Origin of the sequence: Streptomyces sp. 2131.1, assembly GCF_900105515.1 — a bacterium.
GTDB lineage: Bacteria > Actinomycetota > Actinomycetes > Streptomycetales > Streptomycetaceae > Streptomyces > Streptomyces drozdowiczii.
Window position 1 is genome coordinate 503,871 of record NZ_FNSY01000001.1, and the last position, 56,422, is coordinate 560,292.

The window sequence follows — 56,422 nt, forward strand, 5'->3', positions numbered from 1 at the left end:
CGTCGGTGCCCCAGGTGCGCCAGTCCGCTTCGGTGACGAGTCCGGAGAGCTTGCAGACGGTGTTGGGCAGGGCTGCGAGGGCCCGCAGGTCGCCGGCCCAGGGGTGGATGCGCCCGGTCGCGACCGGTGGTTTGCCCGCGTGGTCGAGCACGAACACGAGGCCGGGGAGCGCGGCGGCGGCCCGGGCGGCGGCGGGCAGCTGGTGCGGGAGGACCACCAGGTCGTAGACGAGCCCGGCGTCGGCCGCGGCGGCCAGGCCGCGCAGCACGTCGGGCCGCAGCAGCCACTCCGGGTCCGGTTCGCCCTGGACCTGGTGGCGCAGGCCGACGAGCCGGTCGCCGCCGGGGAGTTCGCGCAGGGCGGCCAGGGTGTCGGCGATGTCCGGGGCGGTGAGGTCGCTCCAGCCGACGACGCCGGCGACCAGGTCGCTGCTCTCGGCGAGCGCCAGGAACTCGGGGGTCTCCTCGGCCACGGTGACGGTCTGGACCAGCACGGTGGCGCTCACCCCGGCCGGGCGGGCCTCGGGCTCCAGGTCGGCGAGGGTGAAGTCGCGGCGCAGGGGGGCCAGCGCCTCGCCGGTGATCCAGTCCTGGTCCCGTACCGAGAGGTCCCACACATGGTGGTGGGCGTCCACGATGCGGGGCCCGGGGGTCATCTCACAGCTCCCAGACGACGGGGAGCCCGGCTTCGGCGCCCTCGGCGGAGTAGTCGTGCGCGACGTCGAGGAGGCCGTCCATCCGGGTCTGCCAGGCGACGTTGACGGGCAGCTGCTCCAGCTCCGCCAGGAGGCGCGCGTAGTCGTCGCACTCGATGAGGTGGAACAGGTCGGTGCCGCTGCGCCAGATCGTCCAGGAGCCGGCGCCGGCCGCCCGGATCGCGTCGGTCAGCTCCGGCGGGACCTCGCGGTGCGCGGCCTCGTACTCCGCGACGCGGTCGGTACGGACCTTCGTATGAAGGGCGATACGCATGTCAGTGTCCGTTCCCGGGCAGCAGGCCCTGGTCGCGCAGGTCGTCCCAGAGGGCGTCGGGGATCTCCCGGTCCAGCTGTGCGGCGGCGTCCCGCACCTCGTCCGGGGAACGCGTGCCGACGAGCACCCCGGCGACGGCCGGGTGGGTGAGCGGGTAGTGCAGGGCGGCGGCGCGCAGCGGTACGCCGTGGGCCTCGGTGACGCCCTTCAGGTGCAGGGCCCGGTCCAGGAGGTTCAGCGGGGCCGTGGCGTAGTCGTAGGTGGCGCCGGGGCGGGGATCCGCGAGGAGGCCCGAGTTGAAGACCCCGCCGACGACGACGCTCCGGCCGTGCGCGGCGGCGGCGGGCAGCAGGTCGGTGAGGGCGGCCTGGTCGAGGAGGGTGAAGCGGCCGGCGCACAGGACGACGTCGACGTCCGTGTCGCGTACGAAGCGGGTGAGCATCGCGGTCTGGTTCATGCCGGCGCCGATCGCCCCGACGATTCCTTCGGAGCGCAGCTTCTCCAGTTCCGGGTACGCCTCGCGGAAGGCGGCCTCGGCGTGGTCGTCGGGGTCGTGGAGGTAGGCGACGTCGACACGGTCGAGGCCGAGGCGGTCGAGGCTGTCCTCGATGCTGCGGCGGACGCCGGCGGCGCTGAAGTCCCAGCGGCGGCGGTGCGTGGCGCGTACGACGAAGCCCTCGGACGGCCCGTGGGAGGCGGCGGTCTCCGAGGGGGGCAGCGGGTCGAGGACGCGGCCGACCTTGGTGGAGAGCGTGTAGGCGTCGCGGGGGCGTCGGCGCAGGGCCTCACCGAGGCGGCGTTCGGAGAGGCCGAGTCCGTAGTGGGGCGCGGTGTCGAAGTAGCGGATGCCCGCGTCCCAGGCGGCGTCGACGGCCGCGGCGGCCCGCTCCGGTTCCACCTCGCTGAAGAGGTTGCCGATGGCGGCCGCGCCGAAGGAGAGTGCGGTGATCTCCACCGTGCTGCCGCCGAGCCTGCTGCGCCGCATGCTGTCGCCGCCCTCCCCGATGATCGCTGCCACACAGCGAATATTCATCGGGTCACTTGAGCGCGTCAACACCCTTGTTGCCGCCAATTACAGCGATCAGGGGGATACCTGTCCGATCTATGCCTTGATCACCTCTGCGAGAAGCGCTTCCAGCTCCTCGTCGGCGCACCGTGCCAGCCCCTCCAGATCCGGCAGCGCCTTGCCGTCGCCGACCAGGCCGATGTGCACGCGCGAGCCGTACGTGGTCAGCGCGACGGCCATGGACTGTCCCCGGGCCAGCGGCGCCATCGGGTAGAGGGCGCTCAGCGGGCAGCCGGCCAGCGAGAGCCGCGAGCGCGGCAGGGGCACGCTGGTGACCAGGACGTCGAAGAGCATCCGGGCCGCGTTCCCGGCCAGCGGAGCGCCGAAACGGTGGGCCAGCGAGGGCAGCTGGTCGGCCAGCACGGCGACCGCCCCCGCTCCCCGCAGCGGACCGGCCGCCTTGTTCCGGTCCATCGCCTCGCGCACCAGACGCAGCCGCTCACGGGGGTCCGGCTCCGAGACGGGGAGGCCCAGGAGGTACGCGGACAGCCGGTTCCCGGTGGCGGCCGCCGCACCGCCCGGCCGCCGCCGGGAGACCGGGACGAGGGCGCGCGGGTCGTGGCCCGGCGGGGTCTCGCCGCGCTCCAGCATCCAGCGGCGCAGCGCGCCCGCCACGACGGCGAGCAGCACGTCGTTGCCGGTGCCGCCGGTCGCGCGGCGGACGCGGCGCACGGCGTCGAGGTCGAGGTCGGCCGTGGCCAGCCGCCGGGTCCCGCTGGAGCCGGCCCTGAGCACCGGTGCGCCACGGAGGTCGAGGCGGCCGGCCCGTACGAGCGAGGCGCCGACACCGAAGGCGCGGCCCAGGTCCTCGATCCGTCCGAGGGCGAGTCCGGCGACCTGGCGGGGGCCGGGCATCCAGGACCGGGCCGGCACCGGAAGCGGGCGCACGGCGGGGCGGGGGCGGGCGGTCGCGGGGGCGATCTGGTCGAAGATCCCGGCCCCGATGGCGACCGCCCGCATCCCGTCGGCCAGCGCGTGGTGGAGCTTGACGAGCACGGCGAAAGGGCCGTCGGCGGGTCCGTCGATGAGGTACATCTCCCAGGGCGGCAGGCCCCGCCGCAGCGGCCGCTCCATCAGCTCGCCGGCCAGCCGGGTCGCGGCCCCCATGAAGCCGGGCCCGCCGGGCGCGGTCTCCTCGGCGGGCAGCCGCACGCGGCGGACGTGGTGGTGGACGTCGAAGTCCGGGTCGGTGGACCAGGCCGCGCCGCCGACGGGCAGCAGGACGTCGCGAACCCGCATGCGCAGCCGGGGAATCGCGGCGGCGCGGGCGCCGAGGAGTTCGAGGAGCGCGTCGGGACCGGGGTCCGCGGCGGGCGGCGGCGCGAAGACGGCGAGCGCGCCGAGGTGCATGGGGTGGGCAGCGGACTCGAGGTGCCAGAAGGCGAGATCGAGGGGTGCCAGTAGCTCAGTGCCCAACGGGTCCTCATGTCGTCGAAGACGGGAGACCGACCACGCCGAAGTCAATCTCCGGCGGTCCATCACGGTCAAGTGCAAACACGTTACGTTCAGTTACATTCCAGTTGCTCAACCCCTCCTCCGTCCGGACGAAGGGCGGCCGCCGGGTCAGCCGCGTGGCGGAACGACGAACTCGCTCCAGACGCACTTGCCGGTCCCCCGGGACTCGACGCCCCAGGCGTCGGCCAACTGGTCGACGAGCATCAGGCCACGCCCGGAGACGCCCGCCTCACCGGCGTCCCGGCGGCGCGGCAGCGCGCTCGACCGGTCCTCGACGTCGACCCTGAGCCGACGGTCCGGTCCGGTGAGCACCCGGATGGTGACGATGGCGCCGCCGTCGGTGTGCATCAGGGCGTTGGTGACCAGTTCGTCGGCGGCCAGCTCGACCTCGTCGGCCCGGTCCTTGGCGCCCCAGGCCCGGACCGCGGCGCGGATCATGTGGCGGGCCGAGCTGAGCGCCTCGGGGTCGTTCTGCGCGACGTGCTGCTGGAGCCTGCCGCCGGACTGCGGGGCCTGGGCGGCCTTGCGGCGCAGCAGCAGCATCGCCACGTCGTCCTCGCCGCCGCGCTCGTCCACCGAGGCGCAGAGCCGGTCGGCGAGCTGTTCGAGGTCCTGCGGTCCGTTGGTGACCAGGGCGGTGAGCCGCTGGGTGCCCTCGTCGAGATCGGCGCCGGGGAGTTCCACCAGGCCGTCGGTGAACAGCACCATGGTCTGGCCGGGGTCCAGCTCGACGGTGGAGACCGGGTATTCGAGCCGGCCGAACTCGGCGGAGAGCCCGAGCGGCAGCCCGCCCTCGGAGGGCACCCGGTGGCAGCCGCCGTCGGAGTCGCGTACCAGCGGGTCGACATGGCCGGCGCGGACCAGCTGGACGACGCCGGTGGTCAGGTCGGCCTCGGCGTAGGTGCAGGTGGCGAAGCGGTCGGTGTCGAGTTCGTGCAGGAAGACGGATGCCCTGGCCATCACCGTGGCGGGGCTGTGCCCCTCGGCGGCGTACGCCCTCAGCACGATCCGCAGCTGCCCCATGACGGCCGCCGCGTGGGTGTCGTGGCCCTGGACGTCCCCGATGACGGCGCCCACCCGGCCGCCGGGCAGCGGGATGACGTCGTACCAGTCGCCGCCGATGTCCCGGCCCAGCCGGGCCGAGCGGTAGCGCACGGCGATCTGGGCGCCGGGCACGTCGGGGATCCGGCGCGGCAGCATGGCCTGCTGGAGCCCTTCGGCGAGGTCGTGCTCCTGTTCGTAGAGCATGGCGCGCTGGAGGCTCTGGGCGATGGAGCTGCCGAGGGCGAGCAGGAGGTTCCGCTCGTCGGCGGTGAAGCCGTCCTTGCCGCTGTAGAGGAGCCCGAGCGCGCCGATCGGGCGGGCCTGGGCGATCAGCGGGAGATAGGCGGCCGAGGTGATGCCGAGATGGCTGATGTGCGGCCACAGGACGGGGTAGGACGTGGCGAAGTCCTCGGCCGACTCGATGAACCGGGGGCCGAGCGTGCGGACGACCTCGCTCATCGGGTACTGCTCGTCCGTGCGGGTGTACCGCGTCCCCGGCACGAACGAGCCCTCCGGCCCGTCGGCCACCAGGTGGATGCGGCCGGCCTCGATCAGCCCCATGACCAGGCTGGTCGCGCCGAGCAGGGCGAGGCCCTCGGAGTTCTTCAGGACCTCGATGACGTCCTTGACCGTACGGGCGTGGGCCAGCGCGGCGGTGGTCGCATCCACGAGGCTGGTCCGGCGCCTCAGCTCCTCGTCCAGCTCGCGACGGGCGGCGGACTCGGCGAGCTCCGGGCCGGCATCCCGGACGATGCCGATGATCCGGCGCGGCCGGCCGCTGTCGTCGCGGCGGACGAAGCCCTGGGTGTGCGCCCAGCGCAGGGTGCCGTCGCGCGACTGGAGGCGGAAGTACGCCCCGTAGTTGCTGCGGCCGCTCTTCAGCACCTCGGAGACCATGGCGTCCAGCCGGACGCCTTCCTCCGTCGGCACGCGCAGCCCGAGCGTCTGCGGCCGGTTGTCGTACTCGTCGGCCCTCAGGTCGAACACGTCGAGGGCGGGCCTGTCCATGTGCATGAGCCCGCTGTCGAGATCCCAGTCGAAGCTGCCCATTCGGTTCAGGGCGAGGCTGAGATCCGGGTGGGCGGGCCAGTCGTCCGGGAGTGACAGGGCACCCGCTACCCGATCATCCATGTGCGTCACTCTGCCACCATTTGTCCGAATCTTCGACTGAACCGTCCATCTGGTGAACGTGCGATGGGACACATTTACGGAAAGGCCCGAGGCGCCTGATTCCAAGGGATTCCGGTGCGCGGGGGCGGGACGGGTACCGAATACCGGCCGGTAACGGCGCCCCGCCCCGAAAACGGGTCCGAGCAGGGGCTAACGTGTGCGGCGGGGGTCGACTAAGCCTTGCCTTACCAAGCGGCCCTGCTTCTGATCGTCCGTTCGAAGGAACAGCTCGCCATGACACGCCCCGTCCGCGTCGCCATCGTCGGAGCCGGTCCCGCCGGCATCTACGCGGCGGACGCGCTGCTCAAATCCGACGCGGCCGCCGACCCGGGCGTCTCCATCGACCTGTTCGAGCGGATGCCCGCCCCCTTCGGCCTCATCCGCTACGGCGTGGCTCCCGACCACCCGCGCATCAAGGGCATCGTGCAGGCGCTGCACCAGGTGCTGGACAAGCCGCAGCTGCGCCTCTTCGGCAACGTCGACTACCCGAACGACCTGGGTCTCGACGAGCTGCGCACGTTCTACGACGCGGTCATCTTCTCGACCGGCGCCGACGCGGACCGCGCCCTGGACATCCCGGGCAACGACCTCGACGGCTCGTTCGGGGCCGCCGACTTCGTCTCCTGGTACGACGGCCACCCGGACGTCCCGCGCACCTGGCCGCTGGAGGCCGAGAAGGTCGCCGTGCTGGGCGTCGGCAACGTCGCGCTCGACGTGGCCCGCATCCTCGCGAAGACAGCCGACGAGCTGCTGCCGACGGAGATCCCCGCCAACGTCTACGACGGCCTGAAGGCCAACAAGGCGCTGGAGGTGCACGTCTTCGGCCGGCGCGGCCCGGCCCAGGCCAAGTTCAGCCCGATGGAGCTGCGGGAGCTGGACCACTCGCCGAACATCGAGGTCATCGTCAACCCCGAGGACATCGACTACGACGCGGGTTCGATCGAGACCCGGCGCGGGAACAAGCAGGCCAACATGGTCGCCTCCACGCTCGAGAACTGGGCGATCCGCGACATCGGCGACCGGCCGCACAAGCTCTTCCTGCACTTCTTCGAGTCGCCCGTCGAGATCCTCGGCGAGGACGGCAAGGTCACCGGGCTGCGCACCGAGCGCACCGAGCTGGACGGCACGGGCAACGTGCGGGGCACCGGCGCCTTCCACGACTGGGACGTGCAGAGCGTCTACCGGGCGGTGGGCTACTACTCGCAGGAGTTGCCGAAGCTGCCCTTCGACGTCGCGTCCGGCACGGTGCCGCACGCCGCGGGCCGGGTGCTCGCGGGCGACGAGCCGATGGAGTCGGTGTACGTCACCGGCTGGATCAAGCGGGGGCCGATCGGCCTGATCGGGCACACCAAGGGCGACGCCAACGAGACGGTCGCCTGCCTGCTGGAGGACCACGCCGCCGGCCGGCTGCCCGCCCCGGAGCGGCCCGAGCCCGAGGCCGTCACCGCCTTCCTGGAGGAGCGCGGCATCCGCTACACCACCCGTGAGGGCTGGTACCGCCTCGACGCCCACGAGCGCGCCCTCGGCGCCGCGCAGGACCGTGAGCGGATCAAGGTCGTGGAGCGCGAGGGAATGCTGGACGCCTCGGAGGCCGGCAACTGACACCACGGCGACGGCCCCGCACACCCCTGTCGGGTGTGCGGGGCCGTCGCCGTGGGAGGGTTCGGCGTCCCTGAGCGCCTTCACGCCGCTTCACGGGGAGGCGTGCTCGCCACGGGCCCGCTCGCGCACCCGGTCCGGATAGCGCTCGGTGAAGCGTACGGCGAACACCAGCAGGACCACCGGGATGATCCAGTTGAACCAGTCGCGGCCCGACGAGGTGTGCAGCGCGATCAGACCCAGCAGGGCGGTGGCGGCGAAGACGGCACCCCACAGCAGCGTCAGCACCTGGTTGACGTGGCGGAACACCGGCGTGCCCCACACCTCACGGGGCGTCGACTCACGCGCGTACTGCTCGGTGAACGGGACGAACGCCAGCGAACCGAGTGCCACGACCGCGATCACGGCGCTGGACAGCACCTGGGCGTACCTCTCCACCCAGTCCAGGTCCTGCCGGTCCAGGAACAGTGCCAGGACGCTCAGCAGCGCGAAGAAGACGATGCCGGTGACCTCCAGGGCCTTGAAGGAACCCCGGCGCATGTCCGGTAGGTTGAGCACCACGGCGGCCACCAGTCCGGCCAGCGCGGCGTACTCCCAGGTACTGGGGGACGCGACGACGACGAAAATGATCCACGGGGCGAACGCGAAGAACAGGTTCCCGGTCCGCCGCTTCGAACGGGCTTCAGCCACCGGACACCTCCAGGGTGTGGCCCGGCACGGCGATGTGCCGCGTCTTCCATTGTCGGCCCGTGGAGCGCACGCCGCATTCCGCGCGGGGCGCGTTGCGGCGGGCCGGGGCCGGGGATTCAATGAAGAGTCAGCTCGGCCCGCATCCGGGTGCGCCCTCACGTCCCGGCAAGGGAGGCCGCCATGGCCGCACATGCCGCACACGCCCTCGACCCGAGCCGCGTGGTCCATCTCTCGGGCCGCTTCGCCCCCGTCACCGAAGAGGTCGACGAGGCCGGACTGAGCGTGACGGGCTCGCTCCCCGCCGAGTTGGACGGGGTGTTCCTGCGCAACGGCCCCAATCCCCGCTTCACGCCGATCGGTTCGTACCTCTACCCGATCGACGGCGACGGCATGCTGCACGGGGTGTGGATCTCCGGCGGCCGGGCCCGCTACCGCAACCGGTTCGTCCGGACACCCGCCCTGGTCGCCGAGGAGCGGGCCGGGCGGGCGCTGTGGGGCGGGATCGAGTCGATGATCCTGCCGCAGGTGCCGGACGTCGAGCCGGAGCTGGCCGGCACGTTCCGCGACATGCCCGACATCAACGTGGTGCGCCACGCGGGGCGGCTCTTGGCGCTCGCCGAGTCCGACTGCCCGTTCCTCATGGCTCCCGACCTGCGGACCGTCGGCAAGGAGACGTTCGACGGGGCGCTGCCGGCCGGTATCACCGCGCACCCCAAGACCGATCCGGTCACCGGGGAGATGCTCGTCTTCTGCTACGGCCTGGAGCCGCCGTACCTGACCTGGTCCGCCATCGGCCCCCAAGGCGACGTGGTCCGTGGTCCCACGGCCGTGGACGGGGTCGACGAGCCGATGATGATCCACGACATGGCGATCACCCCGCGCTTCCTGGTGCTCGTGCTGGCGCCGGTGTTCTTCGACATCGAGGCCGCCATGAGCGGCGGCTCCATGATCGACTGGCGGCCCGAACGCGGCACCCGCGTGGCCCTGATCCCGCGCGACGGGAGCCCGGTTCGCTGGGCCGCCGACGACGCGTTCTGGCTGTGGCACACGGTCAACGCGTACGACACCGAGCCCAGCGGCGGGGACGTCGTACTGGACTACGTGCAGTGGACGCGCCTGTCCCTGGGCGAGCCGGCCGAGGGCGCCGGGCCCAACCACGCGGGCCTGGTGCGCGCGGTCATCGACCCGGTGGCCGGCACGATGCGCCGCACGGTGCTGGACGACGTCCGGATGGAGCTCCCGCGCACCGACGACCGGCTGATCGGCCGGCGCCACCGGCAACTCGCCGTGGCCTCGGACTCGGGCAACCCGGACCTGCTGCCGGGCGAGTTCGACGAACTGCGCTGGTACGACGGCAACGACCCCACCGGTACGCATGTCGCGTGGCGGGCGGGGAACCTCTCGGTCGGCGAACCGGTCTTCGCCCCCGTGCCCGGCACCGGTCCGGGCGAGGGCGGCTACTGGATGACGTACGCCACCGACCGCACCGACGCGAGCAGCTGGCTGCTCGTCATCCCGTCCGAGGACCCGACGTCGGGCCCCGTCGCCCGCGTGCGCATCCCGGTACGGGTCCCGCTGGGCCTGCACGGGAACTGGCTGCCGACCGAGGAGTGAGCCCGCCGGGCCGCCGGACAGGCCCTAGCCGCCCCGGGGCAGCTGGACCGATGTCGGCGGCGCGTCGGTCATCGGCGGCTCGTCCGGCTCCGGCGGATCCCCCGAGGGTTCGTCCGTGGGGTCCCCGGTCGGCACGGGGCAGTGCGTCTCATCCGGCTCCCGGTCGGGAAGGCCGCCGGCCACCGCCGGTTCGCCCGGCGGCTTCGGCGCGATCCGGGTCGGACAGTCCTCCGGCGGCCCGGTGGGGTCCGGCGGCTCCGACGGGCCGTCCGGGCTCGGGGACCCGCTCGGAGTCCCGGGCTTCGTGCTCGGCGCCGGTACGTCGGGGAGCGGACCGGTGATGTCGGTGCCGGGGTCGTAGGGAGGCGGCACCGCGGGGGTGCGGTCACCGGCGCCCTCGTCACCGACGGGCCGGGCGAGCCAGTTGTGATGGACAACGTCGACGATCACCAGCTCCGCCACGGGCCGCGTGGCGGGCGCGACGACGACGGTCCGCGCCGGGTCGAACCCCGCCCACCGCTCCCCCGCCGCCGCGGCCACGTCCGCCTCCCCCGACGGCGGGTCCAGCGGGTTCCCGCAGGCGCAGCGGACCCGGGGCAGGCCCCGGCCGTCGACCATGACCGCCGTGCCGGCCTGGAGGACGGACTGGTACGTGGTGACCTCCCCGGCTCGGAAGCCGTGCCCCGTGACCAGCGTGTCGGCGCGCAGCTGGACCGGCGTCAGCCCGCGCAGGAAGCCGGCGACCCGGTCGCGCGGGACCGACGCGGTGCGGGCGAAGGCCTGTTCCTTCGCCGGGTCGACGTCGAGCATCCGGATCAGCGCCTCGACGTCGCAGGACGGGACAGCACGCGTTCCGGCGTAGAGACCGGGTGTCGCCCCGGTGCGGGTGAGCCCTTTCGCCTTGCCGGGCGCGGACGGCGAGCGGGGCGCCCCGGAGCGCGTGGTGTCCGGTCCTACGGCGGGGAGGCCCGCGGTGGAGGCCGTGAAGGGGGCGGTGCCGGGATCGGCGGCGGGCTGGAGGAGCACGTCCCCCGCGAGGGCCGTCCCGCTGGCGGGGCCGCCGCCCCCGGAGGTGCCCCGGGCGCAGCCCGCGGCGAGAAGGAAGCCGGCGGAGAGCAGGGCGAGCGCGGTGCGCCGCAGTCGTATGCGTGAGTGCACGAGGGGGTCTCCTGCCTGGTCACCGGTCTCCCGGTCGCTCCTCCCATGTCTGCCGCACTTCCCCCACCGCCGCAAGCCAACCGCCTCCCGGGAGGCGAACGAACCCTGACGCCTTGAACGCGTTCAACCAACGCCGTACAGTTTGCGACGACAGCGATTTGAACACGTTCAACTCGGGGGTGGGTGAGTCATGTCGGTCCTTGTCGGGCTGATCGTGATGCTGGGAATGCTGGTGATCGTGCCGGCCGGGCTGCGGCTCGCCGACGCACCGGAACTGGACCGCATCAAACGGTTCTGGCCGGTCTTCGCCGCCCCCGGCGCGGTCTCGCTCTGGCTGCCGCGCGGTACGGCCGCCACGGTCCTGGCCCTCTGCTACGGAATCGGGGCCGCGCTTCTCGCGCTGCACGCCGTGCCCCGCGCCGCCCGCCGCGACGGCCCCCTGCGTTCCCCGGCCACGGCGCCGGCCGAGATCGCCCTGCTCACCGCTCTGGTGACGCCGGCCGTCGCCGCCACCGCGCTGGTCGCCGAACGCGCCGGGCACCCGCTGTTCGGCTTCGGCCTCGGCATCCTGGCGCTGACCGTGCCGCACTTCCACTTCGCCGGGTTCGCCGCCGCCCTGATCGCGGGGCTGGTGAGCCGGGTCGCCGACGGTCCGGCGGGCCGGTTCGCGGCGCTCGGCGTGCCCCTGGGCACCCTGCTCGTGCTGGCCGGCTACTTCATCGGCGACTGGGCCGAACTCGCCGGGGCGGTCGTCCTGACGGCCGGGATGTGGACCGTGGCGCTGCTGACCTGGCGCACGGTCCGCCCCGCCCACCGCGACCGCGCCACCCGGCTGCTGCTCGCCGTCTCGGCCGCCGTGCTCGCGGTGACCATGGTCCTCGCCCTGACCTGGGCGCTGGGCGAGGCGACGGGCATGCCGCACCCCGGCCTCCTCTGGATGGCCGCCACCCACGGCGTGGGCAACGCGCTGGGGTTCGCACTCTGCTCGGTCCTCGCCTGGCAGCGCCCGCACCTCCACGACGAAGGAAGCATCCGATGAGCAGCCTCAACTACCCGGAGGCGGGCGCCACCCGCCTCGGCCCGCTCCCCGACCGCTACAACCACCTGCACCACCGCACCCGGGTCGGGCGCGGCCGCGCCGACTTCGAGGCGGCCGGAGCGGCGATCACCGAGTTCCGGATGCACCGCGGGTCGGGGGCGCACGTGGAGGCGTCCACGCCACGCGCCGACGCGGGGACGGCCGTTCGGGTGGCGGTGCAGGCCGGGCCGCTGCGGCTCGCGGTCCCCTGCCGGGTGATCTGGGCCGAGTACGGTCCGGCGCGGATCGGGTTCGGCTACGGGACGGAGACCGGCCACGCCGAGTGCGGCGAGGAGTGCTTCGTGGCCGAACTCGCCGAGGACGGCACGGTCTGGTTCAGGGTGATGGCGTTCAGCCGGCCCGCCCGCTGGTACTCGCGGCTCGGCGGTCCGCTGGTACCGCCGCTCCAGCGGTGGTACGCGCGCCGGCTCGGCCGCACGCTGCGCCGGCTCGTCACGGAGGAGCGCGAGCGGCGCGGGATGCCCGGCCGATGAGCCCGGGGGCGGGGCCGGGCCATACTGGTAGCGATGGAGTGGTTCACCGCTGACGGGTACTGGCTCGGCCGGCTGGTCTTCCAGAAGGCCCTCGCCGTCATCTACCTGACCGCCTTCCTCGCCGCAGCCCTGCAGTTCCGGGCGCTGATCGGTGAGCGCGGCATGCTGCCCGCGACCGACGCCCTGCGGCACACGTCCTGGCGCGCCGCCCCGGGGCTCTTCCGTCTCCACTGCTCCGACCGCTTCTTCGCCGTCGTCGCCTGGACCGGCTGCGCGGTGTCCGTCGCGCTGATCGCGGGCGCTGACAACCATGTGCCGCTGGGCGCCGCGATGGCGCTCTGGGCGGTGCCGTGGCTGCTGTACCTGTCGATCGTGCAGGTGGGCGGCGTCTGGTACGGCTTCGGCTGGGAGTCGCTGCTCCTGGAGACGGGTTTCCTCGCCGTCTTCCTGGGGAACGCGGGCACCGCGCCGCCGGTGCTCGTGCTGTGGCTGCTGCGGTGGCTGCTGTTCCGGCTGGAGTTCGGCGCCGGGCTCATCAAGTGGCGCGGCGACGCCTGCTGGCGGAACCTGACGTGCCTGGAGTTCCACCACGAGACGCAGCCGATGCCAGGGCCGCTCAGCTGGTTCTTCCACCGCCTCCCCCGGCCCGTGCACCGCGTCGAGGTGGCGGCCAACCATGTGACCCAGCTGCTGGTTCCGGTGCTGCTGTTCACCCCGCAGCCGGTGGCCGGCTTCGCGGCGGGCCTGATGATCGTGACCCAGTTGTGGCTGGTGCTCTCGGGCAACTTCGCCTGGCTCAACTGGCTGACCATCACGCTCGCCCTGCCGGTCATCGACTGGTCGCCGCTGACCGAGCCGCCGGCCCAGCGCGGCGCGCCCGTCTGGTACGCCGTGCTGGTCATCGCCGTCACCGCGCTGGTCCTGGCCCTCAGCTACCGCCCGGCCCGCAATCTGGTCTCCCGCCGCCAGGTGATGAACCGGTCGTTCGACCCGCTGCACCTGGTCAACACGTACGGCGCGTTCGGCAGCATCAGCCGGGTCCGCCTGGAGGTGGTCGTGGAGGGCACCGAGGACGCGATCGTGCACCCGGGCACGGTATGGAAGGAGTACGGCTTCCGGGGCAAGCCGGGTGATCCGCGCCGGCTGCCGCGCCAGTTCGCCCCGTACCATCTGCGACTGGACTGGATGATGTGGTTCGCCGCGCTCTCCCCCGCGTACGCCAGGTCCTGGTTCGGCCCGTTCGTGGAACGGCTGCTGGAGAACGACCGGGACACGCTGCGGCTGCTGCGGCACAACCCGTTCCCGGACGCCCCGCCGGCCCAGGTGCGGGCCCGGGTCTTCCGCTACCGCTTCACCACGTGGCGCGAACTGCGTGCGACCGGCTGCTGGTGGCACCGCACCTTCGTACGCGACTTCCTGCGCCCGACCCGGGCGTAGCGGGCTACTTCTCGCTCTCCCGGTCCCGCAGCAGGCGGCTGATCTGCTTGACCAGTTCGTCGTCGCTCGCCACCCGCCGCCCGGAGACCAGCGCGCCGAGCCGCTCGGCGGTCTGGAAGTCGTACGCGCGCTCGGCCTCCTCGCCGGGCACGATGGCGTACTCCTCCTTCGCCCGGAAGCCGACGGTCAGGTCGACCACCTTCGCGATGATCCAGGTGAGGACGAACGAGAACGCGATCACGGACACGATCGCGACACACTGCTTGCCGAGCAGGCCCCAGCCGCCCCCGTAGAACAGGCCCTCCTTGCCGCTGATGCGGGCCGTGGCGAAGAGGCCGACCATGACCAGGCCGATCAGACCGCCGACGCCGTGCACCCCGACCACGTCGAGCGTGTCGTCCACGCCGAAGCGGAACTTGAGCGTGATCGCGTACGCGCTCACCGCGCCGACGACGAGCCCCGTGACGACCGCGCCCAGGGTGTTGATCTCGCCGCACGCCGGGGTGATGGCGACCATGCCCGCGACGGCGGACGACACCACTCCCATGGTGGTCACCGAGCCGGTGCGCCACTTCTCGACCAGGGGCCAGGTCACCATGGCGCCGGCCGCCCCGAGCTGGGTGTTGAGGAAGGCCGCCGACGCCGTGCCCTGGGTGGTGAGCGCGGAACCGGAGTTGAAGCCGAACCAGCCGAACCACAGCAGGCCCACGCCGATGACGACGAGCGGGATGTTGCTGGGGCGCTCCTCGCGGCGGGCGAAGTCACGCGGCGCGCGCAGCACCAGTGCGACGGCGAGCCCGGCCACCCCGGAGTTGAGCTCCACCGGCAGCCCGCCGGCGAAGTCCAGGGCGCCGAGGTGCTTCACGATCCAGCCCTGCTTGTCGAACACCCAGTGCGCGAGGGGGATGTAGACGATCAGCAGCCACAGCACGACGAAGACGAGCCAGCCGCGCATCGTGGCGCGGTCGGCGATCGAGCCGCTGATCAGCGCCACGGTGATGATGGCGAAGCCCATCTGGAAGGTGCTGTAGATGTACGTGGGGATGGCCCCGGTCAGCGTGTTCAGCTGGATGCCCTTCATGAACACGTGGTCCAGGTTCCCGATGAGCCCGGCCCCTCCCACGTCGGGCCCGAACGCCAGGGTGTAGCCGATGACCCACCAGACGAGGGTGCCGAAGGCCAGCGCGGCGAAGCTCATCTTGATCATCATGAGCACGTGCCGGGTGCGCACCATGCCGCCGTAGAAGAACGCGAGGCCGGGCGTCATCAGCAGGACCATGGCGGTGGCGGCGAGCAGCCAGGCGGTGTCCCCGGAGTCGTACGCGGCCGGCATGGGCGCGGGAGCGGTCATCATCGGCGATACCTCGTGTGGGGAGGGGCTGGGGCGGGACGGGCTACGGCTTGCGCAGGTCGGGGGGCGGGTGGCCGGTGAGCAGCCGGCGTACGGCGTGCCAGGCGGCCCGGTGCGCCTCGGCCACCCTGACCGGGCTGTCGTCGAGGAGCCGCACCCACGCGCCGCAGTCCCGGGGCAGCACGCTCACCCCGTACAGCACGCCGAGCCCGGCCAGCGCCTCGTGCAGGGTGTCGGCCAGCTCGGTGGCGGGAACGCGGTCGGTCACCGCGAAGAGCGAGGCGACGTGGTCGTGGCCGGCGAACACCCCGGGCCCGAGGACTCCGGTGCCCGGCCGGCCGGGTGTCAGGCGCAGGGTGTCGATGGCGAGGAGGGTGCCGTCGGGCCTGCGGATGCGCAGGTCGGTGGCGAGCGCCCGGTAGGAGTGGCGCTCGCCCCGGGCGAGCCGTCCCGCGGTGAGGGTGTCGCCGACCAGAACCGTGGCGTCGGGGGCGACGGTGACCTCGGTGCTCTGGTAGAACCGCGCGCCCTCGAACGGGATCAGCGGGTCGGGGAGGTACTCGACGTAGCTGCCGGCCCCGGCCGTGAGGTGCAGGCGCTGGCTGGCGTAGTCGTGCTCCATCCGGAAGATCTTCGTGGCGGCCTGGGTCGTCAGGTGGACCTGGGTGTCCGGGCCGCAGTGGAAGTCCATCCGGTAGCGGTCGGCCTGGGCGACGCCGCCGCCGGTCGCCATCAGGTACACGTAACTCATGCCGGGCTGTTCGGGGTCGATCCACAGCGGCCGCATGATCTGAAGCGGTGTCTTCTGGTAGCGCCCGACGAGTTCGGTGCGGCCGCCCCGTACGGCGAAGGCGAGGTCGAGGATGCCGACCTTGGCCGGGGAGCCGGGCGCCAGCGTGTCCGGGACGGAGGCCAGGGCCGCCACGTCCGGGGGGACGCGCACGGCGGTGTAGTACTCCTCGGCGAGCCGGTCGGCCTTCGGCCGCTGCGGGGCGAGCGGCATGTCAGATCAGCACCTTGCGGCGGGATTCGAGGTAGCCCGCGATCTCCTCGACGCCCACGCCGGTCAGGCAGTCGGTGAGGACGACGGGGCGGTCGCCCCGCACCCGGTGGGCGTCGGACTCCATGACATTGATATCCGTGCGCACGTACTGCGCGATGTCGATCTTGTTGATGACGAGGAGGTCGGAGTCGGTGATGCCGGGGCCGCGCTTGCGGGGCATCTTCTCGCCCTCCGCCGTGTCGAGCACGAAGAGGAAGAGGTCGACGAGTGCGGGGCTGAACGTCAGCGTGAGGTTGTCGCCGCCGGACTCGTACAGCAGCGTGTCGGTGTCCGGGAAGCGCTCCAGCATCTCGGCGCCGGCCGCGAGGTTCATCGTCGGGTCGTCGCGTACGGCGGTGTGCGGGCAGGCACCCGTCTCGACGCCGACCACGCGCTCGGGTTCCAGGACGCCGGCCAGCGTGCGGCGCACGTGCTGGGCGTCCTCCTGGGTGTAGATGTCGTTGGTGATGACGGCGGGGCGGTGGCCGCGTGCGATCAGGACCGGGACCAGCGCCTCGATGAGCGCGGTCTTGCCGGAGCCGACGGGTCCGCCGATGCCGACCCGCAGTACGTTGTCGTCCATGGTGCTCCTAGGGGTGTCGTGGTGGGTGCTCAGCTGGCGAAGAGGCGGGCTTCGGCGCGTTCATGACGGCCCGACATGACGTCCGAGGCGAAGACGGTGGCGCCGACGTCGTCCAGTTCCCTGCGCAGCGCGGCGTCGACGGTGGTCTCGATGACGGGCGCCGCGCCTCTGAGCAGGGCCTGCGCAGTACGGTGGTCGGTGAGCCTCAGCCGCAGGGCGGCGCCCGCGAAGCTCACGCAGAACGCGAACAGGTCGGCGGCGACCGCCTGCCGGACGGGGACGCCGGTCGACGCGTAGACGACGCCGGCGGCCACGGCCTGGGTGCCGGGGGCCTCGCGGCGCACGACCCGGTCGTAGTAGTCGCCGATCTCCGGGCGGCCGAAGACCTCGTGGCCGAGGTCCAGCAGCTGCCGGCCCGTCCGGCCGGCGGCCTGGCGCATCTCCCGGCCGAGTTTCGTGGCGAACAGGTGCTCGTCGATCCGGACCACGGCCTCCGGGTCGCCCGCCGCGGTGGCCCGGTGGGCCAGGGCGAGCGCGGTGGCGTCCGCGGGCCCGACGCCGTGCAGAAGCAGGTCCGCCAGCAGCGACGGCAGGCTCTCCGCGTCAACGGCGCCCGCCTGCGCGAAGCCCTCCAGGCTGTGCGAAAGGGTGTAGAAGCCGCTGGGGAAGGCCGAGTCGGTCAGCTGGAGGCTGACCAGCAGCGGCCCGAGACCCGCGGCGGCCGTGGTCCCCGCCGGGCCGGGGTCGCCCGCGGTGTCGCCCTCCTTGCGGTACATCGGCCCTAGACCAGGAAGTAGAGGTGGTTCAGGGGCAGCTTCTCGGCCGGGTCGATGGTGGCGACCTTGCCGTTGAGCGTGACCTTGAACGTCTCCGGGTCGACCTGGACGTCCGGCAGCACGTCGTTGCGGACCATGTTGTGCTTGCCGATGGTGCGGGTACGGCGCACGGGCAGGACCTTGCGGTTCAGGCCGAGCCGCTCCGGCACGCCGGCGGCGATGCCCGCCTGCGACATGAACGTGGCGTGGGTGGCCTGGAGCGCCTTGCCGTACTGCCCGAACATCGGCCGGTAGGTGACCGGCTGCGGGGTCGGGAGCGAGGCGTTGGGGTCGCCCATCTGTGCCCAGGAGACGAGGCCGCCCTTGATGACCATCTTCGGCTTGGCGCCGAAGGAGTGGATGGGCCAGAGCACGATGTCGGCGAGCTTGCCCTTCTCGATCGAGCCCACGTAGTCGGAGATGCCCGTGGCGATGGCGGGGTTGATGGTGAGCTTGGCGAGGTAGCGCAGCACCCGCTGGTTGTCGTTGCGCTCCGAGTCGCCCTCCAGCACCCCGAGCTTGTCCTTGCAGTGGTGCGCGGTCTGGAAGGCCCGGGTGACGGACTCGCCGATCCGGCCCATGGCCTGGGAGTCCGAGGAGAACATGCTGATCACGCCGAGGTCGTGCAGCACCGACTCGGCGGCGATCGTCTCGGCCCGGACCCGGCTGTCGGCGAAGGAGACGTCCTCGGGGATGTCACGGCTCAGGTGGTGGCAGACCATCACCATGTCGAGCAGCTCGTCCACCGAGTTCTTGGTGTACGGCAGCGTCGGGTTGGTCGACGACGGCAGGACGTTGGGCTCGCCGGTGACGCGCAGGATGTCGGGGGCGTGTCCGCCGCCCGCGCCCTCGCTGTGGAAGGTGTGGATGGCGCGGCCGTCGATGGCGGAGCGGGTGTCCTCGAAGAATCCGCCCTCGTTGAGGCTGTCGGTGTGGATGGCCACCTGGACGTCGTGCTCGTCCGCGACGTTCAGCGCGTTGTCGATCACGGCCGGGGTGGAGCCCCAGTCCTCGTGCACCTTGAGCGCGCAGGCACCCGCGACGACCTGCTCCTCCAGGGCGCCCGGCAGGCTGCCGTTGCCCTTGCCCATGATGCCGAGGTTGACCGGCAGCGTCTCCGCCGCCTGGAGCAGCAGACCGATGTTGTACGGGCCGGGGGTGCAGGTGGTGCCGTTGGAGCCGTCCGTGGGACCGGTGCCGCCGCCGATGAGGGTGGTGATGCCGTTGGTCAGCGCCTGCTCGGCCTGCTGCGGTGCGATCAGGTGGACGTGGCTGTCGATGGCGCCCGCGGTCGCGATCAGGTGCTCGCCGGCGATGGCCTCGGTGCCGGGTCCGATGACCAGGTCCGGGTCGACGTTGTTCTGGGTCTGCGGGTTGCCGGACTTGCCGATGCCGACGATGAAGCCGTCCTTGATGCCGATGTCGCACTTGACGACGCCCACGATCGGATCGATGACGACCACGTTGGTGATGACGGTGTCGAGCGCGCCCTGGGCGGCGGTGGCCTGCGGGTCGGAGGCCATGCCGTCGCGCATGGTCTTGCCGCCGCCGTAGACGACCTCGTCGCCGTACAGGCCCTCGCTGTAGTCCTTCTCGACCTCGACGACGAGGTTGGTGTCGGCGAGGTGGAAGCGGTCACCGACCGTGGGACCGAACATGTCGGTGTACTGCTTGCGGGGCAGGATGGGCATCAGCGCGAACCCTTCTTCTTGTCCTTGGCGGCCTTGGAGCTCTTGGAACCGTCCTTGCCGGAGCTCTTGGACTGCGTCTTGGAGCCGGCCGCGGCAGGCGTGTTCTGCGCACCCTCGAAGCCGCGCTCGATGGCCTTGCGGACGGCTTCGACGCGTGCGGGGTGGGAGGCGAGGCTGCCGTTGAGGAGTCCGCTGAAGCCGGTGAGCCGGCCGGTTCCGGCGTAGGCGCAGAGCTCGACCTCGCGCGTCCCGCCGGGCTCGAACCGTACGGAGGTGCCGGCGGCGATGTTGAGGTGCGTGCCGAGGGTCGCCTCGCGGTCGAAGGAGAGCGCCGAGTTCACCTCGAAGAAGTGGTAGTGCGACCCGACCTGCACGGCCCGGTCGCCGGTGTTGCTCACGGTGACCTTGACCGTGCGGCGGCCCGCGTTGAGTTCGATGGGGTCGTCCCCGTACAGGTACTGCTGACGGAACGTCATGCGATGCTCCTGGTGCCAAGGTCCGCCCCAGCGGCGGACGGGTGATGGTGATGCCGGTGCCCGGTCCCGGGGCCATTCCCGTGGGGGTGTCCGTGTCCGTGGTCGTGGTCGTGGCTGTGACCGTGGCCCTCGCCCGGCGGGTGAGTGTGTGCGTGACCGTGGTGGTCGGCCGCCGCGAGGCCGGTCGGGACGCCGTCGTCGCCGTGCTCGCTCCAACGCCGGCGCGCGTCGGCCGCGCGTTCGTCCAGCACGCGGCGCAGGGCGGATTCCGGCAGGAGAGGGCCCGCGTCCGCCACCGGCACCGCCGTCCCGCCGACCGGGCGCACGTCCGTGAACGAGGCGGGCAGCAGCGCAACCTTCTCCGCACCGAGCAGCCGGCAGCGCCGGACTCCTTCGGCCGGGTCCGGGTCGCCGCCGTCGAACGCGACCTCGACCAGGGCGTGGCGCCCGTAGCGGCGTACGAGGGCGGCGACGCGGTGGAGTTCGGCGTCCTCGAAGGGGTCGCCGGCGGGGGCGGCGACGAGGAGCGCGGAGTCGGCGGGCACCCGGCCGGCGGCGGCGCGCAGCCAGGCGACGAGGTGCTGGGCGGTGCCGAACGGTTCGGCGAGCAGCACGGCTCCCCGGCCGGCGTCGGGAACGGCGCGCAGGGTGCGGGCGGTGTCCGCGACGAGCCCGGGCTCGCGGCCGAGGGTCATCGGGACGACGACGACGCGCTCGCCCCGGCGCAGGTGTGCGGCGACGGTCCGGAAGAGGGCGCGCCCGTTGGGGACGATGCCCGTGTCCGGGCCGAGACGCCCCTCCAGCGCCCGGCCGTACGCGGCTTCGTGGCCGCAGACGGCGATGACGGCCGCGTTCCCGGCCATGGTCAGCCGCCGATGGGGTCGTGGACGGAGACCAGCTTGGTGCCGTCCACGAAGGACGCCTCGACCTGGAGGAGGCCGAGCATCTCCCGTACGCCGTCCATGGTGGCGTCCTCGCCCACGATGTGGCGGCCCAGCTCCATGCAGTCCGCGACGCTCTTCCCGTCGCGGGCCGCTTCGAGGATCGCCTCGGTGATCAGCGCGACCGACTCGCTGTAGTTGAGCTTGAGGCCGCGGTCCTGGCGTTTGCGGGCCAGGTCGGCCACGACGTACACGAGCAGTTTGTCGATCTCGCGGGGGGCGAGGTTCATCGTGGATACCTTCCTCGGGATGTGCGGTGGGAGGGCCGGCGGTCGAGGGCCGGGTCAGCTGCGGCGCAGGCGCGGCAGCAGGGGGACGGCCGCCAGCAGCGTCCAGGTGGTGAGGATGAACGGCCAGGTGAAGGTGTGGCCGCCGAACGGCTTGAAGAAGGAGGTCAGGGTGGCGGTGAGGCCGGTGCTGACCATCGCGCCGAAGATCGCGTAGGCCGCGGTCCAGGCGGTGTTGGCCATGAAGACGGCCCCGATGCCGATGGCGACGAGCACCGCGTTGTAGCCGTAGATGCCGTTGGCGATCAGGTCGGTCGGCGCGCCGAGCAGCCAGCCGGCGACGATCCCGGCGATGCTGCCGACAGCCGCGTAGAGCACGACGCGCAGGCCGGCGAAAGCCAGTCCGACGAGCATGATCAGTCCGACGTACCAGCTCTCGACCAGGAAGATTTGCGAGACGTTGTTGAAGAAGGCGTGCCACAGGTCGTTCCAGGTGATCCCGGTGTCCCCGCTGGTCGTGCTGGAGACGGCCGCCGGGGCTCCGTGCCAGACGCGGTCGAAGGACGGGGCGCCGACCACCATCACGCCGGAGACCAGGCAGAAGGGCGCGGTCATGGGTGTGAGGTTGTACGGCGCGAGAAATGTGGCCAGCGTCGCCATGAGGATGACGCACAGGACGGCGCCCACGACGGTCAGTACGTAGGTGGCCGGGTGGTTGCCCAGCGAGGAGACGAGGGCGATGCCGGTCAGGCAGCCCGCGAACCCCTGCATCCCGAGTGCGATGCTCCCCCGGTCGACGGCCAGCGCGTAGGCCGTGGCGGTGGCGACCAGCGTCCCGATCGTCGCGAACAGGCCCGTCTGCCAGCCCGCCGCCCAGAGCCCGGCGAGGATCGCGGCGCCCGTGTACAGACTGGCCTGGAAGTCGACCTGTCCGACACCTCGCAGTGACGCCAGGAGGTACGCGGACGGCTGGCGGCTCTCCAGCCGCCGGACGAGATCCGGCTCGGCGAGGGACAAGGCGTGCTCCAGCGTCTCGTCGGCAAGTGGGGTCCGGGCGCGACGGATTCACGGAGGCACCCGTCATATGCCATGAAGTCACACAAAGTCGGACTTATCGCGCTGGGAGCGATCGGGGTAGCCCACTCGGGTACACCCCGGAGGCACGCCGTGAACCCGGCCCTCGATGCCCGGCCGCCGTCCGTACGTTCGGCGCATGGCCCAGAAGATGCGGTTGCACCGGCACAGCCACCCCGATCACCACCCGGGTGTGCAGCTCCCGGTCGTGGTGGCCGTCGCGGTCGGCGGGGCCGCGGGGGCCTGCGCCCGGTACGCCGCCGAACGCCTCTGGCCGACCGGCACCTTCGCCTTTCCCTGGACGATCCTGCTGATCAACGCGGTGGGGTGTTTTCTGATGGGGATCCTGATGGTCACCCTGAAGCTGCGCTTCCCCGGGGCTCCCCGGCTCATCAGCCCGCTGCTCGGCACCGGTGTGCTCGGCGGGTTCACCTCGTTCTCGCACTACACGGACAACGTGCGGCAGCTGTTCGACAATCATCAGCCCGGCTACGCGGTGAGCTACCTGGTGCTGACCGTGGCCGCGGCGCTGGCGGCCGTGACGGCGGGGGCGTTCGCGGCGCACTTCGCCTTCGGCCGCTCCTACGCCGCACAGGGCGAGGCGTCATGACCGACTGGCTGCTCGTGCTGGCCGGCGGCCTGGTGGGGGCGCCGCTGCGCTACCTGCTCGGTGTGGACGCGAAGTTCCGCCTGCACAGCGTCTTCCCCTGGGGCACCTTCGCGGCCAACGCGGGCGCGGCGCTGGTCCTCGGCTTCGTCGCGGAGGGGGCGACCGACGGTGATCTCGGCAACCGGCTGAATCTGCTGCTGGCCACCGGCTTCTGCGGGGCCCTGTCGACGTGGTCGACGTTCTCGTACGAACTGCTCACCCTGAATTCCGCCCGTCGGCTGGGACTCGCGGCGTCCTATCTCCTGGCCACCGTCACCGCCGGAGTGGGGCTGTCCTTCGCCGGGGCCGCTGTGGCGCGCGCGGTGTTCTGAGCGCGCGCCACGCAGGCGAACGCGCTGTGGCCCGCCCCGGGTGGGGGCGGGCCACAGCGCGTTGCGAGGCTCAGTCGATGCCGGGCAGGATGTGCGGTTCGGCGAGGTCGTCCTCGTAGCCGGCCAGGCGGATCGGCGCGGACCTCGCCCAGACCTCGATGTTCTGGAGCTTGTCGCTGCCGGATCCCGGCTTTCCGTGCCGTTCGGCCGGTCGCTCGTCTTGCTTCGTCAATTCCGGTGTCGTCACCGCGCACTCCTTCGTGTCGCGTAGCCCCGGGCGCTGCCGACGCTCCGGTTCTCATTTCCGGGAATCAGCTGCCCATGCGGGGCAGGGGCAGGAACAGTTCGGTCGCGGTGGCGCCGGGTACGGGGCGGGACGGCGACTTGGTTGACAAGCCTGTCCCAGGACGGTCGAGGAAGGTTCGTGGACTCCTCGATGACGTCCGTTCACATCAGAGTAACCAAATGAGCGCGTCCGCGCTCGATGGAACGTGTGCCGTGAGTCACTTTCAGCCACCACTTACGGAAAAGACCCGGCCAGGTAAACACTCCGGCCGGGTCTTCGCACGGTAGGGCGGCGCACACCCCCGCTCCTCTACCAGTTGGCGGGGGCGTAGTCCTTCAGGAAGCAGCCGTAGAGCACGTCGCCCGCCTCGCCGCGCACGATCGGGTCGTAGACCCGGGCGGCGCCGTCGACCAGGTCGAGCGGGGCGTGGAAGCCCTCCTCCGCCAGCCGCATCTTGTCCGGGTGCGGGCGCTCGTCGGTGATCCAGCCGGTGTCGACGGCCGTCATCAGGATGCCGTCCTTCTCGAACATCTCCTGCGCGCTGGTGCGGGTCAGCATGTTCAGCGCGGCCTTGGCCATATTGGTGTGCGGGTGCCCCGCGCCCTTGTAACCCCGGCCGAACACGCCCTCCATCGCGGAGACGTTGACCACGTAGGAGTGCTTGGCCGCGGTGGCCGCCATGGCCGGGCGCAGCCGGCTGATCAGGATGAACGGCGCGGTCGAGTTGCAGAGCTGGACCTCCAGCAGCTCGATCGGTTCGACCTCGTCGACTGTCTGGATCCAGCTGTTGGTGTCGTGCAGGTCGGGCACGAGGCCGCCCGCGTCGATCGCGGTGCCGGCGGCGATCCGGGCCGGCGACGCGGAGCCGCTGACCAGGGCCAGGTCCGTGACGTCCTGGGCGCTGAGCGCTTCCTTGCGTGCGGCGGGCAGGGCCGCGACGCGGTCGACGCTGCCGCTGCCGAAGGTGCCGATCACCTCGGCGGCGGGCAGCTCACCGGCGGGCAGCGGGGCGGACTCGGCCGAGAGCAGCTCGCTGTACGCCTGCGGCGAGCGGCGGACCGTCTGCGCCGCGTTGTTGATCAGGATGTCGAGCGGACCCTCGGCCGCCACAGAGTCGGCGAGGGCGACGACCTGGGCGGGGTCGCGCAGGTCGATGCCGACGATCTTCAGGCGGTGGATCCACTCGTCGCTGTCCTCCATCGCCTTGAAGCGGCGGATCGCGTCGTTGGGGAAGCGCGTGGTGATCGTGGTGTGCGCTCCGTCACGCAACAGCCGAAGCGCGATGTACATGCCGATCTTGGCGCGGCCACCGGTGAGCAGCGCCCGGCGGCCCGTCAGGTCGGTACGCGCGTCCCGGCGGGCACGGTTCTCCCGGGCGCAGTCCTGGCAGAGCTGGTGGTAGAACGCGTCGACCTCGACGTACCGCGTCTTGCACACGTAGCAGGACCGGGGGCGCTGAAGGATGCCGGCGATCTCGGTGGTGGTCGACGAGGAGGGCAGGACGCCCTGGGTCTCGTCGTCGATGCGCTCGGCCGAACCGGTGGCCGTGGCCTCGGTCACCGCCTTGTCGTGCGCGGTCTTGGCGGCCCGGCGTTCCTGGCGGCGGCGCTGCTTCACGGTCCGGTAGATCCCCGCGGTGGCCCGGCGGACCGCGACGGCGTCCGGGTGGTCGACCTCGATGGTGTCGAGCTCGTCGAGCACACTCAGGCAGACGGCCAGCCGCTCCGGGTCGATGCCGGGACCGAACTCCTCGGTTCCGGCCACGATCTCGGGGCCGTCCTCTGTCACCGTCATCGCCGTTCCTCTGTACTCGTACCGGCCTCACCGCGGGCGTGGGGCTCGGTCAAGTTTGCCATGATCCACGGGCTGCTCCATTCGGGTGGAGCGGGGCGCGGAACAACGCCGCGAAAAAAACTTCGCATCAGTTGTGCATGCCCTCGCCGATCCGGGGCAGGCGGTGCGCGAAGCACTCGGCGACAAGGAGGGGCCAGACATCATGGCGACCACGACGGAGAAGACCGACGGAGTCCTCGGCGACGCGTGCACGCTCTCCGAGCAGGACGGCGCGCCGCTCGGTGCGGAGACCGCGGAGCTGCCGTGGATCGAGGACACGGGCAAGGTCGCTCCCAAGGACGCCCGTGCCCTGTCGAAGATGTTCCTGGACCGGCTGCAGTCGCTGGAGGAGGGCACGCACGAGTACCAGTACGCGCGCAACACCCTCATCGAGATGAATCTCTCGCTCGTGCGGTACGCCGCCTCGCGCTTCCGCAACCGCGGCGGCGACGACACCGAGGACATCATCCAGGTCGGCACCATCGGTCTGATCAAGGCCATCGACCGCTTCGACCTGTCGCGCGAGGTGGAGTTCGCCACATTCGCCGTCCCCTACATCGTCGGTGAGATCAAGCGCTTCTTCCGGGACACCACCTGGGCCGTGCACGTCCCGCGCCGGCTCCAGGAGCTGCGGGTCGACCTCGCGAAGGCGAAGGAGGAGCTGTCGTCCCGGCTGGACCGCGATCCGACGGTCGCCGAGCTGGCCGCCCACCTCGACCTGCCCGAGGAAGAGATCATCGAGGGCCTCGTCGCGGCCAACGGGTACTCGGCCGGTTCGCTGGACACCCCCACCGCGGAGACCGACTCCGGCAACGAGCAGCGCTCGCTCGCCGATGTGCTCGGCGAGGCCGACCCCGGCATGGAGACCGTCGAGAACCTCCACGCGCTGGCGCCCCTGCTGGAGCAGCTGGACGAGCGCGAGCGCCGGATCGTGCAGATGCGCTTCGGCCAGGAGATGACGCAGGCCCAGATCGGTGCGGAGCTGGGCGTCTCCCAGATGCACGTGTCCCGGCTGCTGGCCCGTATCGTCAAGCGCCTGCGGGCCGGAATGTCCGTGGAGGCCTGACCGGTCCCAGGCCTCGGGCGCGCGAGCGTAACCGGTCCCGAGGCCGGACCACCCCCTCGAATCGGTCACACACCGACGGAGTGTGGCCGAAGACGCTGTGAACGACGCCCGGCGGCGAATTGCCGGGCGTCGTTCACATATGCTGCGCAACACCGGCGGGTGGCCCGCACGGTGCAAGGAGAGAGTGAAAAGTGGCTGAGATGCGCATGGGCGCCCCGGCCCGACCTCCGGCCGTGGGGGCCTTCCCGGTCCAGGCGGCTTCCGAGGCCGGCGAACGGGGCTCCGTGTGGGACGTCAGCGGCACCATCCTGCTCGTCGAGGACGACGCGGGTGACGCGCTCCTCGTCGAGGAGATGCTCGCGGACGGCGAGCTGGACCCGACCCTGACCTGGTGCAAGACCCTGTCCGAGGCGCTGGCCTTCCTGCGGTCGCACCGGGCGCCCGTCTGCGTCCTGCTCGACCTGCATCTGCCCGACGTGCACGGTCTGAGCGCCGTGACACAGATCGTCGACACGTCCCCGGACGCGGCGATCGTCGTCCTCACCGGCCTCGCGGAGGCCGACGCGGGGCTCGCCGCCGTGGCGACCGGCGCGCAGGACTACCTCATGAAGGGCCTGCTAGACCCCCAGGCCCTCGCGCGCGCGATCCGGTACGCCCTCCAGCGCAAGCAGGTCGAGCAGGCCGCGGCCGCGCTGCGCGCCAACCAGCTGATGGCGCAGGAGAACGCACGCCTCGAACGCGGGCTGCTGCCCGTCCCCCTGCTGAACGACGACAGCTTCCAGGCGGTCGCCCGCTACGAGCCGGGGCGGGCCCACGGGCTGCTCAGCGGTGACTTCTACGACGTGGTCCAGACGGCCGACGGCACTGTGTGGGCGGTCATCGGTGATGTGTCGGGGCACGGTGCGGCGGAGGCGGCGCTCGGGGTCTGCCTGCGGGTGGCCTGGCGCGCGGCCGTGCTGTGCGGGACGGATCCGCTCCAGCAGCTGGGGCTGCTGGAGTCGATCCTGGTCGCCGAGCGCTCCGACCCCCATCTCTTCGCCACCGTCACCACGCTCGCCTTCCCGCCCGGCGGCGACCGCGTCCAGGTCGTGCGCGCCGGTCACCCGGGGCTCCTCCTGCGCCGGGGCGAGGAGGTCGAGTGGGTGGAGCCCGAGGGCGGCATGGCGCTCGGGCTGCTGCCCGGGCACGGCCAGTGGTCGGTCAGCGAATTCGAACTCACGCCTGACGCGGCGCTCGTCCTGTTCACCGACGGCCTCTTCGAGGGGCGCACCGGGCCGCACAGCCGGCTCGGCGAGGACGGGCTGCTCGACATGGCCCGGAACCTCGCCCCCCTCACCGCCCGCCCGTTCGTCGACGCACTGGTCGCGGGCGCCTCGGAGGCCGCTGCCCCGCACGGGGGCCTCGCCGACGATGTCGCCGTCCTGCACCTCGGCTGGAGAAACACCGCACATGAACAATGAGATAACGGACACCTCCGCGCAGCCCAGGGGAACGTGGGCCCGGCTGTCGGTCCAGAACTGGGTCCACCTGATCCTGGCCGCCTTCGTGCTCGTGGTCTGCGGCTGCGTGGTGGCGGGCGGTCTCGTGCTGGCCCGGATCTCGGACCGGACCACCGAGCTGGTCGACCGCATCCAGCCGGCCCGCTCCGCCTCCTTCCAGCTGCAGAACGCGCTGCTCAACCAGGAGACCGGCGTGCGCGGCTACGCGCTGACCGGTGACGCCTCGTTCCTGGAGCCCTTCTCCGCGGGCAAGAAGGAGGAGAAGGACCGGCTGGCCCGCGTCCGCTCAGCGATGGGCGACAACGCCCCGTTCAACCGCGACCTGGACCGGATCGCCGCCGCCGCCTCGGAGTGGCGCCGGGTGCACGCCGAACCGCTGATCGCCGACGTCCGGCGCGACGGCCCCGGGACCCGCTCGTCCGACAGGACCGCCGAGAGCAAGACCGCCTTCGACAAGCTGCGGCAGCTGTACGGCACCCAGCAGGCGCATCTCGACGCCGCCCGGGACCGGGCGCGTGCCCAGATGGACGACGCCCGCCACACCCGTGACCGGGTCTTCGCCGCCCTGCTGATCGTCTTCGCGCTCTGCGTGGTCGCCCTCAGCGTGTTGTTCCAGCGCGCTGTGGGACGGCCGCTGAACGCCCTGGCCGAGGCCTCCCGACGGGTCCGCTCGGACAGCTTCCGCGATCAGCGGATCGAGGTGCACGGTCCCTCCGACGTACGGGCGGTGGCCGGAGCGGTCGAGGACATGCGGGGCCGGCTGGTGGCGGAGCTGGACGTCACGCAGGAACGGGAGAACACGCTCGCCCAGCAGACCGTGGAGCTGCGCAGGTCCAACTCGGAGCTGGAGCAGTTCGCGTACGTCGCCTCGCACGACCTCCAGGAGCCGCTGCGCAAGGTCGCCTCGTTCTGCCAGCTGCTGGAGAAGCGGTACGGGAACGAGCTGGACGGCCGCGGCAAGCAGTACATCGACTTCGCGGTGGACGGCGCCAAGCGCATGCAGGTCCTCATCAACGACCTGCTGACGTTCTCCCGGGTCGGACGCGTCCACGACAGCTGGACCCCCGTCGAGCTCGACAAGTCCTTGGACCGGGCGCTGGGGAATCTGGCGATGGTGATCGAGGAGTCGGCGACCACGGTCGTCCGCGAGAGCCCTCTCCCCTCGGTCACCGGGGACCCCACGACGCTCGCGATGATCTGGCAGAACCTCATCGGGAACGCCGTGAAGTTCCGCCGCCCCGACGAACCGTGCGTGATCACGGTCGGGTGCGAGCGGGACGGCGACGACTGGCACTTCACGGTGGCGGACAACGGGATCGGCATCGCGCCCGAGTTCGCCGAGAAGGTCTTCGTCATCTTCCAGCGCCTGCACGGCCGTGACGAGTACGACGGGACCGGCATCGGCCTGGCCCTGTGCCGCAAGATCATCGAGTTCCACGGGGGCAGGATCTGGCTGGATCCCGACTCCCGTCAGGGGGCGCGGGTCCACTTCTCGCTGCCCGCCGACGCCGCTCCCAAGGACGACGGCACCCACGACACGGCAGCCCCTGCCGAAACCTCTGGAGACGCCACGTGAACACCCCTGTAGAGCCCATCGAGGTCCTGCTCGTCGAGGACGACCCGGGCGACGAGCTGATGACACGTGAGGCGTTCGAGGACAACAAGATCCGCAACACGCTCCACGTGGTCCGCGACGGCGAAGAGGCACTCGACTTCCTCTACCGCCGCGGCGCCCACACCGGGGCGCCCCGGCCCGATCTGATCCTGCTCGACCTGAACCTGCCGAAGTACGACGGCCGCCAGGTCCTGGAGCAGATCAAGCAGGACCCGGAGCTCGCGCTGATCCCCGTCGTCGTGCTCACGACGTCCTCCGCCGAGGAGGACATCCTGCGCAGCTACAAGCTGCACGCCAACGCCTACGTCACCAAGCCGGTCGACCTGGACCAGTTCATCGCCGCCGTCCGCCAGATCGACGACTTCTTCGTCACCGTGGTGCGGCTTCCCGGTCGCGCGTAATATTCGCTGTCGACGCATGGGAGTGGGATCTCCCGACGCGGGTACACGATCACAAGAAAGAGGTCTGTGACCTCCCCGCTGCGCCCTGGCTGGAGCACATGAAAGAACAGGCGATCTCCCCGCCGGACGACTCCCCCCGGAGCTGTCCGCCTACGGAGGCATTGCACAGCGCCGAGGTGTTCGACGGCGAACCGGGGTGCATTTCCCAGGCACGGGCACTGGCCGACCGCTTCCTCGCCCGGCTTGTGTCCGAGTGGATGGCGGTTCTGGGCGTGCACACTCGCAACGACCTGATGCTGGCCGTGAGCGAGCTGGTCACCAATGCGGAGCGCTACAGCCACGGCCCGTATCTGCTGGAGCTCGAGGGCACGGCGGAGCACATCAGCATCACGGTGTACGACAGCAGCAGCGCGCTGCCCGTCTTCTACGCCCCCGACCCGAGCCGCCTGGGCGGTCACGGCATGGAGATCGTGGTGGCCCTGTGCGACCGCGTCACGGCAGAGCGGGTGCCGGTCGGCAAGCGCATCCGGGCCGAGTTCATCCTGAGCAGCTGACCCGGGAGCAACCGGACCGGGCGGCAACCCGGCCCGGCCTCAGCCCCTCGCGTCCGGCCGGCCGAACCAGTCGATGCACATGACCAGGGCGTCGTCGAGCGTGTCCGACGCCCGGTGTTCCGCGAGTTCCCGCAGGACCGCGCCGGGCACGGCGGCCGCCGGCAGCAGCCGGGTGGCGAGGACGGCCTTGGGCAGGCCCCGTTCCGCGAACATCTCGCCGAGCGGTGAGACCGCGTCGTACACCCCGTCGCTGACGAGCAGCAGCCGGTCGCCGGGTCGGGCCTGGAGGTGCTGTACGGCGTACTGCGACTCCTCGAACATCCCCAGCGGGAGCTGGGCCTCCAGAGCCACCCGGGTGACTGTACGGCCACGCAGGCGCCACAGCTGCGGGGAGCCCGCGTCCACCGCCTCGACCGATCCCGTGGGCAGGTCGAAACGGAGCAGCAGGGTGGAGACGTGGGCGGCGCCGCGGTGCTGGTCGTAGATGGCCTGGTCGGCCAGGGCCGCCTGGTCCGCGATGCCGATACCGGCCCTCCTGGCGTTGCGCAGGGCGTTCACGGCCAGGTTGGTGAGCATGGAGGCCCGGATGCCCTCCCCCATGCCGTTGGTCACGGCGACGCTGAGCTGGTCGCCCTCCGCCGCCCAGTCGAAGTTGTCGCCGTGGATGGCGTAGGCGGGTTCGAGCTGGGCGCCTATGGCGTACTCGGCGGTCGTGAACGACCTGGCCGGGAGGAGCTGCCACTGCATCTCGGCGGCGAGGGTGAGGCGGGTCGTCCGCCGGGCCCGCTGATAGTGGTCGGTGTCCCGTTCGGCGACGACCATCTCGTGGCCGAGGAGATCGGCCACATGGGTGAGATCGTCCATGATCTGGGGGGTCGAGCGCGCGGAGGGCAGCCGAACGGTGAGGATGCCGAGGCGCTCGCCCCGGACGGTGACCGGGAAGTAGTGGTCGGCCGCGTCGTCGGGGCCGGTCCGGCCCTGGTGCGGGCGCTGGCTGCCGAAGGCACGGCCCGGGGCGCTGTTGTGCAGCGAGAGCGGCTGGGCGGGCCCGTCGGCGGCGTCGACCGGGTTCAGCACGGTCATTCCGTAATCCGCCAGGAGAAGCTGCACCGAAAGTGCGCCGTAGGACTTGGCGAGGATGTCGCGCACCGTCTCCACCAGGGCATACGGCGGCGCCGCGCGCAGCGCTCGTTCGATATCCGTGGGGGCAATCACGCTGTTTCGCCCATTCTTCGGTGGGTGGCGGGAGCGGAGTCAGGCTGACAGGAGCACGCTACGGGTGACAGAGTGGAAGAATGCCCCACCGCACCGGACTCCCTCACCGCCCTGACCAGGTGTCCGAGGACGTCTGTGCCGCGTCCGAACTTCTGGAGGTTTTGTGGGGGCGTGGCCAGGAGGCCGCCGCCCGGGGTGTCGTGTCCCCCTCCCAGCTTCGCGCGCTGCTCGTCATCGAGCAGCAGGAGGGGAGCAATCTGCGCTCGCTTGGTGAGGCGCTCGGCTCGCGGGCGCCGTCGGTGAGCCGGCTGTGCGACCGGATGGAGGCCATGGGTCTGGTCCAGCGCGATCCGAGCCCGACGAGCCGCCGGGAGGTCGAACTCCGGCTGACCCTTCAGGGCCGCGAGCTGCTGGAGGAGTACCGGGCGATCCGCACGCGGGAGCTGACCGCCGTGCTGGAGAGGATGCAGCCCTCCGATGTGGCGGCTCTCGCCGTGGGGCTCGCCGCCTTCCGCTCGGCGGCATCGCAGCGGCTCGCCGGCGAGCGGAGTACCGCCGCCCGGCTTCGCGACGATGTCGCGGACAGCGCCTAGGTTCATGCACGCCCCTGCTTCCGCGTTCCGGAGGCGCCGCTCGCGGGCGCTCACGTTGATCGTTCGGTACAGATTGTTGCCCCACGAAGAATGTTGTCAAATGGCAACTGTTACTTTTATCGTTGAGCATTCCCGCCGCGAGCAGGGACGGAGCACAATATGAACCGTCCGACTGATCCGGCGGTCCCCCGCCGCCCAGTGCATCATGAGGTGAACGTGCTTCCACCGCCCAGCGCCGGTCGAGCCATGCAGATAGTCCCACGGCACGAACGCGGCGCGTTGGTGCTCGCGGTAACCGGTGACCTCGACATCGACAACGTCGCGCCCCTCGGCGCAGCGCTGGAGAACGCGTCGCGGGAGGGCACCGGGCCGGTCGTCGTGGACCTGGCCGACGTGAGTTTCGCCGACTCCACGACGGTGAACGTGATTCTCCAGGGGCAGACGGCTCTCGGTCCCCGGCTGCGGCTCGCCTCGCCGTCCGTCTTCATGGAGCGGCTGATCTCCGTTCTGGGGCTCGACAGCGCCGTCCCGGTCTTCCCGAGCGTCGCGGAAGCGATCGACCCGCCGCTTCCCGCGTAGCGAAGAGCAAACACGAGCGCCCTTCTCCCCGCCGACGGGGAGAAGGGCGCTCGTCCGTGCGGGCCGCGGATCAGCCCAGGGCGGGCGGGGCGTCCTCGGGCGAGGTGCCCCACGCCGACGGCTCGTCGCCCACCTCGAAGGAGAGCGAGCGGGCCGACCGGATGTCGTCCGTGGTCAGGTACGTACCCGACTGCCGCTCGCCGTCCAGCCGGGCGGACTGGATGTAGCGGTCGGAGTCCGACGTACCGGGAGCGCTGACGGTCAGCGCGCCGCGCGGGTAGTAGTGGCGGTCGAGCTTGATGTCGACGCGCTCGAACGCGGGCGTGGACAGGCCCCAGGTGTCGGTGCCCGGCTGGACGGGGAAGACACCGATCGACGACAGCACCATCCACGCGGACATCGTGCCGAGGTCGTCGTTGCCCGTCATGCCGGTCGGGCCGTTGGTGAACAGCGTCAGCGCGGCGTGCACCACGTCGGTCGTCTTCCACGGCTGTCCGGTGGACAGGTAGGTGTACGGGGCGATGAGGTCGGGCTCGTTCTGCGGGTTGTACTTGTCGGCGTTGTAGTACGCGTACGGGCCGTTGACCCACACCTCGCGGGCGGTCTTCGCTGGGTCGGCGAGGAGCTTGTCGTACGCGAAGAAGGAGTCCAGCCGCTGGTTCGCGGCGTTCTTCCCGCCGATCAGGTCGACCATGCCGGGGATGTCCTGCGGGACCATCCACTGGTACTGCCAGGACGTGCCCTCGTGGAAGCCCTCGCTCTCGGCCGGGTCGGCGGGGCCGGTGAACGCGCCGGCGGCATCGCGGGCGCGGAAGAAGCCGGTCGAGGGGTCGAAGATCTTCCGGTAGTTGTGGGCGCGGGCCTCGTAGCGCTCCGCGTCGGCCCTGTGGCCGAGGTCCCGGGCCATCTCGGCGAGCATGCCGTCGGCCAGGGCGTACTCCAGGGTGGCCGAGGCGCCGTGGTCGAAGTCGGAGTCGCCGGGCTTGGCGTGCGGCCGGTCCTTGATGTACGGGGCGTACCCGTCCTTCAGGTACTGGACGTTGGCCTCGCGGCCCACGGGCGCGGAGTCGGTGGGCGGGACCCCGTCGGCGTTCTTCTTCAGGGCGCGGTACGCCTCCTCCTCGTACCCCTTCAGCAGGCCCTGCTGGTAGGCGTTGGTGAGGAAGGGGGTGACCGGGTCGCCGGTCATGATGTTCGTCTCGACCGTGCCGTAGCCCCACTTGGGCAGCCAGCCGCTCTCCGCGTCGATGCGCAGGACGGATATGGCCATGTCGCGGGACTCCCGCGGGGCGAGCAGCGAGAGCAGCTGCGCCTGCGTGCGGTAGGTGTCCCAGAGCGACCAGTTCTGGTAGTACGTGAACGTCCCGCGCGAGTCGACAGCCCGGTGCTTCTTCTGGTCCCAGCCGGTGTAGCGGCCGTCCACGTCGCTGCCCACGTTGGGTGCGAGGAAGGACCGGTAGAGGGACGAGTAGAAGGTGCGGCGCAGTTCGTCGCTGCCGCCCTGGGCCTTCACGCCTTCGAGGCGGTCCTCCCAGGTGCGTTCGGCGGAGCGCAGGACGTGGTCGAAGCTGTGGCCGCCCTCTGCGCGGAGGTTGAGCGCGGCCCCCTTGGCGTCGACGTAGCTGAGGGCCGTGGTGGCCTCGACGGTGCGGTCCTTGGTGGTGTCGAAGCGCAGCCAGGCGCCGTTGCGGGCGTCGGTGGCCGTGGACTTCTTCGCGCCGGTGACGGCGTCCCCGTTCCAGGTGCCGGAGGTGCTGAAGGGGCGGTCGAAGCGGGTGACCGTGTAGACCGTGTACGGCTTGGTGTCCTGGCAGAAGCCGCTGCCGGTGATGGCGGTCCGCACGGTGCGGTTGTCGAGGATCTCCACCTCGGAGGAGAGCGTCCGGTGCAGCGACTGGCCCGCGTTGAGCAGGACGTTGGCCTTGTCGGTGGCCGGGAAGGTGTAGCGCTGGACGCCGGTGCGCTGCGTGGCGGTCAGCTCGGCCTCGATGCCGGTCCTGAGCCCGACCTTGTAGTAGCCGGGGCTCGCCTTCTCGTCGTCGTGGCTGAACTCCGCGGCGTACTTCGCGTAGTCGGTCTCCGTGACGTCGCCGGTGGTGGGCAGCGTCGGCAGGTCGCCGCCGAGTCCGCAGCCGACACCGGAGAGGTGGACGGAGGAGAAGCCGCGGATGTGGTTCTCGCCGTAGTCGTAACCGGTGTTGTGGCCGGTGTCCGGGGAGAGCTGCACCATGCCGAAGGGCACGGAGGCACCGGGGTAGGTGTTGCCCTCGTTCTGGGTGCCGATGAACGGATTGACCAGGTCGGTCAGCCGGCCGTCGCTCCGTGGGGCGGCCTCGGCCGTGGCCCCGGGGAGGAGGACACCGCCCAGGAGCGCGGCGGCGGCGAGTGCGGCGGCCGGGCCGCGCAGTCTCGGCCGTGGGGTCCGATGCATGGGGTCTACTCCTTAGGACAACGTTGTCAGAGCGCGATCATTCTTGGAGTCGGCCGTGATCCGCGTCAAGGGGTCGGACAGGCGCCTTGCGTGTCGGTCCGGTGAAGGCGGCCGCCCCGCATGATCCTTCTGACGTCGGGCACCGGGAGGACTACCGTCAGGAGGAGGACACCAGAACCACTCCCGTACTACCAAAGCAGTACGCCGGATCGCCGCCTCAGGGACGACGACGCGGCGGCTGGAAAAGGGGATCGTGGTGTACATGAGTTCCCTTGCGCTGTCCGTGCTGCTGTCACTGGTCTCCGCGGTCGCCTACGCGGCCGGGGCGATCGTCCAGGAGCGCGTGGCCACGGCCTCGGACGGCCGCTCGCTCGCACCGCTGCGCAACCGGGTCTGGTGGGCGGCGGTCACGCTGAACGGCCTGGGCGCCGTCCTGCACGTCGTGGCGCTCGCGTACGGCCCGCTGAGCCTCGTACAGCCGCTGGGGGCGCTCACGATCGTCTTCGCGCTGCCGATGGCCGCGTTGTTCGTACGGCGCAGGGCCGGGGCGACCGCCTGGCGGGGCGCGGTCATGGCGACGGTGGGTCTCGCCGGGCTGCTCGCGCTGACGGGCAGCTCCGACGCGCACAGCCTGGGCGCTCCGCAGCAGTTGATGCTGGCGATGGTGACGTTCGGCGCGGTGGCCGCGCTGGTCCTGCTCTCCCGGGCTATGCGCCGGCCCGTGATGCGGAGCGTGGTGCTGGCCGGAGCGGCGGGCGTCGCGTTCGGGATCGCGTCGGTGTACACGAAGACCGTGGCCATGGAGTGGACGGCGGGCGCCGTGAAGTCCGGGCTGATGCCCCTGCTGGTGATCGCGGCACTGGCGGGCTCGGGCCTGCTGCTGTCCCAGGCGGCCTACCGGGGCGCCGGGCTGACGGCTCCGCTGGCCACGGTGACCGTCGTGAACCCGGTGGTGGCCGCGGCGGTCGGCATCACGCTGTTCGGCGAGCAGTTCCGGCACGGGGCCGCGGGCACGACGCTCGCCCTGCTGTGCGGGGCGGTCGCGGCCGGCGGGCTGATCATGCTGACCACGGAGCGGATGAGCGCGGAGCGGCTTGAGGCGGCGCCCGTTCCGGACGGGAGCGCGGGGGCGGCCGTGGACGAGGAGGGCGGGGACTTCGCGGAGGGGGACGCGGCGGGAGCGGGAAACGCGGATTTCGCCAGGCCCGCCGGGGCGTCGGCCCCGACGGGCGTTCCGCCCCTCCCGGTGGAGCCGGTACCGGCCGTCGCTCCCGGGCCCGCGGGCCGGCGGACCCCTCCCCCGGCGCTGCCCGTGCGGATGCCCCTGGAAGGGCTGGCCGGCCGCGTGGAGTTCGGCCCGCCTCCGGCCGCCGGGCGCAAGGCCGCCGGGGAGACCGGTGACGCCGGGGGCGTTCAGACGCTGACGCCGCCCGCCCTCAGATAGGCCAACGGGTCGATGTCGGAGCCGTACTCCGGGCCGGTGCGGACCTCGAAGTGCAGGTGCGGACCGGTGACGTTGCCGGTGGCTCCCGAGCGGGCGATCCGCTGGCCGCCGCCGACGTGCTGCCCGCCGCGCACGAGCAGCGAGGACAGGTGCGCGTACTGGCTGTACTTGCCGTCGCTGTGCCGGATGACGACCTGGTAGCCGTACGGTCCCGCCCAGCCCGCCGACACGACGGTGCCCGCCGCCATCGCCTTCACGGACGTGCCCGTGGGGACCGGGAAGTCGACGCCCGTGTGGTAGCCGCTGGACCACGAACCGGCCTGGTGGTACGGCGTGCCGGTGCGGGCCGCGACGGGGGCGGTGAGCGAGCTGTGCTTCTGCGTGTGCTGGGTCTTGTGGGGTTCGGCCTTGCGGGCTTCGGTCCTGTGTGGCTGCGTCTTCTTCGGCTGCGGGTGCGCCTGCGGCTTCGTCTGCTGCTTCCGCTGCTTCTCGGCGGCCGTCTTCGGGGCCGTCTTCGGCGTGGCCTTCGGGGTCGCTCCGGTCGCGGTCTTCGGGGCCGTCTTCGTCGCGGCCTTCGGCTCGTTCTTCGGCGCCGTTCGCGGTGCGGGCTCGCCCTTTGCCGGGGTTCCGGTCAGGGTCAGTCGCTGGCCGGGGAAGATCAGGTCCGGGTCGCCGCCGACGACCGTGCGGTTCGCCGCGTACAGCCGCTGCCAGCCGCCCTGGAGGTGCTGGTCGGCCGCGATGCCGGAGAGCGAGTCACCGGGCGTTACGGTGTACGACTCCCGCTTGCCTGGCACCGTCGTCGGGGTGACCGCGGGCGCGGTCCGCTTGGTCTGCGGGGCCCGGGTGGGTAAGGGGGCGGTGTCCGGCTTCTTCGGGGTCGCCACCCGGACCGAGCGCTCGCTCTGCGTGCTGATGTCGGGAGTGGCCCCGCCCTGGGTCAGGCCCGCCTTTCCTGAGCAGACCGGCCAGGCGCCGGGGCCCTGGCCGTCCAGGACCTTCTCCGCGATGGCGATCTGCTGGTCCCTGGTGGCCAGGTCGGCGCGCGGTGCGTAGTCCGTACCCCCGTACGCCGCCCAGGTCGAGCGGGTGAACTGGAGGCCGCCGAAGTAGCCGTTGCCGCTGTTGATGTGCCAGTTGCCGGTGGACTCGCAAGCGGCGACCTTCTCCCACACGTCGGCCGAAGCGGCACCCGCCGACGCCGCCGTGAGGAGCGGGAGCGCGAGGCCGGCGCCTCCTGCCGTGACCGTGAGCGAAGCCCGGTTGATGCGGCTCGGCTGGTATCTGCGGTGCCGTCCGTTCGCGGCCATGACTTGGCTCCCCCGCTGGCTGTAGGACATGTCGCAAGCGGTCAACTTATGTGCAAACAGCGGGTGATGACAAGACCACGGTACGTTTCGGCCAGCGGAGCCGGAAGTGGCCATCGCGGCCTCATCGGAGGGCGAAGGTGAGCGGCTCCGCGATGCCCAGCGAGCGTTCGGACGCGCCGAGGGCCTTGCCGTTGACGCGGGCCGTGAGCGTCAACAGGTGCTCTCCGCCGTCGAGTTCACCGATCCCGGCGAACCTGTTCCGGACCTTCCGCCGTGAGTCCGCGGGCAGTTCGCCCAGCGGCATGGTCAGCGTCTCGGCGAGCAGGGTGCCGTCGTCCGGCGCGGACACGTCCGTCCAGCGACCGCCGTCGTACCACTGGGTGCTGAGCCACGTGGTCACGGCATGGCGCCGCGAGCCGGAGCAGATGACTCCCTCGACCGGGTTGTCCGGTCCCGCCTCACAGGCGCCGAACTCGCCCTGCACCTGGGCCCGCGGGTAGACGCTGTGCGAGTGGTTGACGACGGTGTACGTGACCTCGGTCCAGCGCCCCCGGCCCAGTGCGGCGGGCTCGTCCACCACGGCTCGGTCGAGCGACAGGGCAGCCGGCCGCACGGACCCGTGGCCGCGGGCGAGCGTGCGCGCCCCGTCGGCCAGGGTGACGTCCACCGGGAGTTCGTCCCCATCGACCCGGGGGCCGGCGTGCGGGGTGACGTCCAGGAAGCCGAGCAGACCGCCCTTCGGCAGGGTCATGCGGAACGTACCGGTCCAGCCGTCCTTGTCGCCGGTGAGCGCGATGTCCTTCCATCCCGCGTCGGTCCGTTCCTCAAGCTCCGGCCGGGGGTCACCGCCGCGGGTCTTGCCGATGTGCACCCGTACGACGATTCCGGGGCGGGTGCGCGCCTCGTTGTGAAGGTGCAGGGCGAGGCCGAGCCGGGTGTCCCCGGGCGTGCCGATGTCCTCCAGGGAGACCGACACGGGCGGTGACGCCGAGGGGCTCGGCGCCGGAGCGGGGGCGTTGCCGCCGCACGCCGCCACGAGGGCGAGGAGGGCGAGGGCGCCCGTGACGCGTATGGATCTCATGCTTCCCCCCAGGACAAGGACCGCAGACATCCTAGGCCCGCCCGTAGGGCCTGTCCGGCGGATCAGGGCCCAGGGCGTCTCCGTAAAGTCCCGTCGTACGCCCGAAGGGCGTGGCCCGCGGCGTCTGGTGCATCCCCGAGTTCTCGGCTTCGCTCGAACAGGGGAGACCCCACTTCTCGGCGTGCCGGCCGCGATCCCTCGTACTGGACGTACTCGGGATCTCGGCCGGTGCGGCGAGAGTGCGTGCCAGGCGTCGCGGGCCAGACGGGACTTTGCGGACACGCCCTGGCGACACGTACGCGAACGGGCCTGCCCCGGCCCGGCATTGACACGGTCGGCGACGACCGGGGACGCTGGGCGCGACAGCCGGGAGAGCGCTCTCCGATATTCGTGGGAGCGCGGTGCGCGAAGGAGCATGGCCGCCATGACGGACGAAGAGACCGAACCGCTGCTCGACAAGCTCGACGCGGCCCAGAAGGTCCGGTTGCTCACCGGTGCCACCACCTGGCGCACGTACGGCGAACCTGCTGTCGGGCTGCTGCCGCTCACCCTCTCCGACGGTCCGGCCGGTGTACGCGGCGAGACCTGGGACGAACGGGAGACCTCTCTCGTCCTCCCCTCCCCCACCGCGCTCGCCGCATCCTGGGACGAGCGGCTGCTGACGGACCTCGGCGCGCTGCTCGCCTCCGAGGCGAGACGCAAGGGCGTCGACGTGCTTCTGGCCCCCACCCTGAACCTGCACCGTTCACCGCTGGGAGGCCGGCACTTCGAGTGCTTCTCCGAGGACCCGCTGCTCACCGGCCGCACGGGCGCCGCGCTCGTCCGGGGCATCCAGTCGGGCGGAGTGGCGGCCACCGCGAAGCATTTCGTGGGCAACGACGCCGAGACGGACCGGCTGACCGTCGACGTCCGTGTGGATGAACGCACGCTGCGCGAGGTGTATCTCGCCCCGTTCGAGGAAGTCGTCGCGGCCGGGGTGTGGGCGGTCATGTCCGCGTACAACAAGGTCGGCGGCGTGACCATGTCCGCGTCCCCGCTGCTCGCTCACCCCCTCAAGGACGGCTGGGGCTTCGACGGCCTCGTGGTCTCCGACTGGGGAGGCGTGCGAACCCTGCTGGAGCCGGCCCGTTCCGGCCAGGACCTCGCGATGCCCGGTCCGGGCGGGCCATGGGCGGCCGGCCTGCTCGCGGCGCTCGAACAGGGGCTGATCCCCGCCGAGGCAGTGGACGACAAGGTACGCAGGCTGCTGCGGCTGGCCCGCCGAGTGGGCGCGCTCGGGTCGGACGCTCCGGCGCACCGGTCCGACGACCGCCCCGCGCACCGGCCCGCAGTGGCCCCCGCCACCGCCCGCGCCCTGCTGCGCCGCGCCGTCTCCGCCGGGGCGGTGCTCCTCCGCAACGAGGGCGGGCTGCTGCCGCTGGACCCCGCCGCGCTGAAGTCCGTCGCCGTCATCGGTCCGCACGCCACGGCGGTACGCATCCAGGGCGGCGGCAGCGCCGAGGTGTTTCCCGAGCACGTGGTGACCCCGCTGGCCGGGATCGAGCAGGCGCTCGACGGGGTGGCGGCGGTGACGTACCGCCCGGGGCTCCCCACGTCCGGCCGGCCCGAGCCCCTCGGCCGCGACCGGGCCCGCGATCCGCGCGACGGTGAACCCGGGGTGCTGGTGCGGCTGCTCGACGCGCACGGGGCCGAACTCCACGCGGAGCACCGGCTTTCCGGCCGGATCGTGGAGCCCTCGGTACCGGCCGGGGACGCGGCGCTGATCGAGATCCGGGCGCTGTACCGGCCCGCCGAGAGCGGCATGTGGACCTGGGCGGTCGGCGGCTGGGGCGACATCTCGCTCTCCGTCGACGGGCACGAGGTGCTGTCCGGCACGTTCCCGCTGGACAGCGACGACCCGACCCGGGTGCACGTCGTCCCGCCGCTGTACACCGCCCGCGCGGAGATGACCGCGGACCGGGAGGTGGAGGTCGTCGCCCGGCGCTCGCTCGCCCCGGGATCAGGGGTCGCGACGGTCCTCGCCGCGGCCCCGCCCGCCGGTGACGCGCACGCCGCGCTCACCGAAGCGGTGGCCGCCGCCCGGGCGGCCGACGTCGCGGTGGTGCTCGTGGGCACGACGGAGCAGAGCGAGTCGGAGGGGCACGACCGCGAGAGCCTGGACCTGCCGGAGGGCCAGGACGCTCTGGTCCGGGCGGTGGCGAGGGCCAACCCGCGCACCGTGGTCCTGGTCAACGCGGGCGGCCCGGTCGCCCTGCCCTGGCACGAGCGGGTGCCCGCGCTGCTGCTCGCCTGGTTCCCGGGCCAGGAGGCCGGGGACGGGCTGGCCGACGTGCTGTTCGGGCGGGCCGAGCCCGGTGGCCGGCTGCCGACCACCTGGGCCGCCGCCCAGGACGACGTGCCGGTGCTCGGGACCGCCCCCGGCGCCGACGGACAGCTGCACTACGCGGAGGGCGCGCACATCGGGTACCGGGCGTGGCTGCGGACCGGGGCCGCTCCGGCGTACTGGTTCGGCCACGGTCTCGGTTACACGGGCTGGGAGTACGAGGAGCTGACCGCCCCGGAGTCGGTGCGGCCCGGGGAGCCCTTCGACGTGCGGGTCCGGGTGCGCAACAGCGGGCGGCGGCGCGGGCGGGAGGTGGTGCAGGTCTACCTGGCGCGGAGCGGTTCCGCCGTCGAGCGGCCGGTGCGCAGGCTCATCGGGTACGCGGCGGTCGAGGCGGAGCCCGCGGAGAGCACGGTCGCGGTGGTCCGGGTGGACGGGCGGGCACTGGCCCACTGGTCGCCCGGACGGCACGGATGGGAGACGGAGGCGGGTGCGTTCACGCTGCTCGGGGGCCGTTCGGCGGGCGATCTGCCGCTCACCGCGGGGATCGTGGCGCGGCCGGGCGCGGACTCGGCCGGGAAAGGATCCCGTAACGGTTCGGAGCACGATGGAGAGCGCTCTCCGCTGATGCTATAAATGCGCTCATGACGGATGATCTGCGACCGGCCGGTACACCCACTCTTGAGGACGTGGCGAGGGCGGCCGGCGTCTCCCGCGCCACCGTCTCCCGGGTGATCAACGGCGTACGTAATGTCGACCCGGTGATCCAGGAGGCCGTCCGCCGGGCGGTCGCCTCCACCGGTTACGCACCCAACCGCGCGGCCCGCTCGCTGGTGACCCGGCGCACCGACGCCATCGCGCTGGTGGTGTCCGGCGCGGGCGTGGAGCCGGAGACGGAGCCGCAGGAGGACGCACCCCCGGAGGACGCGGACGGAGGCGAGGGAGCCTCCTTCACCGGGCAGGTCTTCGCCGACCCGTTCTTCGGCCGGGTGGTGACCGGGGTGGTCAACTATTTGCGCCCGCGCGGGATGCACCCGGTCCTGATGTTCGCCGAGACGTCACGGGCGCGCGAGGACGTGGTGGCGTTCCTGCGCCAGGGCAGCGCGGACGGCGCGCTGGTCGTCTCGACGCACGCGGAGGACCCGCTGCCGGGCATGCTGACGGACGCCGGGCTGCCCGCCGTGCTCTACGCGCGGCCCGCCCGCGCGGCCCGGATCAGCTATGTCGACGTCGCCCACCAGGACGGGGCGCGGCTGGCCGCCGAGCATCTGCTGGCCCGGGGCTGCCGCCGTATCGCGACCATCACCGGACCGCTCGACGTGCCCGCGGTGCAGGAGCGGCTGGCCGGCTTCCGGGACACGATGGCGCGCGAGGGGCATCCGTACATCGCGATCGCCGAGGGGCGGTTCACCCAGGAGAGCGGGGAGACCGCGATGGAACGGCTGCTCGCCGAACACCCCGATCTGGACGGGGTGTTCGCGGCCAACGACCTGATGGCCACGGGCGCCTGCCATGTGCTGCGGGACCGGGGCAAGCGGGTGCCGGAGGACGTCGCGGTGATCGGCTTCGACGACAGCAGCGCGGCCCTGGCCTGCCGTCCGCCGCTGACCACGGTCCGCCAGCCGGTGGAGGCGATGGCCGCCGAGATGGCCCGCCTCCTGATCGAGCGGCTGGCCAGGCCCGAGGGCGCGGCGACGTCCGTGATCTTCGAGCCTTCGCTGGTGGTGCGGGACTCGGCGTAGGGGCTCGGGACCGCGCCTCAGGACCGTGCCGTGAGGCCACGGGCCCACCGCCTCACCCCGTCGCGTCCGCCTCCGTCCGGGGCCGCTCCCGTCCGCGCACCGCCGCCGCAGGGGTCCGGGGCGCCGGGGCCGTGGAGCCGGGCCGGGGTGCCGGTGACGGGCGGCTGCCGCCGCGGGCCAGGAAGTCGGCCAGGGGCAGGGTCGCCGCGCCGACGGTGACCGCGTCGGGGCCCAGGCGGCCCATCTCGATGGTGGTCCGGGCCGCCGCGTGCTTCAGCGCGTACTCCTGCGCGTACCGCCGGATGTCGGGCAGCAGATGCGGGCCGATCAGCAGGCCCGCCCAGCCGCCGAGCAGGATGCGCTCGGGCAGGAAGAGGTTGATCAGGTCGCCCAGCGCGGCGCCCAGGCACTCGGCCGTCTCGTCGAGCAGCGCGACGGCCACCGGGTCGGGCTCGCCGCCGTCCGCCGGGTAGGCGGCCGCCAGCAGCGCGGCGAGCGCGGTCTCGTCGTCGGCGTCGGCGGGGAGCGGGCCGCCCGCCTCCTGCCAGCGCTCGCGCATCGCCTCGGCTCCCGCGTACGCCTCCAGGCAGCCGATCGACCCGCAGCGGCAGCGCCGGCCGCGCAGCTGCACGGTGCTGTGGCCCCACTCCAGGGCCTGGCTGCTGCGGTCCTCGTCGAGGAGGTCGCCGTGGTTCACGCAGGCGCCGACGCCGGAACCGATGAGGGCGATGGCGGAGGCTCCCGCGCCCCGCCCGCCGCCGAACCACATCTCGGCCTGGCCGAGTGTCTTGGCGCCGTTGTCGATGAAGAAGGGGACCTCGGGCGGCACCCGTACGGCGTCCCGGAGCAGCCTCTCGAACGGGACGGCGCTCCAGTCGATGGTCTGGCCGTGGACGACTGAGCCCACGTCGCCGATGACGCCGTCCGGCGCGTGGCGCTCGATGATGCCGGGCACGCCGATGCCGATGCCGAGGAGGCGGCGCGGGTCCGCTCCGGCGTCGCGCAGTACGTCGGCGACGCCGCTGCGGACATGGCCGACGATGCGGTCGACGTCGTAGCCGTGCTGGGCGAGCAGCCTCTCGGTGCGAGCGAGTTCGGTGAGGGAGAGGTCGAAGAGCTCCACCCGTATGCGGGTCTCGCCGATGTCGATGCCGATGAGGAGGCCGCCGCCGGGGGCGACGCGCAGCAGGGTACGGGGGCGGCCGCCGTCGGAGTCGACGACTCCGGCCTCCTCCAGGAGGTTCTCCGCAACGAGTTCCGCGACGACGTTGCTGATGGAACCCGAACTCAGCCCGGTGGCGGGGCCGAGCTCCTGGCGGCTCAGCGGGCCGTCGAAATACAACCGTTGCAACACCCGCGCCCGGTTGCCCCGTCGCAGGTCACGCACGGTCCGTCTGTTGCGCTCAGCCATGTGGCTCCTTCCCTGACGGAAACATACCGCGACCCCGGGACTTGACGCGACCTTCTCTCACCTCTTAAATCACGTCATAAATTAAGCCCTGAAGGTCGCTCGGTTCCCGAACACGGCCTTCCTCCCCGGAAAGGGGCCATCCCGCATGCGCAACATCAGAGCCGCGGCAGCCGTCACCCTCGCGATCTCCATAGCCGCCGGTGTCACCGGCTGTGGAGGCGGATCGTCCTCGGGCAGCGGCAGCAACGATTCGCCGAAGACCCTCACGTACTGGGCCTCCAACCAGGGCGCGAGCATCGAGGCGGACAAGAAGATCCTCACTCCCGAGCTGAAGAAGTTCGAGAAGCAGACCGGCATCAAGGTCAAGCTGGAGGTCGTGCCCTGGGCCGACCTGCTCAACCGGATCCTCGCCGCCACCACGTCCGGTCAGGGCCCGGACGTCCTGAACATCGGCAACACCTGGTCGGCCTCGCTCCAGGCGACCGGTGCACTGCTCCCCTGGAACAAGGAGAACTTCGACGCGATCGGCGGGCGTGACCGCTTCGTCGACTCGGCGGTCGCCTCGGCCGGCGCGGAGGGCAAGGACCCCGCCGCGGTGCCGCTGTACTCACTCGCGTACGCCCTCTACTACAACAAGAAGAGCTTCGCCGACGCCGGCATCGAGAAGCCCCCGACCACCTGGGACGAGCTGGTCGCGGACGGCAAGAAGCTCTCCAAGGACGGCAAGTGGGGGCTGGGCGCCGAGGGCTCCAACCTCTCCAACAACATCCACCAGACCTTCGTCCTGGGCCAGCAGCACGGCGCCGACTTCTTCGACGCCGACGGCAAGCCGACGTTCACCTCGGACGGCGCGGTGGCGGCCGTGAAGCAGTACATCGACTTCATGGCCAAGGACAAGATCATCGCCCCGGGCAACGCGGAGTACGCCCAGAACCAGTCCCTCACGGACTTCGCCAAGGGCAAGACCGCGATGGTGCTGTGGCAGGCCGCCGCCTCCACGTTCGCCTCCCAGGGCATGAAGCCCGAGGACTGGGGCGCGGCCCCCGTCCCGGTCGCCTCGGGGACGCCCGGCCAGGGCAAGAACGTCAACTCGATGGTCGCCGGCATCAACATGGCCGTGTTCAAGAACACCAAGAACATCGACGGCGCCAAGAAGTTCGTGAAGTTCATGACGAGCGACGCCGAGCAGAAGCTCCTCAACAAGACCTACGGGTCGATCCCGCCGGTCAGGACCGCCCAGGCGGACGAGGCGTTCTCGGCTCCCGACCTCGCGGTCCTGCGCGACACGCTGGCCAAGAGCGCGGCACCGCTGCCGCAGGTCCCCAACGAGTCGCAGTTCGAGACCGCCGTCGGCACCGCGGTCAAGGAACTGTGGGCCGACGCGGCCGCCGGACGCCCCGTGACAACCGAATCCGTCAAGGCGCGCCTGGAAAAGGCCCAGCAGACGATGCAGCAGTAAGGCAGCCTTCATGACCGCCACCGTGACCACCGACAGCCTGACGGAAAAGTCGGACAGGGTGACGAGCCGGGGCAACGGGGGTGCGCGCAGGAAGCTGCCGCGCATCCCCGACCGGATCCGCCAGGGCGGACTGCCCTATCTCCTGCTCCTGCCGGCCGTCCTGCTCGAACTCCTCGTCCACGTGATTCCGATGGTCATCGGAATCGTGATGAGCTTCCGCCAGTTCACGCAGTTCTACATCAACAACTGGGGCGGGGCGCCCTGGAGTGGCTTCGACAACTACAAGATCGCCGTCGACGTCAACGCCCCGATCGGCGAGGCGCTGCTCCACTCGTTCTTCGTCACCTGCGTCTTCACGTTCTTCGCCGTCGGCCTGGCGTGGCTGTTCGGGGTCGCGGCGGCGATCATGCTGCAGGAGAACTTCCGCGGCAGGGGCTTCCTGCGGGCGGTCTTCCTCGTCCCGTACGCCCTGCCGGTCTACGCGGCCGTCATCACCTGGGCGTTCATGTTCCAGCGCGACAACGGCCTGGTCAACCACGTGCTCCACGACCAGATCGGGCTCACCGACCAGCCGTCGTTCTGGCTGATCGGCGACAACAGCATCTACGCCCTGATCATCGTCTCGGTCTGGAAGGGCTGGCCCTTCGCCTTCCTCATCGTGATGGCCGGGCTCCAGAACATCCCGCGCGAACTGTACGAGGCCGCCTCCATCGACGGCGCCGGCATCTGGCAGCAGATCCGCAAGATCACGCTGCCGTCGCTGCGCCCGGTCAACCAGGTCCTGGTGCTCGTCCTGTTCCTGTGGACGTTCAACGACTTCAACACCCCGTACGTGCTCTTCGGGAAGGCCGCCCCGGAGAACGCGGATCTCATCTCGATCCACATCTACCAGTCCTCGTTCGTCACCTGGAACTTCGGCACCGGCTCCGCGATGTCCGTGCTCCTGCTTCTGTTCCTGCTTGTCGTGACGGCCGTCTACCTGCTCATCACCTCACGCGGAAGGAAGGGTGCCGATGCCTAGCCATGCCCAGCCGTCCGTACTGCCGGCGAAGACGGGAGCGCGGAAGCGGACCCGCTCGCCGATGGCCGCGCCGCAGTCCTTCCTGTGGGCCCGCCGTGCCATCCTGACCTTCCTGGCCGCCTTCGCCCTGCTGCCCGTCTACGTGATGGTCAGCAGCTCGCTCAAGCCGCTCCAGGACGTGTCGGGGAAGTTCCACTGGATCCCGTCGGGGCTGACCGTGCAGCCCTACTTCGACATCTGGGACACCGTCCCGCTCGCCCGGTACTTCGTCAACTCGCTGATCGTGGCGGGCGCGGCGACGGTTCTCTCGGTGATCATCGCGGTGTTCTCGGCGTACGCGGTGAGCCGCTACAAGTTCCGCGGCAAGCGGGTCTTCACCGTCACCGTGCTCTCCACCCAGATGTTCCCGGGCATCCTCTTCCTGCTGCCGCTGTTCCTCATCTTCGTGAACATCGGCAACAGCACGGGCGTCGCCCTGTACGGCTCGCGCGGCGGTCTGATCCTCACGTATCTGACGTTCTCGCTGCCGTTCTCCATCTGGATGCTCATCGGCTACTTCGACTCGATCCCCCGGGATCTGGACGAGGCCGCGCTCGTCGACGGCTGCGGGCCCATCCGCGCCCTGTTCAAGGTCGTGGTGCCGGCCGCGGTGCCGGGCATCGTCGCCGTCGCGGTGTACGCGTTCATGACGGCGTGGGGCGAGGTCCTCTTCGCCTCCGTGATGACCAACGACACCACCCGCACCCTGGCCGTCGGCCTCCAGGGCTACGCCACCCAGAACGACGTGTACTGGAACCAGGTCATGGCCGCCTCGCTCGTCGTCAGCGTGCCGATCGTCGCCGGCTTCCTGCTCCTCCAGCGCTACCTGGTGGCCGGCCTCACCGCGGGGGCCGTCAAGTGACCGCCCCGGAAAGGAAGTCCGTGAACGACCTCAGCGCCCTGCCGGCCGGCTTCACCTGGGGCGTCGCCACCGCCGCGTACCAGATCGAGGGAGCCGTGGCCGAGGACGGCCGCGCCCCCTCCATCTGGGACACCTTCTCGCACACCCCGGGCAAGGTGGCCGGCGGCGACACCGGTGACGTGGCATGCGACCACTACCACCGGGTGCCGGAGGACATCGGCCTGATCAAGGAGGTCGGGGCGAACGCGTACCGCTTCTCGCTGGCCTGGCCGCGGATCGTGCCCGGCGGCGACGGACCGGTCAACGCGGCCGGCCTCGACTTCTACGACCGGCTGGTGGACGGGCTCCTGGAGGCCGGGATCACCCCGTTCGCCACGCTCTACCACTGGGACCTCCCGCAGGCGCTCCAGGACCGGGGCGGCTGGACCGTACGGGAGACCGCGGAGCACTTCGCCGCGTACACCTCGGTCGTCGTGGAACGGCTCGGGGACCGGGTCAAGGACTGGGCGACCCTCAACGAGCCCCTGTGCTCGGCGTGGATCGGCCACCTGGAGGGCACGATGGCGCCGGGTCTCACCGACCTGACCGCCGCCGTCCGGGCCTCCTGCCACCTGCACCTGGGCCACGGCCTCGCGGTGCAGGCCATCCGGAGCATCTCCCCCGACGCCCGGGTCGGCATCGTCAACAACCTCAGCCCGGTGGAGGCCGCCACGGACCGCGAGGCCGACAGGGCGGCGGCGGTGCGCGGCGACGGCCACACCAACCGCTGGTGGCTCGACCCGATCCTCGGGCGCGGCTACCCGCAGGACATGGTGGACCTGTACGGAGTCGAACTCCCGGTCCGGGAAGGTGACATGGAGCTGATCTCCGCGCCGCTGGACTGGCTGGGCGTCAACTACTACTTCCGCCAGGTGGTCACAGCCGACCCGTCCGGCCCGGTCCCGCACGCCAAGCAGGTCTACCTGCCCGGCTCCCGCCACACCCACATGGACTGGGAGGTGCACGCGCAGGGCCTGGAGCAGCTGCTCCTGCGCCTGACGGAGGAGTACGGCGTCGACCGCGTCTACGTCACCGAGAACGGCTCTGCCTATCAGGACGTCGTCCTCCCCGACGGTTCCGTGCACGACCCCGAGCGGACCCAGTACCTGGAGGAACACCTCGCGGCGTGTGCCCGCGCCGTCCGCAAGGGTGCCCCGCTGGCCGGCTACTTCGCCTGGTCGCTCCTCGACAACTTCGAGTGGGCGTACGGCTACGACAAGCGGTTCGGCCTGGTCCACGTCGACTACGCGACCCAGCGCCGCACCGTCAAGACCAGCGGCCGCCGCTACGCCGAGCTGATCCGCGAAGCGACGACACCCCGCTCCCGCAAGGCCGCCTGACCCCGGCCGCGCACCCAGGCAGCCCCCGGCCGCGACGGACCACCGCCGCCGCCGGGGGTTCCGCGTCGCGGCACGCCATTGCCGGGGCGGCAACCGGCGGCCACAGGACGTTCGTTAGCATCCCGTCGCATGAAGAGGCGGGGATGGCGGCTGGGTTGTGTGGCAGTACTGGCGGCGATGTGTGCTTCCGGTCCGGGAAATCCTGACGTCGTCCGTATGCCGTCCGACCTCGGCCCCACGCCGGCCGACCGCTACACGTACACCGCCCAGGACTATCAACGGTCGCAGCAGGCGACGGCGTTGCTGGTACGCCAGTGCATGAGGGAGCGCGGCCATGCGGACTTCCCGCTCGACCCTCGCAGCCCCGTCGACGCCATCTCCGTCACGGTGGCATCCACCGACTACGGCACCCTGGACCTCGCTGCCGCCCGCCGTTGGGGGTACGGCTGGGACCCGGCGAAATCGCGGGCGCACCGGCCGACGGGCCGCCGGATGACCGACGCCGAGTACCCGGACTACCTCACCTGCCGGCCCCAGGCCGACCAGCAGCTGATGCGTGGCATCGATGTGAAGCGGGACTGGCTCTACGCGGGCACCCGGGCGATCAGGATCGCCGAGGTGGTGAAGCGCGACCCGGACCTCCGCGCGTCCTGGAACGAGTGGTCCGACTGCCTGGTCGACCGGGGGTTCACGCGCTATTCCGACCCGGTGGCGGCGTACACGGACGCCGCCTGGCAGCGGGGCAACGACGGCAACACGAGGCACACCCAGCGGGAGCGTGACACGGCCGTCGCGGACGTCACCTGCAAGCGCCGCCACCACACGGCCCAGATCTGGCACACCACACGGGCGCGGGAAGAAGCCATCGACATCGAACGGCACCGGGCCCGCTACACCGCCGGCCTGGAGGCGCTGCGCACGTACCGGGCATCGGTCACCGGAGTACTGCGAAAGCTCGGCTGAAGGCACCGGTGGAGCGCGCCCGGGCCTGTCCGGCGGACGTGATCAGCCGGAGAGGCCCTACGCCCCCTCGGTCGCCCGCGCCCAGTTCGACAGCAGGAAGTGCAGCCCCTCCACCGCGCGCTCCCAGGACTTCTGCACGGGCCGCGGCGCCTCGAAGCCGCCGTCGCCCTCCAGGGCGGTGAAGCCGTGGAAGGTGCTGCGCAGCAGGCGCACCGCGTCCGTCAGGTCGGGTTCGGTCAGGCCGTACGCGCGCAGCATCGCCGAGGTGGTGCGGAGGGTGCGGTGGTACGCCGGCGCCTCGGCGACGATCGCGGGGTCGACGCGGTACTGGGTGGCCGCGTAACGGCCCGGGTGCTCCAGCGCGAAGGTGCGGTACGCGTCGGCGAACGCGACCAGCGCGTCCTTGCCCGCCCGGCCGGCGACCGCCGCCTCGATGCGGTCGATGAACTCCTCGGCGGCCAGCAGCGCGATGCGGGTCCGCAGGTCGCCCAGGTTCTTGACGTGGGAGTAGAGGCTGGCGTCCTTGACGCCGAAGCCCCGGGCCAGTGCGGAGATGGTGACCTTGTCGAAGCCGGCCGTGTCCGCCAGATCGGCCGCAGCCACCACGACCCGATCGGTCGTGAGCCCCGCGCGAACCATCCCCACCCCCGCCTGTGCGTTTCCTAGGACCCTTAGCTTTGCCGAATATACACAGGAGCCCGCGGTGGTCACGGAGAGCCGTGACCACCGCGGCCTTCCGTACCGCGCCGACAGCGGGGAGTGGGTCGACGCGGTGACCGGGATCGCTCGGGAGAGCGCTCTCCCATGACGCTCCCAGTGTCGCGCCGCTGTCGACGGAGTGTCAAGGTTCGGCCGTGTCCGGGCATGACTGCGGGGGCCCCGGCATACCGGAGCCCCCACATCTCACGGCTCAGCCGGTGGGGAAGTTGTCCGGGGTGCTGATCCGGGCCTTGAGCAGCGCGCCCGACTCGGTGAGGACACCGCTGCTGCTGTAGTCGCCGCCGTCACAGGTGCCGGGCTTGAACGCGGCACTGCTCTCGTTGGCGTCGGAGTAGGTCCAGTTGGCGTAGCTGATCTTCAGCTGGTCGAGCAGGTCCAGCCAGGCGGTGGTGCTCGAACGGTCCAGCGCGCCGCCACCGGTGGCACTGACCGTACCGAACTCCGTCACGAAGAGCGGGAGTTGCGAGGCGGCCCGGCTCACCGTCGCACGGTAGTTGTCCTTGTGACTGGCAGCGTAGAAGTGGAACGCGTACATGATGTTGGTGGCATTGACGGGGCTGTTGACGACCTCGCTCTCGTTCGACCCGTCCGAGACACCGAGGGAGGACCAGCCGCGGGTGCCGACGATGACGACCGCGTCCGGGTCGGCCGCGCGGATCACCGGGATGACCTGCTCGGCGTAGCTCTTGATGCCGGCCCAGCTCACGCCGTTGGGTTCGTTGGCGATCTCGTAGATGACGTTCTTCTTCGCGGCGTTGCGCGCGGCGACGGAGGCGAAGAACGTCTTGGCGCGCTGCAGGTTGTAGTTGGGGTCGCCCGGCGTGAGGGTGTGGAAGTCGATCAGGGCGTACATGCCGCGGGCCTCGGCCATGTCGACGAGGCCGTTGACCTTGTTGGTGAAGCCCGCCGGGTCGGTCTCGTAGCCGTCCTCCTGGACATACATGGCGGTGCGCAGCAGGTCCGCCTTCCAGTCGTTCGCCAGGGCGTCCAGGGAAGCGTTGTTGTAGCACTGGCTGAACCACTGGAGGCCGTGCGTGCTCATGCCGCGCAGCTGGATGGGGCGGTTGTACTGGTTGCACAGGTTCGTGCCGCACACGTGGAGCTGGCCGTTGGTCCCCACCGGGGTGCCGTCGCCCGTGGCGGGCGGCGGATCGTCGTCGTCTCCCCCGCCGCCGACGGAGCCCGTGCACGCGACACCGTTCAGGGTGAAGCCCGTGGGCTGCGGGTTGGAGCCGGTGAACGAGCCGACGAAGCCAAGGTCGGCCGTGCCGCCGGTGGCCAGGTTCTTGTTCCAGTCGATGCCGGCGGCCGAGACCGTGGAACCGGACTGCGACCATGTGGCGTTCCAGCCCTGGACGACCTTCTGACCGGAGCCCGGCAGGGTGAACTTGAGCTGCCAGCCGTTCACGGGGTCGCCCAGGTTGGTGACCTTGACGCCACCCTGGAAGCCGCCCTCCCACTGACTCGCGACGGTGTACTCCACCTTGCATCCGGTGGCCGCGGCCGCCGGGTGGCCGGCCAGGACCGTGAGGCCCATGACCGTGGCGCCGGTCGCCAGCAGAGCCAAGAAGCGTTTCACAGCATTTCTCCTCGTTCGAAGGGGAACAACTGAGGAACTTGCGAATGGGAGCGCTCCCAGAACCCATCGGCCCAGGACCGTACACGCCGCCGGACCTTCGCGCATAGGGATCCGACGCTGTCATGCACAAATAAAGTTGGGAGCGCTCCCAGATGCCCGGGCCGATACCGGCCGCCGATCGTCGCAATCACTCAGCCGTCCCCCCTCCGGGCCGTAGGATCGGGGGCTCTTGGGGGTGGTCCATGCTGAACAGGAGTTCCGGCACGCCGACGCTGGAAGAGGTCGCCGCGCTCGCCGGGGTGGGGCGGGGCACGGTCTCCCGCGTCATCAACAACGCCTCGGGCGTCAGGGAGTCCACCCGCCGCGCAGTGCAGCGCGCCATCGACGAACTGGGCTACGTGCCCAACCTGGCCGCACGCTCCCTGGCCGGGCAACGGGCGGGCGCCGTCGCCCTGGTGATGACGAAGACCGACTGGCGGCTGTTCGGGGAGCCGTTCTTCTCGGAGATCGTGAGCGCGGTCGGGGACGCCCTGGACGAGCGCGGCGTACAACTGCTGCTCACCCTCGTCCGGACGGACAGCGAACGGCAACGGCTGCTGGAGTACGTGCGCGGCGGCCGGGTCGACGGGGTGCTGCTGATGTCGGTGAGCGCCGAGGACCGGCTGCCCGACATGCTCGCCGACGCCGGGGTGCCCACGGTGCTGCTCGGCCGGCGCTCGGGCGACGAGCGGGTCACGTACGTGGACGCCGACAACGTTGGCGGAGCGCGGGAGGCGGTGGGCCATCTGGTGCGCGGCGGCCGGACGACCATCGCCGCGATCACCGGGCCGCCGGAGATGTACGTCGCCCAGTGCCGGCTGCGCGGCTACCGGGAGGCCCTGCGCGAGGCGGGGTTCGCGGAGCTGCCGTCCCTGGTCGCGCAGGGCGACTTCACCGAGGCCAGCGGGCGGCGCGCGATGACCGGCCTGATCGAGCGGCACCCGGAGGTCGACGCGGTGTTCGCCGCGTCGGACAGCATGGCCGCCGGTGCGCTGGCCGCGCTGCACACGGCGGGGCGCCGGGTACCGAAGGACGTGGCGGTGGTCGGCTTCGACGACTTCGAACTGGCCGAGCAGACCGAACCGCCGCTGACGACGGTCCGCCAGCCGATGGAGGAGATCGGCCGGGCGATGGTGCGGCTGCTGCTGGAGGAGATGAGCAGCCCGAAGGTGGCCTGGCACCACGTGATCCTGCGGACGCGGCTGATGGTGCGCGGGTCGGGCTGACGCGGGGCGCCGGCGGGCGGCGCGGCGCCGCGGGCGCGCCCGGTCGCACCGCGGCCATCCGCCGGCGGCGCCTTTCGGCCGATGACGTCCGGCGGGTTGTCAGGGACACGGCGAATCCCCTACAGTCCCCTACCAACGAATGCATGGGAGCGCTCCCATGCAGCGCCCCCTCCGCGGCCCGCCCACCCCCACGTCCCCCACCGCCCGGGCCCGGAGGGCGATCCGCCTCGTCACCGCCGGTGCGAACCCACCGCGGTGCGACCTCCTGACGCACGTCCCGCACGACGACCGCCCCCGCACGCAGAAGGAGAGACCATGGCACGACGAAGGACACAACTCGCCTCCCTGGCGGCGGTGTTGGCGACGCTACTCGGCGGCATCGCCTTCACCCTGCTGGGCCAGGGCAGCGCGCAGGCCCACGGCGTCACGATGTCGCCGGGATCGCGCACGTACCTCTGTTACCTGGACGCCAAGACCAGCACGGGCGCCCTCGACCCGACCAACCCGGCGTGCAAGGCCGCCCTGGCGGAGAGCGGCGCGACGTCGCTGTACAACTGGTTCGCCGTGCTCGACTCCAACGCGGGCGGCCGGGGCCAGGGTTACGTCCCGGACGGCACGCTGTGCAGCGCAGGCGACCGTTCCCCGTACGACTTCACCGGCTACAACGCGCCGCGCGGCGACTGGCCCCGTACGCACCTGACCTCGGGTGCCACGATCGAGGTCGACCACAGCAACTGGGCCGCGCACCCGGGTTCGTTCCGGGTGTACGTGTCCAAGCCGGGGTACTCCCCCACGTCCGAGCTGGGCTGGGACGACCTGGAGTTGGTGCAGACGGTCACCAACCCGCCCGCCGTGGGTTCGCCGGGCACCGACGGCGGTCACTACTACTGGGACCTGACGCTGCCCTCGGGCCGCTCGGGTGACGCGGTCATGTTCATCCAGTGGGTGCGCTCGGACAGCCAGGAGAACTTCTTCTCCTGCTCCGACATCGTCTTCGACGGCGGCCACGGCGAAGTGACCGGCATGCGCGGCTCCACCACCCCGACGCCGGACCCGACCGACCCGACCCCGGACCCCACGGACCCGACGCCCGATCCGACCGACCCCACCGACCCGCACACCGGCTGCATGGCCGTCTACAGCGTGACCAACTCCTGGAGCGGCGGCTTCCAGGGCTCCGTCGAGGTCATGAACCACAACACGACGGCGCTCGACGGCTGGTCCGTGAACTGGAAGCCCGGCGCGGGCACCACGGTCAGCAGCGTGTGGAGCGGGGTGCTGAGCACCGGGTCCGACGGCACGCTGACGGTCAAGAACGCCGACTACAACCGTACGATCCCGCCGGACGGCAGCGTGACCTTCGGGTTCACCGCGACCTCCACCGGCAACAACTTCCCCGTCGGTTCGATCGGCTGCGTCCACTAGGGCGCGTCCGGCGGATCAGGTCGGCGGCGGTTCCCGGGCGGTCCGGGAGCCGCCGCCGTGCCGCTTGCGGCCGGGACCCGGAGAGCCGGGTACGGTGGAGTCCGTCCGATCATGATCCGCCGGACAGGCCCGCCGGGCCCGGAGGCTCCGTGGCACTCGACATCAACGAACCGTTCGGTCAGAACTGGACGCACGCCGCGCAGTTCGGCATCGCGTTCGTCCTGTCGTGCGCGATCGGGATCGAGCGCGAGATCCGCCAGAAGGCGGCCGGGCTGCGCACGTACACGATCGTCGGGCTCGGCGCCGCGCTCTTCACGCTGGTCAGCAAGTTCGGCTTCTCCGATGTCGTGGTCACCGGTCAGGTGGAGCTGGACCCGTCCCGGGTCGCGGCCCAGATCGTCTCCGGCCTCGGCTTCATCGGCGGCGGCGTCATTTTCGTCCACCGGGGCTCCGTGCGGGGCCTCACCACCGCCGCCTCGATCTGGCTGACCGCCGCCGTGGGCTGCGCGGCCGGTGCGGGACTCCCCGTGCTCGCGACGCTGGCCACGCTCGCGTACTTCCTGGTGTCGTACGGGGTACGCCCCCTCGCCCACCGGCTCCCCACCCTGCGCAACGCCTCGATCGGCTACCGCATCACGTACACGGAGGGCGTCGGTGCGCTGCGGGAACTGGTCAACCACTGTACGGAGACCGGGTTCGCCGTCTCCGAGCTGACCACGCTCTCCGGCTCGGGCCGGTACCGGCGGCGGCGCGCGCCGGAGGACGCCGAGCGGACCGTCGAGGTCGCGCTGAGCGTGCAGGGCCGGGGCGATCCCGACGCGCTGACGGCACGGCTGGCGGGCACGGCGGGGGTGCTGGCGTGCAGCCGCAGCGACCTCGCCGACGAGTGACGGGCGGATCCGGACACGCCTCCCCGGGGCGCTCGTATGCTCGGCTGCCATGACAAGCCGTGCGTCCCTCCCGCCGGAGCCCTCCGTCGCGCTGCGCGAACTCCTCGCCTTCGACGACGGCGGGAGCCTGCGGCTGCTCCTCGCGCCCGCCGGCCGTGACGTCGGCGTACGCGGTGTGGCCGTGGGCGAGGAGGGCCCGGCCCGGCCGCTGGACGGCTGCCTGGTCCTGGTGACCGGGGCGCCCGCCTCGTCGCCCGAGGCCGCCGCCCCGGTCCGCGAAGCCGCGCGCCGGGGCGCGTCCGGCGTGGTGCTGCGCGCCGTGGAGGGGGTGGCCGCCGCGCCGCAGGTGACCGCCGCCGCGGAGGAGGCGGGCGTCGCCCTGCTCACCCGCGCGGAGTGGGCCGACTGGACGGACACCGCCGCGCTGCTGCGCTCCGCGCTGGCCTGCGCACGGGCCGGGGCCGAGGACGGGACGGCGGGGCG

At 71.7% G+C, this 56,422-nt stretch carries 51 protein-coding genes (2 of these 51 only partly in view); 26 read left to right on the top strand and 25 right to left on the bottom strand.

The window, feature by feature from the left end; genetic code table 11:
• From BLW14_RS02505 to BLW14_RS02525, 5 genes are all read right to left on the bottom strand, one after another.
• On the bottom strand, positions 1–655 hold the 5' portion of the coding sequence (locus BLW14_RS02505; protein WP_093703849.1) for an amidohydrolase family protein. 203 nt of this gene lie to the left of the window's left edge; 655 of the gene's 858 nt are visible here — the first part of the coding sequence; the start codon lies at positions 653–655; the stop codon falls past the left edge of the window.
• Position 656: 1 nt separating this feature from the next.
• Positions 657–968, bottom strand: coding sequence for an L-rhamnose mutarotase (locus BLW14_RS02510; protein WP_093703851.1), 312 nt, complete (start codon positions 966–968; stop codon positions 657–659).
• 1 nt (position 969) lies between these two features.
• Positions 970–1,953, bottom strand: a complete 984-nt coding sequence (locus BLW14_RS02515; RefSeq protein WP_093710626.1) for an aldo/keto reductase — start codon at positions 1,951–1,953, stop codon at positions 970–972.
• Positions 1,954–2,070: 117 nt separating this feature from the next.
• Positions 2,071–3,450 carry a wax ester/triacylglycerol synthase family O-acyltransferase gene (locus tag BLW14_RS02520; RefSeq protein WP_093703853.1) on the bottom strand — a complete coding sequence of 460 codons (1,380 nt, stop codon included), beginning with the start codon at positions 3,448–3,450 and terminating at the stop codon, positions 2,071–2,073.
• Between the two features lie 147 nt (positions 3,451–3,597).
• Positions 3,598–5,664, bottom strand: a complete 2,067-nt coding sequence (locus BLW14_RS02525; protein ID WP_177153882.1) for a SpoIIE family protein phosphatase — start codon at positions 5,662–5,664, stop codon at positions 3,598–3,600.
• 273 nt (positions 5,665–5,937) lie between these two features.
• On the opposite strand from BLW14_RS02525, the gene BLW14_RS02530 reads away from it, so the two are divergent.
• A complete protein-coding gene (locus BLW14_RS02530; protein WP_093703857.1) occupies positions 5,938–7,305 on the top strand; it encodes an FAD-dependent oxidoreductase in 1,368 nt (455 codons plus the stop codon).
• 90 nt (positions 7,306–7,395) lie between these two features.
• Here the strand turns inward: BLW14_RS02530 and BLW14_RS02535 are convergent, their stop codons facing one another.
• Positions 7,396–7,992, bottom strand: coding sequence for a DUF3159 domain-containing protein (locus BLW14_RS02535; RefSeq protein WP_093703859.1), 597 nt, complete (start codon positions 7,990–7,992; stop codon positions 7,396–7,398).
• Between the two features lie 180 nt (positions 7,993–8,172).
• Here BLW14_RS02535 and BLW14_RS02540 point away from each other — a divergent pair, with 180 nt between their 5' ends.
• Positions 8,173–9,606 carry a carotenoid oxygenase family protein gene (locus tag BLW14_RS02540; protein ID WP_093703861.1) on the top strand — a complete coding sequence of 478 codons (1,434 nt, stop codon included), beginning with the start codon at positions 8,173–8,175 and terminating at the stop codon, positions 9,604–9,606.
• A gap of 24 nt (positions 9,607–9,630) precedes the next feature.
• Here BLW14_RS02540 and BLW14_RS02545 read toward each other — a convergent pair whose 3' ends face one another.
• Entirely contained in the window at positions 9,631–10,764 is a 1,134-nt protein-coding gene (locus tag BLW14_RS02545) for a DUF6777 domain-containing protein (protein ID WP_093703863.1), read from the bottom strand.
• 190 nt (positions 10,765–10,954) lie between these two features.
• On the opposite strand from BLW14_RS02545, the gene BLW14_RS02550 reads away from it, so the two are divergent.
• Genes BLW14_RS02550 through BLW14_RS02560 form a run of 3 tightly spaced genes read left to right on the top strand, consistent with a single transcriptional unit; the run spans position 10,955 to position 13,773 of the window.
• Entirely contained in the window at positions 10,955–11,803 is an 849-nt protein-coding gene (locus BLW14_RS02550) for a YndJ family protein (RefSeq protein WP_093703865.1), read from the top strand.
• Positions 11,800–12,336: a DUF1990 family protein gene (locus tag BLW14_RS02555; RefSeq protein WP_093703867.1), complete on the top strand. Its 537-nt coding sequence runs from the start codon at positions 11,800–11,802 to the stop codon at positions 12,334–12,336. The genes BLW14_RS02550 and BLW14_RS02555 overlap by 4 nt, the downstream gene beginning before the upstream one ends.
• A gap of 33 nt (positions 12,337–12,369) precedes the next feature.
• Complete coding sequence (locus BLW14_RS02560; protein ID WP_093703869.1) at positions 12,370–13,773, top strand: lipase maturation factor family protein; 1,404 nt, start codon at positions 12,370–12,372, stop codon at positions 13,771–13,773.
• 4 nt (positions 13,774–13,777) lie between these two features.
• Here the strand turns inward: BLW14_RS02560 and BLW14_RS02565 are convergent, their stop codons facing one another.
• Genes BLW14_RS02565 through BLW14_RS02605 form a run of 9 tightly spaced genes read right to left on the bottom strand, consistent with a single transcriptional unit; the run spans position 13,778 to position 21,916 of the window.
• The gene (locus BLW14_RS02565) at positions 13,778–15,127 is read right to left on the bottom strand and encodes an ammonium transporter (RefSeq protein ID WP_093703871.1); all 1,350 of its coding nucleotides are present in this window, start codon (positions 15,125–15,127) and stop codon (positions 13,778–13,780) included.
• Between the two features lie 40 nt (positions 15,128–15,167).
• Positions 15,168–16,127: an urease accessory protein UreD gene (locus BLW14_RS02570; protein ID WP_093703873.1), complete on the bottom strand. Its 960-nt coding sequence runs from the start codon at positions 16,125–16,127 to the stop codon at positions 15,168–15,170.
• Position 16,128: 1 nt separating this feature from the next.
• Positions 16,129–16,749 (bottom strand): urease accessory protein UreG, encoded by a 621-nt coding sequence (gene ureG, locus BLW14_RS02575; RefSeq protein ID WP_073861858.1) that lies wholly within the window; start codon positions 16,747–16,749, stop codon positions 16,129–16,131.
• A gap of 29 nt (positions 16,750–16,778) precedes the next feature.
• Entirely contained in the window at positions 16,779–17,525 is a 747-nt protein-coding gene (locus BLW14_RS02580) for an urease accessory protein UreF (protein WP_093703875.1), read from the bottom strand.
• Positions 17,526–17,530: 5 nt separating this feature from the next.
• Positions 17,531–19,255 carry an urease subunit alpha gene (ureC, locus tag BLW14_RS02585; RefSeq protein ID WP_093703877.1) on the bottom strand — a complete coding sequence of 575 codons (1,725 nt, stop codon included), beginning with the start codon at positions 19,253–19,255 and terminating at the stop codon, positions 17,531–17,533.
• Positions 19,255–19,731: an urease subunit beta gene (locus BLW14_RS02590; RefSeq protein ID WP_093703879.1), complete on the bottom strand. Its 477-nt coding sequence runs from the start codon at positions 19,729–19,731 to the stop codon at positions 19,255–19,257. The genes ureC and BLW14_RS02590 overlap by 1 nt, the downstream gene beginning before the upstream one ends.
• Positions 19,728–20,594: a sirohydrochlorin chelatase gene (locus BLW14_RS02595; protein ID WP_093703881.1), complete on the bottom strand. Its 867-nt coding sequence runs from the start codon at positions 20,592–20,594 to the stop codon at positions 19,728–19,730. Before BLW14_RS02595 ends, BLW14_RS02590 begins: the two co-directional genes overlap by 4 nt.
• Before the next feature lie 2 nt (positions 20,595–20,596).
• Positions 20,597–20,902: an urease subunit gamma gene (locus BLW14_RS02600; RefSeq protein ID WP_093703883.1), complete on the bottom strand. Its 306-nt coding sequence runs from the start codon at positions 20,900–20,902 to the stop codon at positions 20,597–20,599.
• Between the two features lie 54 nt (positions 20,903–20,956).
• Complete coding sequence (locus BLW14_RS02605; protein WP_093703885.1) at positions 20,957–21,916, bottom strand: urea transporter; 960 nt, start codon at positions 21,914–21,916, stop codon at positions 20,957–20,959.
• A gap of 196 nt (positions 21,917–22,112) precedes the next feature.
• Between BLW14_RS02605 and BLW14_RS02610 the strand changes: the two genes are divergently transcribed.
• On the top strand, positions 22,113–22,583 hold the full coding sequence (locus BLW14_RS02610; RefSeq protein WP_093703887.1) for a FluC/FEX family fluoride channel: 471 nt from the start codon (positions 22,113–22,115) through the stop codon (positions 22,581–22,583).
• Positions 22,580–22,954, top strand: coding sequence for a fluoride efflux transporter FluC (locus tag BLW14_RS02615; protein ID WP_093703889.1), 375 nt, complete (start codon positions 22,580–22,582; stop codon positions 22,952–22,954). Before BLW14_RS02610 ends, BLW14_RS02615 begins: the two co-directional genes overlap by 4 nt.
• Positions 22,955–23,024: 70 nt before the next feature.
• On the opposite strand, the gene BLW14_RS34405 is transcribed toward BLW14_RS02615, so the two are convergent.
• Together BLW14_RS34405 and BLW14_RS02620 are read right to left on the bottom strand one after the other, a co-directional pair.
• Positions 23,025–23,201 carry a hypothetical protein gene (locus BLW14_RS34405; RefSeq protein WP_177153883.1) on the bottom strand — a complete coding sequence of 59 codons (177 nt, stop codon included), beginning with the start codon at positions 23,199–23,201 and terminating at the stop codon, positions 23,025–23,027.
• A gap of 348 nt (positions 23,202–23,549) precedes the next feature.
• Entirely contained in the window at positions 23,550–25,034 is a 1,485-nt protein-coding gene (locus tag BLW14_RS02620) for an SDR family NAD(P)-dependent oxidoreductase (protein ID WP_093703891.1), read from the bottom strand.
• A gap of 202 nt (positions 25,035–25,236) precedes the next feature.
• Here BLW14_RS02620 and BLW14_RS02625 point away from each other — a divergent pair, with 202 nt between their 5' ends.
• From BLW14_RS02625 to BLW14_RS02645, 5 genes are all read left to right on the top strand, one after another.
• On the top strand, positions 25,237–26,139 hold the full coding sequence (locus tag BLW14_RS02625; RefSeq protein ID WP_093710627.1) for an RNA polymerase sigma factor SigF: 903 nt from the start codon (positions 25,237–25,239) through the stop codon (positions 26,137–26,139).
• Between the two features lie 200 nt (positions 26,140–26,339).
• Positions 26,340–27,599, top strand: a complete 1,260-nt coding sequence (locus BLW14_RS02630; RefSeq protein ID WP_093703893.1) for a SpoIIE family protein phosphatase — start codon at positions 26,340–26,342, stop codon at positions 27,597–27,599.
• Complete coding sequence (locus BLW14_RS02635; RefSeq protein WP_093703895.1) at positions 27,589–29,214, top strand: sensor histidine kinase; 1,626 nt, start codon at positions 27,589–27,591, stop codon at positions 29,212–29,214. Before BLW14_RS02630 ends, BLW14_RS02635 begins: the two co-directional genes overlap by 11 nt.
• Positions 29,211–29,654, top strand: coding sequence for a response regulator (locus BLW14_RS02640; protein WP_018523055.1), 444 nt, complete (start codon positions 29,211–29,213; stop codon positions 29,652–29,654). Before BLW14_RS02635 ends, BLW14_RS02640 begins: the two co-directional genes overlap by 4 nt.
• A gap of 98 nt (positions 29,655–29,752) precedes the next feature.
• Entirely contained in the window at positions 29,753–30,208 is a 456-nt protein-coding gene (locus BLW14_RS02645; RefSeq protein ID WP_093703897.1) for an ATP-binding protein, read from the top strand.
• Positions 30,209–30,247: 39 nt separating this feature from the next.
• On the opposite strand, the gene BLW14_RS02650 is transcribed toward BLW14_RS02645, so the two are convergent.
• Entirely contained in the window at positions 30,248–31,366 is a 1,119-nt protein-coding gene (locus BLW14_RS02650) for a PP2C family protein-serine/threonine phosphatase (protein ID WP_093703899.1), read from the bottom strand.
• A gap of 137 nt (positions 31,367–31,503) precedes the next feature.
• Between BLW14_RS02650 and BLW14_RS02655 the strand changes: the two genes are divergently transcribed.
• Positions 31,504–32,016 (top strand): MarR family transcriptional regulator, encoded by a 513-nt coding sequence (locus BLW14_RS02655; protein ID WP_093703901.1) that lies wholly within the window; start codon positions 31,504–31,506, stop codon positions 32,014–32,016.
• A gap of 246 nt (positions 32,017–32,262) precedes the next feature.
• Positions 32,263–32,595, top strand: a complete 333-nt coding sequence (locus BLW14_RS02660; protein ID WP_018523051.1) for an STAS domain-containing protein — start codon at positions 32,263–32,265, stop codon at positions 32,593–32,595.
• 70 nt (positions 32,596–32,665) lie between these two features.
• Here the strand turns inward: BLW14_RS02660 and BLW14_RS02665 are convergent, their stop codons facing one another.
• A complete protein-coding gene (locus BLW14_RS02665) occupies positions 32,666–35,026 on the bottom strand; it encodes a GH92 family glycosyl hydrolase (RefSeq protein ID WP_093703903.1) in 2,361 nt (786 codons plus the stop codon).
• A 253-nt stretch (positions 35,027–35,279) separates the two neighbouring features.
• Between BLW14_RS02665 and BLW14_RS02670 the strand changes: the two genes are divergently transcribed.
• On the top strand, positions 35,280–36,470 hold the full coding sequence (locus BLW14_RS02670; RefSeq protein WP_093703905.1) for a DMT family transporter: 1,191 nt from the start codon (positions 35,280–35,282) through the stop codon (positions 36,468–36,470).
• On the opposite strand, the gene BLW14_RS02675 is transcribed toward BLW14_RS02670, so the two are convergent.
• A complete protein-coding gene (locus BLW14_RS02675; RefSeq protein WP_093703907.1) occupies positions 36,440–37,780 on the bottom strand; it encodes a transglycosylase family protein in 1,341 nt (446 codons plus the stop codon). The two genes, BLW14_RS02670 and BLW14_RS02675, sit on opposite strands and share 31 nt — an antisense overlap.
• Before the next feature lie 121 nt (positions 37,781–37,901).
• Entirely contained in the window at positions 37,902–38,861 is a 960-nt protein-coding gene (locus tag BLW14_RS02680; RefSeq protein WP_256332656.1) for a hypothetical protein, read from the bottom strand.
• Positions 38,862–39,276: 415 nt separating this feature from the next.
• Between BLW14_RS02680 and BLW14_RS02690 the strand changes: the two genes are divergently transcribed.
• Together BLW14_RS02690 and BLW14_RS02695 are read left to right on the top strand one after the other, a co-directional pair.
• Positions 39,277–41,820, top strand: coding sequence for a glycoside hydrolase family 3 C-terminal domain-containing protein (locus BLW14_RS02690; RefSeq protein WP_093703909.1), 2,544 nt, complete (start codon positions 39,277–39,279; stop codon positions 41,818–41,820).
• A gap of 8 nt (positions 41,821–41,828) precedes the next feature.
• Positions 41,829–42,926 carry a LacI family DNA-binding transcriptional regulator gene (locus BLW14_RS02695; RefSeq protein WP_093703911.1) on the top strand — a complete coding sequence of 366 codons (1,098 nt, stop codon included), beginning with the start codon at positions 41,829–41,831 and terminating at the stop codon, positions 42,924–42,926.
• A gap of 52 nt (positions 42,927–42,978) precedes the next feature.
• On the opposite strand, the gene BLW14_RS02700 is transcribed toward BLW14_RS02695, so the two are convergent.
• Positions 42,979–44,337 carry an ROK family transcriptional regulator gene (locus BLW14_RS02700; protein ID WP_177153885.1) on the bottom strand — a complete coding sequence of 453 codons (1,359 nt, stop codon included), beginning with the start codon at positions 44,335–44,337 and terminating at the stop codon, positions 42,979–42,981.
• 145 nt (positions 44,338–44,482) lie between these two features.
• Between BLW14_RS02700 and BLW14_RS02705 the strand changes: the two genes are divergently transcribed.
• The 5 genes from BLW14_RS02705 to BLW14_RS02725 all read left to right on the top strand — a co-directional run bounded on the left by BLW14_RS02705 (position 44,483) and on the right by BLW14_RS02725 (position 50,060).
• Positions 44,483–45,796, top strand: coding sequence for an ABC transporter substrate-binding protein (locus tag BLW14_RS02705; RefSeq protein WP_093703913.1), 1,314 nt, complete (start codon positions 44,483–44,485; stop codon positions 45,794–45,796).
• A gap of 10 nt (positions 45,797–45,806) precedes the next feature.
• Positions 45,807–46,817, top strand: a complete 1,011-nt coding sequence (locus BLW14_RS02710; protein ID WP_093703915.1) for a carbohydrate ABC transporter permease — start codon at positions 45,807–45,809, stop codon at positions 46,815–46,817.
• A gap of 61 nt (positions 46,818–46,878) precedes the next feature.
• Positions 46,879–47,718 carry a carbohydrate ABC transporter permease gene (locus BLW14_RS02715; RefSeq protein ID WP_093703917.1) on the top strand — a complete coding sequence of 280 codons (840 nt, stop codon included), beginning with the start codon at positions 46,879–46,881 and terminating at the stop codon, positions 47,716–47,718.
• A 20-nt stretch (positions 47,719–47,738) separates the two neighbouring features.
• Positions 47,739–49,097 carry a GH1 family beta-glucosidase gene (locus BLW14_RS02720; protein WP_093703919.1) on the top strand — a complete coding sequence of 453 codons (1,359 nt, stop codon included), beginning with the start codon at positions 47,739–47,741 and terminating at the stop codon, positions 49,095–49,097.
• A gap of 216 nt (positions 49,098–49,313) precedes the next feature.
• A complete protein-coding gene (locus BLW14_RS02725; protein ID WP_256332657.1) occupies positions 49,314–50,060 on the top strand; it encodes a hypothetical protein in 747 nt (248 codons plus the stop codon).
• Positions 50,061–50,117: 57 nt separating this feature from the next.
• On the opposite strand, the gene BLW14_RS02730 is transcribed toward BLW14_RS02725, so the two are convergent.
• Together BLW14_RS02730 and BLW14_RS02735 are read right to left on the bottom strand one after the other, a co-directional pair.
• On the bottom strand, positions 50,118–50,699 hold the full coding sequence (locus BLW14_RS02730) for a TetR/AcrR family transcriptional regulator (protein ID WP_093703921.1): 582 nt from the start codon (positions 50,697–50,699) through the stop codon (positions 50,118–50,120).
• 271 nt (positions 50,700–50,970) lie between these two features.
• Entirely contained in the window at positions 50,971–52,359 is a 1,389-nt protein-coding gene (locus BLW14_RS02735; protein ID WP_093703923.1) for a cellulase family glycosylhydrolase, read from the bottom strand.
• A gap of 242 nt (positions 52,360–52,601) precedes the next feature.
• Here BLW14_RS02735 and BLW14_RS02740 point away from each other — a divergent pair, with 242 nt between their 5' ends.
• The 4 genes from BLW14_RS02740 to BLW14_RS02755 all read left to right on the top strand — a co-directional run.
• Positions 52,602–53,624: a LacI family DNA-binding transcriptional regulator gene (locus tag BLW14_RS02740; protein ID WP_093703925.1), complete on the top strand. Its 1,023-nt coding sequence runs from the start codon at positions 52,602–52,604 to the stop codon at positions 53,622–53,624.
• A gap of 315 nt (positions 53,625–53,939) precedes the next feature.
• On the top strand, positions 53,940–55,049 hold the full coding sequence (locus BLW14_RS02745; RefSeq protein ID WP_093703927.1) for a lytic polysaccharide monooxygenase: 1,110 nt from the start codon (positions 53,940–53,942) through the stop codon (positions 55,047–55,049).
• Positions 55,050–55,198: 149 nt separating this feature from the next.
• Complete coding sequence (locus tag BLW14_RS02750) at positions 55,199–55,939, top strand: MgtC/SapB family protein (RefSeq protein WP_018523033.1); 741 nt, start codon at positions 55,199–55,201, stop codon at positions 55,937–55,939.
• Positions 55,940–55,988: 49 nt separating this feature from the next.
• Positions 55,989–56,422, top strand: the 5' portion of a protein-coding gene (locus BLW14_RS02755) for a PucR family transcriptional regulator (protein ID WP_093703929.1). Its footprint extends 1,183 nt past the window's final position; the window shows 434 of its 1,617 coding nt (coding positions 1–434); the start codon lies at positions 55,989–55,991; its stop codon lies beyond the right edge, outside the window.

Excerpts from the sequence above, each read along its gene's own strand:
- BLW14_RS02510 (WP_093703851.1), bottom strand. The coding sequence starts at position 968 with ATGCGTATCGCCCTTCATACGAAGGTCCGTACCGACCGCGTCGCGGAG.
- BLW14_RS02515 (WP_093710626.1), bottom strand. The coding sequence starts at position 1,953 with ATGCGGCGCAGCAGGCTCGGCGGCAGCACGGTGGAGATCACCGCACTC.
- BLW14_RS02525 (WP_177153882.1), bottom strand. The coding sequence starts at position 5,664 with ATGGATGATCGGGTAGCGGGTGCCCTGTCACTCCCGGACGACTGGCCC.
- BLW14_RS02530 (WP_093703857.1), top strand. The coding sequence starts at position 5,938 with ATGACACGCCCCGTCCGCGTCGCCATCGTCGGAGCCGGTCCCGCCGGC.
- BLW14_RS02540 (WP_093703861.1), top strand. The coding sequence starts at position 8,173 with ATGGCCGCACATGCCGCACACGCCCTCGACCCGAGCCGCGTGGTCCAT.
- BLW14_RS02550 (WP_093703865.1), top strand. The coding sequence starts at position 10,955 with ATGTCGGTCCTTGTCGGGCTGATCGTGATGCTGGGAATGCTGGTGATC.
- BLW14_RS02555 (WP_093703867.1), top strand. The coding sequence starts at position 11,800 with ATGAGCAGCCTCAACTACCCGGAGGCGGGCGCCACCCGCCTCGGCCCG.
- BLW14_RS02560 (WP_093703869.1), top strand. The coding sequence starts at position 12,370 with ATGGAGTGGTTCACCGCTGACGGGTACTGGCTCGGCCGGCTGGTCTTC.
- BLW14_RS02565 (WP_093703871.1), bottom strand. The coding sequence starts at position 15,127 with ATGATGACCGCTCCCGCGCCCATGCCGGCCGCGTACGACTCCGGGGAC.
- BLW14_RS02570 (WP_093703873.1), bottom strand. The coding sequence starts at position 16,127 with ATGCCGCTCGCCCCGCAGCGGCCGAAGGCCGACCGGCTCGCCGAGGAG.
- ureG (WP_073861858.1), bottom strand. The coding sequence starts at position 16,749 with ATGGACGACAACGTACTGCGGGTCGGCATCGGCGGACCCGTCGGCTCC.
- BLW14_RS02580 (WP_093703875.1), bottom strand. The coding sequence starts at position 17,525 with ATGTACCGCAAGGAGGGCGACACCGCGGGCGACCCCGGCCCGGCGGGG.
- ureC (WP_093703877.1), bottom strand. The coding sequence starts at position 19,255 with ATGCCCATCCTGCCCCGCAAGCAGTACACCGACATGTTCGGTCCCACG.
- BLW14_RS02590 (WP_093703879.1), bottom strand. The coding sequence starts at position 19,731 with ATGACGTTCCGTCAGCAGTACCTGTACGGGGACGACCCCATCGAACTC.
- BLW14_RS02595 (WP_093703881.1), bottom strand. The coding sequence starts at position 20,594 with ATGGCCGGGAACGCGGCCGTCATCGCCGTCTGCGGCCACGAAGCCGCG.
- BLW14_RS02600 (WP_093703883.1), bottom strand. The coding sequence starts at position 20,902 with ATGAACCTCGCCCCCCGCGAGATCGACAAACTGCTCGTGTACGTCGTG.
- BLW14_RS02610 (WP_093703887.1), top strand. The coding sequence starts at position 22,113 with ATGGCCCAGAAGATGCGGTTGCACCGGCACAGCCACCCCGATCACCAC.
- BLW14_RS02615 (WP_093703889.1), top strand. The coding sequence starts at position 22,580 with ATGACCGACTGGCTGCTCGTGCTGGCCGGCGGCCTGGTGGGGGCGCCG.
- BLW14_RS02620 (WP_093703891.1), bottom strand. The coding sequence starts at position 25,034 with ATGACGGTGACAGAGGACGGCCCCGAGATCGTGGCCGGAACCGAGGAG.
- BLW14_RS02625 (WP_093710627.1), top strand. The coding sequence starts at position 25,237 with ATGGCGACCACGACGGAGAAGACCGACGGAGTCCTCGGCGACGCGTGC.
- BLW14_RS02630 (WP_093703893.1), top strand. The coding sequence starts at position 26,340 with ATGCGCATGGGCGCCCCGGCCCGACCTCCGGCCGTGGGGGCCTTCCCG.
- BLW14_RS02635 (WP_093703895.1), top strand. The coding sequence starts at position 27,589 with ATGAACAATGAGATAACGGACACCTCCGCGCAGCCCAGGGGAACGTGG.
- BLW14_RS02645 (WP_093703897.1), top strand. The coding sequence starts at position 29,753 with ATGAAAGAACAGGCGATCTCCCCGCCGGACGACTCCCCCCGGAGCTGT.
- BLW14_RS02655 (WP_093703901.1), top strand. The coding sequence starts at position 31,504 with ATGCCCCACCGCACCGGACTCCCTCACCGCCCTGACCAGGTGTCCGAG.
- BLW14_RS02660 (WP_018523051.1), top strand. The coding sequence starts at position 32,263 with ATGCAGATAGTCCCACGGCACGAACGCGGCGCGTTGGTGCTCGCGGTA.
- BLW14_RS02665 (WP_093703903.1), bottom strand. The coding sequence starts at position 35,026 with ATGCATCGGACCCCACGGCCGAGACTGCGCGGCCCGGCCGCCGCACTC.
- BLW14_RS02675 (WP_093703907.1), bottom strand. The coding sequence starts at position 37,780 with ATGGCCGCGAACGGACGGCACCGCAGATACCAGCCGAGCCGCATCAAC.
- BLW14_RS02680 (WP_256332656.1), bottom strand. The coding sequence starts at position 38,861 with ATGAGATCCATACGCGTCACGGGCGCCCTCGCCCTCCTCGCCCTCGTG.
- BLW14_RS02690 (WP_093703909.1), top strand. The coding sequence starts at position 39,277 with ATGGCCGCCATGACGGACGAAGAGACCGAACCGCTGCTCGACAAGCTC.
- BLW14_RS02695 (WP_093703911.1), top strand. The coding sequence starts at position 41,829 with ATGACGGATGATCTGCGACCGGCCGGTACACCCACTCTTGAGGACGTG.
- BLW14_RS02700 (WP_177153885.1), bottom strand. The coding sequence starts at position 44,337 with ATGGCTGAGCGCAACAGACGGACCGTGCGTGACCTGCGACGGGGCAAC.
- BLW14_RS02705 (WP_093703913.1), top strand. The coding sequence starts at position 44,483 with ATGCGCAACATCAGAGCCGCGGCAGCCGTCACCCTCGCGATCTCCATA.
- BLW14_RS02710 (WP_093703915.1), top strand. The coding sequence starts at position 45,807 with ATGACCGCCACCGTGACCACCGACAGCCTGACGGAAAAGTCGGACAGG.
- BLW14_RS02715 (WP_093703917.1), top strand. The coding sequence starts at position 46,879 with ATGGCCGCGCCGCAGTCCTTCCTGTGGGCCCGCCGTGCCATCCTGACC.
- BLW14_RS02725 (WP_256332657.1), top strand. The coding sequence starts at position 49,314 with ATGCCGTCCGACCTCGGCCCCACGCCGGCCGACCGCTACACGTACACC.
- BLW14_RS02730 (WP_093703921.1), bottom strand. The coding sequence starts at position 50,699 with ATGGTTCGCGCGGGGCTCACGACCGATCGGGTCGTGGTGGCTGCGGCC.
- BLW14_RS02740 (WP_093703925.1), top strand. The coding sequence starts at position 52,602 with ATGCTGAACAGGAGTTCCGGCACGCCGACGCTGGAAGAGGTCGCCGCG.
- BLW14_RS02745 (WP_093703927.1), top strand. The coding sequence starts at position 53,940 with ATGGCACGACGAAGGACACAACTCGCCTCCCTGGCGGCGGTGTTGGCG.